This window comes from Telluria sp. RT2P19 (assembly GCF_059685725.1).
In genome coordinates, this window is record NZ_JCASIL010000010.1 from 114,224 (window position 1) to 169,150 (window position 54,927).

The 54,927-nt window shown below is 64.8% G+C and carries 57 protein-coding genes and 1 pseudogene (2 of these 58 only partly in view); 34 read left to right on the forward strand and 24 right to left on the reverse strand.

The window, feature by feature from the left end:
* Positions 1-43: the beginning of a Cd(II)/Pb(II)-responsive transcriptional regulator gene (gene cadR, locus AC56KW_RS14110; RefSeq protein WP_497171315.1), read on the reverse strand. The gene continues 359 nt to the left of window position 1, outside the view; 43 of the gene's 402 nt are visible here — the first part of the coding sequence; it begins with the start codon at positions 41-43; its stop codon lies beyond the left edge, outside the window.
* 71 nt (positions 44-114) lie between these two features.
* Between cadR and AC56KW_RS14115 the strand changes: the two genes are divergently transcribed.
* Positions 115-918, forward strand: coding sequence for a cation efflux transmembrane domain-containing protein (locus AC56KW_RS14115; RefSeq protein WP_497171316.1), 804 nt, complete (start codon positions 115-117; stop codon positions 916-918).
* Here the strand turns inward: AC56KW_RS14115 and AC56KW_RS14120 are convergent.
* The 3 genes from AC56KW_RS14120 to AC56KW_RS14130 form a co-directional block, all read right to left on the reverse strand.
* Complete coding sequence (locus AC56KW_RS14120) at positions 896-1,480, reverse strand: D-glycero-alpha-D-manno-heptose-1,7-bisphosphate 7-phosphatase (protein WP_497171317.1); 585 nt, start codon at positions 1,478-1,480, stop codon at positions 896-898. The genes AC56KW_RS14115 and AC56KW_RS14120 overlap by 23 nt on opposite strands.
* Before the next feature lie 5 nt (positions 1,481-1,485).
* On the reverse strand, positions 1,486-2,493 hold the full coding sequence (locus tag AC56KW_RS14125) for a glycosyltransferase family 2 protein (RefSeq protein ID WP_497171318.1): 1,008 nt from the start codon (positions 2,491-2,493) through the stop codon (positions 1,486-1,488).
* A gap of 203 nt (positions 2,494-2,696) precedes the next feature.
* Positions 2,697-3,632, reverse strand: coding sequence for a hypothetical protein (locus AC56KW_RS14130; RefSeq protein WP_497171319.1), 936 nt, complete (start codon positions 3,630-3,632; stop codon positions 2,697-2,699).
* Between the two features lie 341 nt (positions 3,633-3,973).
* Here AC56KW_RS14130 and AC56KW_RS14135 point away from each other — a divergent pair, with 341 nt between their 5' ends.
* From AC56KW_RS14135 to glf, 6 genes are all read left to right on the forward strand, one after another.
* Positions 3,974-4,297, forward strand: coding sequence for a KGG domain-containing protein (locus AC56KW_RS14135; protein WP_497171320.1), 324 nt, complete (start codon positions 3,974-3,976; stop codon positions 4,295-4,297).
* A gap of 143 nt (positions 4,298-4,440) precedes the next feature.
* Entirely contained in the window at positions 4,441-4,845 is a 405-nt protein-coding gene (locus tag AC56KW_RS14140; RefSeq protein ID WP_497171321.1) for a hypothetical protein, read from the forward strand.
* Positions 4,846-4,993: 148 nt separating this feature from the next.
* Positions 4,994-6,115 carry a M14 family metallopeptidase gene (locus tag AC56KW_RS14145; RefSeq protein ID WP_497171322.1) on the forward strand — a complete coding sequence of 374 codons (1,122 nt, stop codon included), beginning with the start codon at positions 4,994-4,996 and terminating at the stop codon, positions 6,113-6,115.
* A gap of 4 nt (positions 6,116-6,119) precedes the next feature.
* Positions 6,120-6,599: a CYTH domain-containing protein gene (locus AC56KW_RS14150; RefSeq protein ID WP_497171323.1), complete on the forward strand. Its 480-nt coding sequence runs from the start codon at positions 6,120-6,122 to the stop codon at positions 6,597-6,599.
* Positions 6,596-7,768 carry a serine hydrolase domain-containing protein gene (locus AC56KW_RS14155; RefSeq protein ID WP_497171324.1) on the forward strand — a complete coding sequence of 391 codons (1,173 nt, stop codon included), beginning with the start codon at positions 6,596-6,598 and terminating at the stop codon, positions 7,766-7,768. Before AC56KW_RS14150 ends, AC56KW_RS14155 begins: the two co-directional genes overlap by 4 nt.
* A 215-nt stretch (positions 7,769-7,983) precedes the next feature.
* The gene (gene glf / locus AC56KW_RS14160; protein WP_497171325.1) at positions 7,984-9,138 is read left to right on the forward strand and encodes a UDP-galactopyranose mutase; all 1,155 of its coding nucleotides are present in this window, start codon (positions 7,984-7,986) and stop codon (positions 9,136-9,138) included.
* A 13-nt stretch (positions 9,139-9,151) separates the two neighbouring features.
* Here the strand turns inward: glf and AC56KW_RS14165 are convergent, their stop codons facing one another.
* Positions 9,152-9,895: an SDR family oxidoreductase gene (locus tag AC56KW_RS14165; RefSeq protein ID WP_497171326.1), complete on the reverse strand. Its 744-nt coding sequence runs from the start codon at positions 9,893-9,895 to the stop codon at positions 9,152-9,154.
* A gap of 134 nt (positions 9,896-10,029) precedes the next feature.
* On the opposite strand from AC56KW_RS14165, the gene AC56KW_RS14170 reads away from it, so the two are divergent.
* The gene (locus AC56KW_RS14170) at positions 10,030-10,980 is read left to right on the forward strand and encodes a LysR family transcriptional regulator (RefSeq protein WP_497171327.1); all 951 of its coding nucleotides are present in this window, start codon (positions 10,030-10,032) and stop codon (positions 10,978-10,980) included.
* Between the two features lie 67 nt (positions 10,981-11,047).
* Here the strand turns inward: AC56KW_RS14170 and AC56KW_RS14175 are convergent, their stop codons facing one another.
* Positions 11,048-12,301, reverse strand: a complete 1,254-nt coding sequence (locus tag AC56KW_RS14175; protein ID WP_497171328.1) for a DUF2863 family protein — start codon at positions 12,299-12,301, stop codon at positions 11,048-11,050.
* A gap of 388 nt (positions 12,302-12,689) precedes the next feature.
* On the opposite strand from AC56KW_RS14175, the gene AC56KW_RS14180 reads away from it, so the two are divergent.
* Complete coding sequence (locus tag AC56KW_RS14180) at positions 12,690-13,373, forward strand: Fe2+-dependent dioxygenase (protein ID WP_497171329.1); 684 nt, start codon at positions 12,690-12,692, stop codon at positions 13,371-13,373.
* 110 nt (positions 13,374-13,483) lie between these two features.
* Here the strand turns inward: AC56KW_RS14180 and acnA are convergent, their stop codons facing one another.
* The 4 genes from acnA to AC56KW_RS14200 all read right to left on the reverse strand — a co-directional run bounded on the left by acnA (position 13,484) and on the right by AC56KW_RS14200 (position 18,956).
* A complete protein-coding gene (gene acnA, locus AC56KW_RS14185) occupies positions 13,484-16,192 on the reverse strand; it encodes an aconitate hydratase AcnA (RefSeq protein WP_497171330.1) in 2,709 nt (902 codons plus the stop codon).
* Between the two features lie 114 nt (positions 16,193-16,306).
* A complete protein-coding gene (locus AC56KW_RS14190; protein ID WP_497171331.1) occupies positions 16,307-16,849 on the reverse strand; it encodes a hypothetical protein in 543 nt (180 codons plus the stop codon).
* Positions 16,850-16,859: 10 nt separating this feature from the next.
* Positions 16,860-17,849, reverse strand: a complete 990-nt coding sequence (locus tag AC56KW_RS14195) for an HpcH/HpaI aldolase/citrate lyase family protein (RefSeq protein WP_497171332.1) — start codon at positions 17,847-17,849, stop codon at positions 16,860-16,862.
* 117 nt (positions 17,850-17,966) lie between these two features.
* Positions 17,967-18,956 (reverse strand): malate dehydrogenase, encoded by a 990-nt coding sequence (locus tag AC56KW_RS14200; protein WP_497171333.1) that lies wholly within the window; start codon positions 18,954-18,956, stop codon positions 17,967-17,969.
* Positions 18,957-19,281: 325 nt separating this feature from the next.
* Here AC56KW_RS14200 and AC56KW_RS14205 point away from each other — a divergent pair, with 325 nt between their 5' ends.
* The 7 genes from AC56KW_RS14205 to gltA all read left to right on the forward strand — a co-directional run bounded on the left by AC56KW_RS14205 (position 19,282) and on the right by gltA (position 25,526).
* The gene (locus tag AC56KW_RS14205; RefSeq protein WP_497171334.1) at positions 19,282-20,046 is read left to right on the forward strand and encodes a GntR family transcriptional regulator; all 765 of its coding nucleotides are present in this window, start codon (positions 19,282-19,284) and stop codon (positions 20,044-20,046) included.
* Between the two features lie 273 nt (positions 20,047-20,319).
* On the forward strand, positions 20,320-20,745 hold the full coding sequence (sdhC, locus tag AC56KW_RS14210) for a succinate dehydrogenase, cytochrome b556 subunit (protein WP_497171335.1): 426 nt from the start codon (positions 20,320-20,322) through the stop codon (positions 20,743-20,745).
* A gap of 2 nt (positions 20,746-20,747) precedes the next feature.
* The gene (sdhD, locus tag AC56KW_RS14215; RefSeq protein WP_497171336.1) at positions 20,748-21,116 is read left to right on the forward strand and encodes a succinate dehydrogenase, hydrophobic membrane anchor protein; all 369 of its coding nucleotides are present in this window, start codon (positions 20,748-20,750) and stop codon (positions 21,114-21,116) included.
* Between the two features lie 2 nt (positions 21,117-21,118).
* Positions 21,119-22,897: a succinate dehydrogenase flavoprotein subunit gene (gene sdhA / locus AC56KW_RS14220; RefSeq protein ID WP_497171337.1), complete on the forward strand. Its 1,779-nt coding sequence runs from the start codon at positions 21,119-21,121 to the stop codon at positions 22,895-22,897.
* Positions 22,898-22,945: 48 nt separating this feature from the next.
* Positions 22,946-23,656 (forward strand): succinate dehydrogenase iron-sulfur subunit, encoded by a 711-nt coding sequence (locus AC56KW_RS14225; RefSeq protein ID WP_497171338.1) that lies wholly within the window; start codon positions 22,946-22,948, stop codon positions 23,654-23,656.
* A 205-nt stretch (positions 23,657-23,861) separates the two neighbouring features.
* Positions 23,862-24,128 carry an FAD assembly factor SdhE gene (locus tag AC56KW_RS14230; RefSeq protein WP_497171339.1) on the forward strand — a complete coding sequence of 89 codons (267 nt, stop codon included), beginning with the start codon at positions 23,862-23,864 and terminating at the stop codon, positions 24,126-24,128.
* A gap of 96 nt (positions 24,129-24,224) precedes the next feature.
* Positions 24,225-25,526: a citrate synthase gene (gene gltA / locus AC56KW_RS14235; protein ID WP_497171340.1), complete on the forward strand. Its 1,302-nt coding sequence runs from the start codon at positions 24,225-24,227 to the stop codon at positions 25,524-25,526.
* A 10-nt stretch (positions 25,527-25,536) separates the two neighbouring features.
* Here the strand turns inward: gltA and AC56KW_RS14240 are convergent, their stop codons facing one another.
* Positions 25,537-25,788 carry a hypothetical protein gene (locus tag AC56KW_RS14240; RefSeq protein WP_497171341.1) on the reverse strand — a complete coding sequence of 84 codons (252 nt, stop codon included), beginning with the start codon at positions 25,786-25,788 and terminating at the stop codon, positions 25,537-25,539.
* A gap of 20 nt (positions 25,789-25,808) precedes the next feature.
* Here AC56KW_RS14240 and AC56KW_RS14245 point away from each other — a divergent pair, with 20 nt between their 5' ends.
* The 4 genes from AC56KW_RS14245 to gluQRS all read left to right on the forward strand — a co-directional run bounded on the left by AC56KW_RS14245 (position 25,809) and on the right by gluQRS (position 28,760).
* Entirely contained in the window at positions 25,809-26,471 is a 663-nt protein-coding gene (locus tag AC56KW_RS14245; RefSeq protein ID WP_497171342.1) for a thiol:disulfide interchange protein DsbA/DsbL, read from the forward strand.
* Positions 26,472-26,821: 350 nt separating this feature from the next.
* The gene (gene rnk / locus AC56KW_RS14250; protein WP_497171343.1) at positions 26,822-27,229 is read left to right on the forward strand and encodes a nucleoside diphosphate kinase regulator; all 408 of its coding nucleotides are present in this window, start codon (positions 26,822-26,824) and stop codon (positions 27,227-27,229) included.
* Between the two features lie 81 nt (positions 27,230-27,310).
* Positions 27,311-27,808: a nuclear transport factor 2 family protein gene (locus AC56KW_RS14255; RefSeq protein WP_497171344.1), complete on the forward strand. Its 498-nt coding sequence runs from the start codon at positions 27,311-27,313 to the stop codon at positions 27,806-27,808.
* 16 nt (positions 27,809-27,824) lie between these two features.
* Positions 27,825-28,760 (forward strand): tRNA glutamyl-Q(34) synthetase GluQRS, encoded by a 936-nt coding sequence (gene gluQRS, locus AC56KW_RS14260; RefSeq protein ID WP_497171345.1) that lies wholly within the window; start codon positions 27,825-27,827, stop codon positions 28,758-28,760.
* A gap of 52 nt (positions 28,761-28,812) precedes the next feature.
* Here gluQRS and AC56KW_RS14265 read toward each other — a convergent pair whose 3' ends face one another.
* The 6 genes and pseudogenes from AC56KW_RS14265 to AC56KW_RS14290 form a co-directional block, all read right to left on the reverse strand.
* Complete coding sequence (locus AC56KW_RS14265; protein WP_497171346.1) at positions 28,813-29,097, reverse strand: hypothetical protein; 285 nt, start codon at positions 29,095-29,097, stop codon at positions 28,813-28,815.
* Between the two features lie 165 nt (positions 29,098-29,262).
* The gene (locus AC56KW_RS14270; protein ID WP_497171347.1) at positions 29,263-29,727 is read right to left on the reverse strand and encodes a DUF421 domain-containing protein; all 465 of its coding nucleotides are present in this window, start codon (positions 29,725-29,727) and stop codon (positions 29,263-29,265) included.
* A 261-nt stretch (positions 29,728-29,988) separates the two neighbouring features.
* Entirely contained in the window at positions 29,989-30,162 is a 174-nt protein-coding gene (locus AC56KW_RS14275; protein WP_497171348.1) for an oxidoreductase-like domain-containing protein, read from the reverse strand.
* Between the two features lie 40 nt (positions 30,163-30,202).
* Positions 30,203-30,601 carry a hypothetical protein gene (locus AC56KW_RS14280; RefSeq protein ID WP_497171349.1) on the reverse strand — a complete coding sequence of 133 codons (399 nt, stop codon included), beginning with the start codon at positions 30,599-30,601 and terminating at the stop codon, positions 30,203-30,205.
* Between the two features lie 68 nt (positions 30,602-30,669).
* A pseudogene (locus AC56KW_RS14285) lies at positions 30,670-31,336 on the reverse strand (response regulator).
* On the reverse strand, positions 31,333-32,901 hold the full coding sequence (locus AC56KW_RS14290; protein WP_497171350.1) for an ATP-binding protein: 1,569 nt from the start codon (positions 32,899-32,901) through the stop codon (positions 31,333-31,335). Before AC56KW_RS14290 ends, AC56KW_RS14285 begins: the two are co-directional and overlap by 4 nt.
* A 263-nt stretch (positions 32,902-33,164) precedes the next feature.
* Here AC56KW_RS14290 and AC56KW_RS14295 point away from each other — a divergent pair, with 263 nt between their 5' ends.
* Positions 33,165-33,545 carry a KGG domain-containing protein gene (locus AC56KW_RS14295; protein ID WP_497171351.1) on the forward strand — a complete coding sequence of 127 codons (381 nt, stop codon included), beginning with the start codon at positions 33,165-33,167 and terminating at the stop codon, positions 33,543-33,545.
* Between the two features lie 60 nt (positions 33,546-33,605).
* Here the strand turns inward: AC56KW_RS14295 and AC56KW_RS14300 are convergent, their stop codons facing one another.
* Genes AC56KW_RS14300 through AC56KW_RS14320 form a run of 5 tightly spaced genes read right to left on the reverse strand, consistent with a single transcriptional unit; the run spans position 33,606 to position 38,113 of the window.
* Entirely contained in the window at positions 33,606-34,949 is a 1,344-nt protein-coding gene (locus tag AC56KW_RS14300) for a sulfite reductase subunit alpha (RefSeq protein WP_497171352.1), read from the reverse strand.
* A complete protein-coding gene (locus AC56KW_RS14305) occupies positions 34,946-35,956 on the reverse strand; it encodes an FAD:protein FMN transferase (RefSeq protein ID WP_497171353.1) in 1,011 nt (336 codons plus the stop codon). The genes AC56KW_RS14300 and AC56KW_RS14305 overlap by 4 nt, the downstream gene beginning before the upstream one ends.
* A gap of 5 nt (positions 35,957-35,961) precedes the next feature.
* Positions 35,962-36,777, reverse strand: a complete 816-nt coding sequence (locus AC56KW_RS14310) for a DUF4198 domain-containing protein (RefSeq protein ID WP_497171354.1) — start codon at positions 36,775-36,777, stop codon at positions 35,962-35,964.
* Between the two features lie 29 nt (positions 36,778-36,806).
* On the reverse strand, positions 36,807-37,319 hold the full coding sequence (locus AC56KW_RS14315) for a DUF2271 domain-containing protein (protein ID WP_497171355.1): 513 nt from the start codon (positions 37,317-37,319) through the stop codon (positions 36,807-36,809).
* Positions 37,320-37,357: 38 nt separating this feature from the next.
* The gene (locus AC56KW_RS14320; protein ID WP_497171400.1) at positions 37,358-38,113 is read right to left on the reverse strand and encodes a PepSY-associated TM helix domain-containing protein; all 756 of its coding nucleotides are present in this window, start codon (positions 38,111-38,113) and stop codon (positions 37,358-37,360) included.
* Between the two features lie 309 nt (positions 38,114-38,422).
* Between AC56KW_RS14320 and AC56KW_RS14325 the strand changes: the two genes are divergently transcribed.
* From AC56KW_RS14325 to AC56KW_RS14350, 6 genes are all read left to right on the forward strand, one after another.
* Positions 38,423-41,278 carry a 2-oxoglutarate dehydrogenase E1 component gene (locus tag AC56KW_RS14325; protein ID WP_497171356.1) on the forward strand — a complete coding sequence of 952 codons (2,856 nt, stop codon included), beginning with the start codon at positions 38,423-38,425 and terminating at the stop codon, positions 41,276-41,278.
* A 76-nt stretch (positions 41,279-41,354) separates the two neighbouring features.
* Positions 41,355-42,626 carry a 2-oxoglutarate dehydrogenase complex dihydrolipoyllysine-residue succinyltransferase gene (gene odhB / locus AC56KW_RS14330; protein WP_497171357.1) on the forward strand — a complete coding sequence of 424 codons (1,272 nt, stop codon included), beginning with the start codon at positions 41,355-41,357 and terminating at the stop codon, positions 42,624-42,626.
* 60 nt (positions 42,627-42,686) lie between these two features.
* Positions 42,687-43,040, forward strand: a complete 354-nt coding sequence (locus AC56KW_RS14335) for a PspC domain-containing protein (protein WP_497171358.1) — start codon at positions 42,687-42,689, stop codon at positions 43,038-43,040.
* Between the two features lie 14 nt (positions 43,041-43,054).
* Positions 43,055-44,491 carry a dihydrolipoyl dehydrogenase gene (lpdA, locus tag AC56KW_RS14340; protein ID WP_497171359.1) on the forward strand — a complete coding sequence of 479 codons (1,437 nt, stop codon included), beginning with the start codon at positions 43,055-43,057 and terminating at the stop codon, positions 44,489-44,491.
* Between the two features lie 173 nt (positions 44,492-44,664).
* Positions 44,665-45,762: a cell division protein ZapE gene (gene zapE / locus AC56KW_RS14345; RefSeq protein ID WP_497171360.1), complete on the forward strand. Its 1,098-nt coding sequence runs from the start codon at positions 44,665-44,667 to the stop codon at positions 45,760-45,762.
* 14 nt (positions 45,763-45,776) lie between these two features.
* Positions 45,777-46,463, forward strand: coding sequence for a hypothetical protein (locus AC56KW_RS14350; RefSeq protein WP_497171361.1), 687 nt, complete (start codon positions 45,777-45,779; stop codon positions 46,461-46,463).
* 43 nt (positions 46,464-46,506) lie between these two features.
* Here the strand turns inward: AC56KW_RS14350 and AC56KW_RS14355 are convergent, their stop codons facing one another.
* Positions 46,507-47,298 carry a PP2C family protein-serine/threonine phosphatase gene (locus AC56KW_RS14355; RefSeq protein ID WP_497171362.1) on the reverse strand — a complete coding sequence of 264 codons (792 nt, stop codon included), beginning with the start codon at positions 47,296-47,298 and terminating at the stop codon, positions 46,507-46,509.
* 205 nt (positions 47,299-47,503) lie between these two features.
* On the opposite strand from AC56KW_RS14355, the gene AC56KW_RS14360 reads away from it, so the two are divergent.
* Positions 47,504-47,704 (forward strand): YdcH family protein, encoded by a 201-nt coding sequence (locus AC56KW_RS14360; RefSeq protein ID WP_497171363.1) that lies wholly within the window; start codon positions 47,504-47,506, stop codon positions 47,702-47,704.
* Positions 47,705-47,735: 31 nt separating this feature from the next.
* Positions 47,736-49,784 (forward strand): DNA repair helicase YoaA, encoded by a 2,049-nt coding sequence (yoaA, locus tag AC56KW_RS14365; RefSeq protein WP_497171364.1) that lies wholly within the window; start codon positions 47,736-47,738, stop codon positions 49,782-49,784.
* Positions 49,785-49,799: 15 nt separating this feature from the next.
* Here yoaA and AC56KW_RS14370 read toward each other — a convergent pair whose 3' ends face one another.
* The gene (locus AC56KW_RS14370; protein ID WP_497171365.1) at positions 49,800-50,774 is read right to left on the reverse strand and encodes an NADPH:quinone oxidoreductase family protein; all 975 of its coding nucleotides are present in this window, start codon (positions 50,772-50,774) and stop codon (positions 49,800-49,802) included.
* A gap of 266 nt (positions 50,775-51,040) precedes the next feature.
* On the opposite strand from AC56KW_RS14370, the gene AC56KW_RS14375 reads away from it, so the two are divergent.
* The 5 genes from AC56KW_RS14375 to rpoS all read left to right on the forward strand — a co-directional run.
* A complete protein-coding gene (locus AC56KW_RS14375; RefSeq protein WP_497171366.1) occupies positions 51,041-51,472 on the forward strand; it encodes a hypothetical protein in 432 nt (143 codons plus the stop codon).
* A 520-nt stretch (positions 51,473-51,992) separates the two neighbouring features.
* Positions 51,993-52,742 carry a 5'/3'-nucleotidase SurE gene (gene surE / locus AC56KW_RS14380; protein ID WP_497171367.1) on the forward strand — a complete coding sequence of 250 codons (750 nt, stop codon included), beginning with the start codon at positions 51,993-51,995 and terminating at the stop codon, positions 52,740-52,742.
* The gene (locus AC56KW_RS14385; RefSeq protein WP_497171368.1) at positions 52,739-53,596 is read left to right on the forward strand and encodes a protein-L-isoaspartate(D-aspartate) O-methyltransferase; all 858 of its coding nucleotides are present in this window, start codon (positions 52,739-52,741) and stop codon (positions 53,594-53,596) included. The genes surE and AC56KW_RS14385 overlap by 4 nt, the downstream gene beginning before the upstream one ends.
* Positions 53,597-53,649: 53 nt before the next feature.
* Positions 53,650-54,519, forward strand: coding sequence for a peptidoglycan DD-metalloendopeptidase family protein (locus AC56KW_RS14390; RefSeq protein ID WP_497171369.1), 870 nt, complete (start codon positions 53,650-53,652; stop codon positions 54,517-54,519).
* A 7-nt stretch (positions 54,520-54,526) separates the two neighbouring features.
* Positions 54,527-54,927 carry the 5' portion of an RNA polymerase sigma factor RpoS gene (gene rpoS, locus AC56KW_RS14395; RefSeq protein WP_497171370.1) on the forward strand. 613 nt of this gene lie beyond the right edge of the window, so only the first 401 of its 1,014 coding nucleotides appear in the window; the start codon lies at positions 54,527-54,529; its stop codon lies off the right edge, out of view.

Below are 54,927 nucleotides of genomic sequence, written 5' to 3' on the forward strand. Positions count from 1 at the left end.
GGCAGCCCGTCAGTTTCGCCAATTCTCCAATGCGCATCAGCATCGAACTCCTCGCTTGACCTTGTAGTAACTACAGGGATTCTAATGCAGATCTCATTCATGGAGGGTTGAATCATGTCGGCTTGCTGTTCCGGTCCCTGCAGTGCATCCGCGCCGCCGCCCGACGGGCGTTACCGCAAGGTGCTGTGGGCGGCGCTGTTCATTAATTTCGCCATGTTTGGCGTCGAACTGGCCAGCAGCGTGGCCGCCGGTTCGGTCTCGCTACTGGCCGATTCGGTCGATTTTCTCGGAGACGCCGCCAACTACGCCGTGTCGCTGTTGGTACTGGGCATGGCCGCGGTCTGGCGTTCGCGCGCGGCCTGTGCCAAGGGCGTCGTGATGGGCGTATTCGGCGTGCTGGTGCTGGCGTGGGCCTTGTGGTTCGGGCTGGACGGCCATTTGCCGCATGCCCAGACCATGGGCGTGGTGGGACTGATGGCGCTGGCCGCCAACGGCGCGGTGGCGGCCATGCTGTATGCGTTTCGCCACGGCGACGCCAATATGCGTTCGGTGTGGCTGTGCACCCGTAACGACATGATCGGCAACCTGGCCGTGATGCTGGCCGCGCTCGGTGTGTTCGGCGCCCGTGCCGGATGGCCGGACATCGTCGTGGCAAGCATCATGGCTTGCCTCGGCTTGTCGGCGGCGCGCGAAGTCATCCGGCAGGCGCGTGCCGAGTTGCGTGGGCAGGCCGGGTCGGTGCCGGCGCAAGCACCAGCACCAGCACCAGCACCAGTGTCAGCGCCGGCACCAGCACCAGCACCAGCACCAGCACCAGCACCAGCACCAGCACCAGCACCAGCGCCGGCGCCGGCACCCGCACTGATGCCGGCGCCGATGCCAGCCAAAGGGCAGGTCATCGAGATCCGGCGGCGCTGAACGACTCGTCTTCGTGCTGCGCGATCAGCATGGCCGCGCGGTACAGGTCGGGCGCGATGCGCGTGGGCAGGCGGCGCGGACCGAGGCGCCATTCGTTCTCGTTGCCGTTGTCGATGAGCAGCGTGCGGCAGCCGGCCCGGTTGCCCGCTTCGACATCGTGCAGGGTGTCGCCGATCATCCAGGATGTGCGCAGGTCGATGTCGTGCTCGTGCGCCGCGCGCAGCAGCATGCCGGGGGAGGGCTTGCGGCAGGCACAGGTGACAGCGTAGTCGCTGACGGTGCCGAGCGGATGGTGAGGGCAATAGTAATAGCCGTCGAGGGTGAGCCGTTCACGAAACAGCAGGTCGTTCAGGCGGTCGGAGACCGGCCCCATTGCGTCTTCGCCGAAACAGCCGTGCGCGATGCCCGACTGGTTGGTCACCACGAACAAGCGGTAGTCGAGGCCGGCCAGCAGGCGCAGCGCCGGACCGGCGCCGGCGACCAGGTGGATACGGAGCGGCTCCGCAATGAATGGGGTGCCGTTGGCCAGCGTGCCGTCCTGGTCGAGGAAGATGGCTTTCATGGAGCTCATGCGAAACGCACGCGATAACGCACCGCACCGGCCAGGCGCCAGAACACGGACAGCGGCGGCAGCAGGATCGACGTGATCGCCATCTCGGCCACGTGCGAGGCGCTGTGGGCCGTGCCTTTCAGGCGGCGCATGCACAGGCGCGCCGTGAGCGCCAGCCAGGCCAGGGTGGCGGACAGGGCCATAGAGTGCACGTCCAGCGCCCAGCAGGACAGGGCGAGCAGCAGGGCGGCCACGATGGCGTAGTGATCCCAGCAGGGGCGCGCTTCGATGCGCTCGCGGTACAGCGCCGGATGCTTCTTGTACAGCAGCGCATCGAACACGGCATGGCGGATCTGCAGCAGGCTGGCGCCCCAGGGCGCCGGACGCACCGGATGCACGGCCAGCGCCTGCGGCGCGCGCGTGACCCGGAGGCCTTGCTCGAGCAGGCGGAAATGCAGGTCGGCGTCGCTGCCGCGCTGGACGCTGAAGCGCTCGTCGAAGCCGTCGAGTTGTTCGAGCACCGGCTTGTGGAAGAAGCAGTTGGCGCTGCTGAAGTCGGCGTGTTCGTGCGCATGGGCGCTGCGCTGGCGGTCGGTGGGCCGCGCCGGCACCGGCGTCTCGATGCGGCCGCACACCACGTCGGCGCCGCCTTCGAGGGCGGCCAGTCCCTGCGCCAGCCAGTCGGGGCTGGGCACGGCGTCGTCGCTGGTGAAGGCGATGACAGCGCCGCGTGCCGCCCGCCAGCCGCGGTTGCGCGCGGCGCCGGGCCCGCGCGGCCCGGTGTTGGCCACATAGGCCAGGCGCGGCCCGCGTTCGAGCGTGCGGGTGCGCCAGCCGGCCACCAGGTGCAGCGTGTTGTGGTTGGGTTCGTCGTCCACGACGATGACTTCGACGCTGCGCGGGTCGACGCTCTGGCGCATCAGGGCGTCCAGGCTGCGGTCGAGCAGGTCCATGCGGCCACAGGCCGGCAGCACCACGGAAACCGTGGGCAAGGCAGTGTTGGGGGCGTCGTCCGTTGCAGGCATAGGTGTCTCCGCTGGTCTGGGCCACGGCGTATTCGTGGCGATGTCAGGCGGTTCGATTGCCATGCGCACGCCCCGGTTCCTGCGCTCCGGTACGGCTTGGAGGTGGATCAAGGAGGCGGCTGGAAAAGCAGCGGCCCCTGGATGGGGCCGCTTGTCGTGCGTACATGCGAAAAAACGCGGCGGCGCGCGCCGCCGGATGGCGGTCAGCCGCGCGAGAAGCCGGTGTCGTCGTCCATCTTGCGGTCGCCCGCCAGCTTGTTGGCGCCGCCCGGGCTGCGCGGGTAGCCGCCGGCGGCGTCGTTCGATTCGTGCACCGGGTTCGGTTCGGCGTGCATGCTGCCACCGACCTGGTAGCCCTCGCCCTCGGTGCGCGGGCCCGAGTTGCCCGGGCTGCGCGGCAGGCCGCCGGATACATTGTTCGACTGGTGGACATCCTCGGTGCCGGTATCGCGCGCGCCGGCGCCCGTCTGCGACCCCTGGCGGTCGGTGCTTTGCTGGACCTTGCTGGCGCTGGCGTCCTGGGTGTCGGCGCGGTTGTCGCCGGCGCCTTGCCGGTTGCCATAGATATCGCCATGCTGGACGCCCGGCACGCCGGCTTCGGTGCCGATCGGCTCCGGCGGCACGGTGCCGGGCACGCGGCCGTCGCGGCCTGGCTCATTGCCGTGCAGTTCAGGCTGCGCCGGGTCTTGCGGGTTCAGGGTGTCGGTGGTGCGTGTCGCGCCCTGGCGGTTGGCGACGTCTTCGTTGAGCGAGACGCCGGTGTCGCGCTGGCGGTTGCCGACCGGTTGCTCCAGCTTGCCCCAGGCGCCGGAGCGCATCTCCATCTGGCGCTGGTGGCTGTCGGTGATGCCTTGCTGCGGACCCGAGCCGCCAGTCTGCTGGGTCTGCATCGAGCCGCCCGGCAGGTCGTCCTGGCGCGACTGGCCCGCGCCATCCGGGCTGCCGCCCAGGCCGGCCTGGTCGTGGCCACCCGCATGCGCCATGCCCGTACCCGACTGGCCCTGCTGTTCGCTGGCGCCACGCGGATAGGTATGGTCCATCGGGCCGCTCTGGGTATTTCCTTTGGAGCCTGGCGTCCATTTTTCATTCGCGCCATTATTCGTCTGATTGTTGACTTCGCTACGTTGATTCGCGTCCATGTCGGTCTCCTTTGCATTGCTAGACGGGCAGGGTGAGATCCTGCCGGATACCACTATCATGCGCGTCCCGGGTTCGGCACAGAATAGGAAGACGTAGGGGGCGAATGTAGGACTGATCCTGACGAGTTTATTGACTACTGGAAGTAAATTTTCGCAGATGCATTATTTGTCGCGCAAAGTCCTACAAAGTCATCTGAAATGCTCCTATAGCCGCATCGAAGATGCCTGCCTAAGATGGGCTTCGACTCATCGTTCGCCGGTCACCGGCCGGCGGCGATTGGGTCTTCAAGCCTGCCGCAGGACGCGGCGGTTTCCACAAGTGCATAAGGGAGAACGTCATCATGGCATCAAGCAACCAAGGTAACAAGCAGTCGGGCAGCCAAGGCAACAGCCAGAGCACTGCCAGCGGCACCCGCAACCGCGGATTCGCCTCGATGGATCCGGCGCGCCAGCGCGAAATCGCCAGCCAGGGCGGCAAGGCTGCTCATGCCAAGGGAACCGCCCACGAATTCACGTCGGAAGAAGCACGCCGCGCCGGCAGTCTGAGCCACGGTAATCGCCAGTCGGCCAACGCCAACGCCGGCAGCGCTTCGCGTACTTCGAGCAAGGGCGGCAATCGCCAGAGCGCACAGGGCGGTAACCGCAGCGGCGGCTCGAAAGAGTAATCAGCCAGCCGGCGCGGGCGCCGGCGCCAGACCAGACGGGAAGCCACGGTGCTTCCCGTTTTGCTTTTAATACACACAAAATGAGGATGGGATAAGGTAGAATCGCTGCGCCTTTTTCAACCTTTTCCCCAAGGATCAACGTCGTGAAACCAGCGGTCATTCGTCAAGTCAAGAGCCTGTCCATGTCCTGCGACCGGGTCGGCAACCTGTTGCTCACCAAGTTCTCCACGCACGGTGCGAGTGATTTGACCATCCACATTCCGGCCTCGATGGTGTTCTGGCTGCTCAAGCACTTGCCGGTCAATCAGGATCCGCAGCTGAAGCCGCCTCCGGCCGGCCCCGCCATCGGCCAGGCCGACTGGGAAAATCCCCATGCGCCGCGCGCGCTGTACGTGAACTGCAAGGAATTGCCGGGCGCAATCAGGATGGCCTTCACGCTCGATCGCAAGCCCGACTTGACGGTCGTGCTCGATCGCGGAAACGTCGAATTGATGCGCCAGATCATGGCCATGTACACCAAGGACCTGATCGACCTCGACGCGCAGTAAACCCGCGCTCCCGCCCGGCATGGCATGACCGGTCGGCGTGGCCGATCCGGTATCATGGCCGGGCTAGCAGAAGCCGACGTCGGGCAGGCCCCGGCGTCCGTTCGACACCCTTACCGTCCCAGCGACGGGCCATGAAAGGATCCTCACGATGCCCATCAAGATCAGCACGATGTTCGACTCCGGCTCGATCGACGTCGTCCGCGCCGACAACCCGAAACAGATCGACCTGAACCTGCGCAAGGATTCGCATGCCGACATCCATCAGTGGTTCCATTTCCGGCTGCAGGGCGCGCGCGGCCAGGCCGTCACGATGCGCTTCCTGAATGCCGGCCAGGCCACCTATCCGAAGGGCTTCGAAGGCTACCAGGCGGTGGCGAGCTACGACACCGAGAACTGGTTCCGCGTCCCGACCAGCTTCGACGGCCAGGTGATGACGATCGAGCACACGCCGGAACTGGACAGCGTCTACTACGCCTATTTCGAACCCTATACCTGGGAACGCCACCTGCGCCTGCTGGGCGAAGTCGCCGAGAACCCGATCGCGCGCGTGCACGACATCGGCAGCACGGTCGATGGCCGCGACATGAACCTGGTCGTGATCGGCAATGCGCAGGCCGCGAAAAAGATCTGGGTCATCGCGCGCCAGCACCCGGGCGAATCGATGGCCGAATGGTTCGTCGAAGGCATGATGGACGCGCTGCTCGACAACGCCAATCCGGTCGCCCGCAAACTGTTGCAGCGCGCCGTGTTCTATATTGTGCCGAACATGAACCCCGATGGTTCGGTGCGTGGCAACCTGCGCACCAATGCCGCCGGCGCCAACCTGAACCGCGAGTGGATGAATCCTTCGCTCGAGCGCAGCCCGGAAGTCCTGTGCGTCAAGAACAAGATCGAAGAAATTGGCATCGATATGTTCTTCGACATCCATGGCGACGAAGCGCTGCCCTACAATTTCGTGGCCGGCTGCGAAATGCTCGAGGACTTCACCGCCGAACGCGCGCTGGAGCAGAGCACCTTCATCGACCGCTATATCTCGTGCAGCCCGGACTTCCAGAAAGAATACGGCTACGCCGCCAGCAAGTACAACGACGAGCTGCTGACCCTGGCCTCGAAGTACGTCGGCCACCACTATAAATGCCTGTCGCTCACGCTCGAGATGCCGTTCAAGGACAACGCCAACCTGCCCGACCCGCACGTCGGCTGGAATGGCGCGCGCAGCGCCGGCCTCGGCGCGGCGATGCTGCAGCCGATCCTGCAGGCATTGGGCTGATCCGATGGGCGTTGAAATCGAACGCAAATTCCTGGTCGCGAACGATGCCTGGCACGCGCTGGGCACGCCAGTACTCGTGCGCCAGGGTTACCTGAGCTCGGATCCGGTGCGCACCGTGCGGGCGCGGATCTACGGCGACCAGGGCTTCCTCACCATCAAGAGCAAGAGCGAAGGCGCGGCGCGCGGGGAGTGGGAGTATCCGATCCCGCTCGACGATGCCGCCGAACTGCTCGAGCGCCTGTGCGAGCGGCCGCTGGTCGAGAAATACCGGCGCCGCATCGAGCACGCGGGCTTCACCTGGGAAGTCGATGAGTTCCTGGGCGAGAACGCGGGCCTGGTGGTGGCCGAGATCGAACTGCCGGCCGAAGACGCGGTCTTCGACAAGCCGGACTGGATCGGCCAGGAAGTCACCAGCGACAAGCGCTACTACAACTCCAACCTGATCCGCTCTCCGTACTCCACCTGGACCGACAAGAATCCATGACGATCAATTTGCCAATGACTTCGCGCCGCGGCCTGCTCGCACTTTCCCTTTCCACCGCACTGGGCCTGGCATTGCCGGCCGCGGGCGCCTTTGCCGCCGATAGTGCAGCGTATTTTCCGCCGGCAGGCGAGTGGGCCCGCAAGGACCCGGCCCAATTGGGCATGGACCCGGCGGCCCTGGCTGCGGCGGTAGCGTTCGCGCAGTCGCGCGAGACCGAACGCCCGCTCGACCTGTCCGACCAGGAAGCCGTGTTCGGCGCCCGTCTGGGATCGATGCCGACCAGGCGCGCGCATACCAACGGCGTCGTGATCTACAAGGGTTATGTGGTGGCCGAGTTTGGCGACACGCGCTTCGTCGATCCGACCTATTCGGTGGCCAAGAGCATGCTGGCGACGGTTGCCGGCGTGGCGGTGCGCGACGGTCGCATCCAGGTCGGGGACCCGGTAGCGAAGACGGTCAACGACGGCGGCTACGCCGCGCCGCACAACGCGCCGGTCACCTGGAAGCAGCACCTGCAGCAGGAGTCCGAGTGGGAGGGCGAGCTGTGGGGCAAGCACAGCAATTTCATCGGCAAGGAAGCCTTCGGCAAGGGCGAGAAGAAGCCGCGTGCGATCAAGGCGCCGGGCAGCTTCTACGAGTACAACGACACCCGCGTGAACCGCTTCGCCCTGTCGCTGCTGCGCGTGTTCGGCCAGTCGGTGCCGGAGGTGTTCCAGCAGCAGATCATGGACCCGATCGGCGCTTCCCAGACCTGGAAGTGGGTCCCTTACCATAACAGCTATGCCGAAGTGAACGGCAAGCAGGTGCCGTCGGTCAGCGGTGGCACGCGCTGGGGCGGCGGCATGTGGATCGACAGCTGGGACATGGCCCGCTTCGGCTACCTGTGGCTCAAGCAGGGTAACTGGGGCGGCAAGCAGATACTGCCGGCTTCGTATGTGAAACAAGCGCTGACCCCGAGTGCCCACGGTCCCGACTACGGTTACCTGTGGTGGCTCAATACCAAGGGCAAGAACCTGCCAGGCATGCCGGCGACCGCCTTCGCGGCGCTGGGAGCGGGCAGCAATGACATCGTCGTCTCGCCCGAGCACGACCTGGTGATCGTGTGGCGCTGGCACGCCGGTAACGCGGCCGAATTTGCGACGCGCGTGATCGCTGCCATTCGTAAATAAAGACGTTCAATATCCGCAGCGCAGGGTAAAAAAATGCGGCTCCAATTGTGCGGGGCAAAACAGCATTTGGATGATATATTTTTATCATTAATTCACCCGCGATGCGGTGTTGTGTGTCCATGATTGACCCGACAATTTGTTCTTGAAGTAATTCCAGGTCGGGTCGAGGTCAGGCATACGCTCCGGCATTGCCAACACCACCAGGACACACAAGAATGAACAAGAATATCGCCATCGTCGGCGCTGGATTCTCCGGTGCCGTGATCGCCAACCAGCTGGCGCAGGCCGGCTACACCGTCGACGTGTTCGAAACGCGTCCTCACATCGCCGGCAACTGCTATTCCGAACGCGATGCCGAAACCGGCGTCATGGTCCACGTCTACGGACCGCACATCTTCCATACCGATAACGAGCGCGCCTGGGAGTTCGTGAACCGCTATGCCGAGTTCAAGCCCTACGTGAACCGCGTCAAGGCCATCACCGGCGGCAAGGTCTTCACCCTGCCGATCAACCTGCTGACCATCAACCAGTTCTTCAACAAGACCATGGGCCCGGCCGAGGCGCAGGAGTTCCTGCAGAACCTGGGCGACAAGTCGATCGAGAACCCGACCACTTTCGAAGAGCAGGCGCTGCGCTTCGTCGGCCGCGAACTGTACGAGGCCTTCTTCAAGACCTATACGATCAAGCAGTGGGGTCTGCATCCGAGCGAGCTGCCGGCCAGCATCCTCAAGCGCCTGCCGGTGCGCTTCAACTACGACGACAATTACTTCAACCACAAATACCAGGGCATGCCGGCCGACGGCTATACGGCGCTGGTCCAGAACATCCTCGACGTGCCGGGTGTGACCGTGCACCTGAGCACGGCGTTCGACCCGGCCGACAAGGGTAACTACGCCCACGTGTTCTACAGCGGCCCGATCGACGCCTGGTTCAAGCACGAAGAGGGCCGCCTGCCTTACCGCACGCTGGACTTCGAAACCTTCCGCGCCGAAGGCGACTACCAGGGCAACGCCGTCATCAACTACTGCGACAACGAAAAGAAATACACCCGCATCACCGAGCACAAGCACTTCTCGCCGTGGGAAAAGCACGAGAAAACCATCTGCTACGCCGAGTACAGCCGCCAGTGCGAAGAACAAGACGTCCCTTACTACCCGATCCGCCAGACGCGCGAGAAGGCGCAGCTGGAGCTGTACGTGAACAAGGCGAAGAACGAAGAGAACGTTACCTTCGTCGGCCGCCTGGGCACCTATCGCTATCTGGACATGGACGTCACCATCCACGAGGCGCTGCTCACGTCGGACAAATTCCTCGAAAGCGCCAAGACCGGCACGCGCATGCCGGCCTTCACCATCGATCCGATGGCGTAACTGGTCAAGCCGATCAGGCAGCAAATCCGCCGTCGATCAACAGGTCGCCGCCGGTGACGTAGGCCGCCTCGGTTCCGGCCAGGTAGGCGACCATGGCCGCGATCTCTTCGGGACGACCATGGCGCTTGATCGCCATATAGCCGTGCAGGCCGGCGCCGAACTCGGTATTCTCCGGGTTCATATCGGTATCGACCGGACCGGGCAGCACATTATTGATCGTGATCCCGCGCGGGCCCAGTTCGCGCGCCAGTCCCTGGGTCAGGCCGCTCAGGGCCGACTTGCTCATCGCATACACCGAACCGCCGACCATCGGCATGCGCAGCGCGTTGGTGCTGCTGATATTGACGATGCGTCCACCTTGGCCCATATGCGGCAGCACTGCCTTCACACCGGCGAATACGGCGCGCACATTGACCGCCACCGTCTTGTCGAAGTCTTCCAGCGTGAAGTCGTCGATTGGGCCGAACACGGCGATGCCGGCATTGTTCACCAGGATGTCGATGTGACCGTGCTTCTGTGCGACGTGGGCGACGGCGGCGGCGATCGCCGCCGGATCGCCCGCGTCGCTGCGAATCGCTTCCGCACTGCCGCCGCTCGCCTTGATCTCGGCTACCAGTGTCTCGGCGGCGCCCGCCGATTGCTGGTAGGTGAGCGCCACGTGTGCGCCTTGGCTGGCCAGGCGGCGCGCGATGGCGGCGCCGATGCCGCGCGAACCGCCGGTGACCACGGCAACTTTACCTTCAAATGCGTTTGTCATGATGAACTCCCTGTGGGTGATTGGACGAGTTCGCAGTATCCCGCTAACCAGGAGTTGAAACTAGCGGGGCGGAAGTCGTATGACTTTCAACTACAGGTATAAAATCTCTTCATGCCAGCCAACACCAGCTCACCATGCCGGAATCGATCAGCCATCTCGTGTCCTTCATCTACAGCGCCGAGGAGCGCGGCTTCTCGCCGGCCGCGCGCCGGCTCGGCCTGAGTCCGGCCGCGGTCAGCAAGAACGTCGCCCGGCTGGAACAGCACCTGGGCGTGCGCCTGTTCCAACGCACCACGCGCCAGCTGCGCCTGACAGCCGAGGGCGAGCGCTACCTGCACGAGGTGGCCGAGCCCTGGAAGCGGATCGAAGAGGCGACCCTGGCCACGCGCCAGGGCGCCGGCCAGCCAGGCGGCACGCTCAAGATCGGCATGGCGCCGCTGGTGGGGCGCACCTATTTCGTGCCGATGCTGGAAGATTTCCTGAGGCGCTATCCGGCCATCATCCCCGACCTGCATTTCGAGAACCGCCAGATCGACCTGGTCAAGGAAGGCTTCGACGTGGCGATCGGCGGCGGCGTCGACCTGAACGAGGGGATGGTGGCGCGCGAATTGACGAAGGTGCGCAGCATCGTGCTGGCCAGTCCGGCCTACCTCGCGCGGCGCGGCCGGCCGGCCGGCCCGGACGACCTGGCGCGACACGACGGCATCGCCCGCCGCGCCGTGGGCAGCGGCCGCCTGCTGTCCTGGACCCTGCGCCGCGACGACGGCGAGCAGGCGCCGGTCGACCTGCGCACGGTGCTGGTGAGCGACGATCCCGAGGCGATGGCGCAGGCAGCGCTGGCCGGCATCGGCGTGGCGGTCCTGCCGCTGCCGCACGCGCAAGCCTTCCTGCGCAGCGGGGCGCTGGTCGATGTCTTGCCAGGCTGGTTCGTGGCGGGGCGCACGCTATGCCTGTATTACGCGAGCCGCAGGCTGTTGCCGGCCAAGACGCGGGTGTTCATCGATTTTGTCGTCGAGCGGTTCGAGGAACAGTGTCTGGCGCGGCAGTTCGTGGTGCCGGAAGCGCCGGCAGGGAAGCAGGTGTAGCGCCGGGCTCGGGTGATTTGAACGCGTCGGCGGCGCTACCGCAGGCGCGTTCAGGCAGCGCGCGAGATCAGTGGAAATGCTCGGTCCCGGCCGGCGCGTCTTCCGGCATCTCGGCATGCACCAGTTCGCCCGTCGGATCGGCAAACAGCGGCGCACCGCAGTCGTCGCAGTACTCGGCCACGTAACGCTCGTTGATGCGCTTGATGTGGGCAATGCCGGCGTCGTTCAGGTGGGCGGCGATCTCGTTGATCGGCGACAGTGGCGCGGTGGTGACCGCCAGCGGGCCTTCCATCGGCGTGCCGTCCTCGTCTTCCTGGCCATACAGCGGCCACACGATGCCATAGATGACGTCCGCGCTCTGGCGCATGGTGAACGAGACGCGGTATTCATCGATCTGGATGTCCGGCGCTTCCTCGCCGAAGCCCGCGATCACGGCGCGCAGGTCGGTCGCTTCCACGCCCAGCGTATTGGTCAGGTAGTGCACGGCGGCACGGATCGAGATCGGACGGATCAGTTTATCGGCTTCGCGGCAAGCCACGTAATACGCTTCCGGCAGCAGCAGCTCGATGCCGCAGCCCGGCAGCAGGCGCGCCACGTTGGCGGTCGCCTGCGCGCGCCACTGTTCGAGGCTGCGGTTGCGCTCTTCGGCGAAACGCAGTTGATGCTGCGGCTCTTGCCAGCGGAAGAGCGGTTCGCCGACCGGGGCGACGACCGCGATCAAGAGGTAGCGGGTATCGGCCAGGAAGGGGGCGGTCTCGTCCAGGTGCGGCGCCGGCTTGATGGTGCCGCTCTTGTGTGCGGCGGCGGCCAGTTTCTGGGTCAGCGCGGCGGTTTCGGCATGGGTGCGCGGCAGTTGGTCGAGCGAATACAGGGTCGGCGCGATCGCCATTTTGGTGCCCTCGGCCAGCAGGTGGGCCGAGAAATGGGCGCCCAGGGTCGACAGCAGGTCGTTCGGGATGGTACCGGTGGCGATCGAGAAGCGGGTCCAGGCCAGGATCGGCGCGGCGACCAGCAGGGCCTGCCAGGTGACGTCGCCGTCGGCGGCCTGCTCGACCATGGTGGCCGATTCGCTCACGGCTTCGACCGTGTCCATCAACACATCGTAAGAGGCGAGGTCATCTTTGAAGAGGGCGTTCAGGGCGCTGTCGATGCTGTCCTGGTGGTTGGTCTTGAGGAGCTTTTGCAGGCAAGTGTCGAGTTGGCGCTCCCAGGCGCGCTCTTCGGCACGGCTGGCAGCTTGCATGAGGGCTTGCGAGAGGCTGACGAGGCGCTGGCTTTCTGCGGAAAGTTTTGGAGTTGAATCTTTGGAAGGACGACGCATGGCGCTGGTGGGTCTCTTGTCAGTTAATGTTTCGAAAGTCCGAGGGGTGATGATAAACCCCTATCCCCGGTATTGTAGTTGATTCGGCTATAGGTCATGAACAATGGGCAGCGTGAAGGCCCGTCGAAAGAATCGCGCGCGAACGCTTGCACAATGTGTGAACTGGGTACATAATGAGAATAATTCTCATTCAAATATGTTTGGGAAGAGCGATTGGTGTGTTCAGCTTGTGTTTCCAACTTGTGTTGCATGCAGTAGCCGTCGGTGACCGGGAAAGCACTGACGGAAGTTTCTCACGGAGTACCACCCCCCGCCGGGCAACCGGATTCTGCCCTCCTGACAACGTCAGGAGGGATTTTTTTGTTGGCTCGACAAAAAGAAAAACGACATGATGCTGCATATTCCCGGCGTGCTGACGCCGGACCAGGTAGCCCATATTCGCGCACGCATGGCCGGCGCGCCGGAGTGGCTCGACGGCCGCGAGAGCGTCGGGCCGCAGGGCGCGCAGGTCAAGCGCAACCGGCAACTGGGCGAGGGCACGCCGCTGGCCATCGAGCTGGGCCAGGTCGTCAGCGCGGCCCTGATGGCGAACCCGGCGTTCTTCTCCAGCGTCCTGCCGCTGCGGGTGCTGGCGCCTTACTTCAACGCCTACAGCGGCGGCGAACATTACGGGCTGCATGTCGATGGCGCGATCCGCGCCCAGCGATGCGGCGGGGCGCCGGTGCGGGCCGATGTGTCGACGACCGTGTTCCTGAGCGAGCCCGAAGAATACGAGGGCGGCGAGCTGGAAGTGGTGGACTTGTACGGCACTCACGAGGTCAAGCTCGCGGCGGGTGACGCGATCGTGTATTCGTCGGGCAGCGTGCACCAGGTGCGGCCGGTGACGCGCGGCGAACGGGTCGCTTCTTTTCTCTGGACCCAGAGCATGGTGCGCGACGACGGCAAGCGGGCGATGCTGTTCGATCTCGATACGCAAATCCAGAAGCTGGGCGCGCAGCATGGCGAGTCCGACATCACGGTGGGGCTGACGGCGCATTATCACAATCTGCTGCGGATGTGGGCCGAGGTGTAATACCTTTGCAAACGGTGCGAAGCGTCGCATCGTCGAAAAAAGGGCTGGAACCCGCGAGGATTCCAGCCCTTTTGCTCGTCAGGAAGCCCGCTTGCGCGGGCTTTCCAGAATCAGGCAGCCAGCAGCTGACGCAGCACGAACGGCAGGATACCGCCATGCTTGTAGTAGTCGACTTCGATCGGGGTGTCGATACGCAGCAGCACTTTGACTTCTTGCGATTCGCCGTTTTCGCGGTGGATCACCAGGGTCGCCAGTTGTTGCGGCTTGATCTCGCCTTCCAGGCCCTTCAGGTCGTAGGTTTCCTTGCCGGTGATGCCCAGCGACTCGACGCTGTCGTTGCCGATGAACTGCAGCGGCAGCACGCCCATGCCGACCAGGTTCGAGCGGTGGATGCGCTCGTACGAACGCACGACCACGGCCTTCACGCCCAGCAGCTGGGTGCCCTTGGCTGCCCAGTCGCGCGACGAGCCGGTGCCGTATTCTTCGCCGCCGAAGATCATGGTCGGGGTGCCCGCTTCCACGTACTTCATTGCCGCGTCGTAGATCGACATCTGTTCGCCGGTCGGCTGGTGCAGGGTGATGCCGCCTTCGACTGCCGAACCGTCGGCCTTCGGTGGGATCATCTTGTTCTTGATGCGCACGTTGGCGAAGGTGCCGCGCATCATGATTTCGTGGTTGCCGCGGCGCGAACCGTAGGAGTTAAAGTCCGCCTTCAGGACGTTATGCTCCTTGAGCCATTTGCCTGCAGGGCCGTCTTCCTTGATCGAGCCGGCCGGGGAGATGTGGTCGGTGGTGATCGAGTCGCCGAACACGCCCAGTGCACGGGCGCCGGTGATGCCGGTGGCGGCCGCTTTCGGGGTCATCTCGAAGTCGGAGAAGAACGGTGGTTCGGCGATGTAGGTCGACTCAGGCCAGTTGTACACCTGACCTTCGGTCGACGACACGCGTTCCCACAGCGCGCCAGGGTTGCCCTTGACGTCGGCGTAGTTCTTCTTGAAGACTTCCGAGTTCATCGCGAAGCGCATCAGTTCGCCGATTTCCTGCGAAGTCGGCCAGATGTCGCCCAGGTAGACGTCGACGCCGTTGGTGTCCTTGCCGACCGGCTCGGTCATCAGGTCTTTCGTCATGTTGCCGGCGATCGCGTAGGCGACGACCAGCGGTGGCGAGGCCAGGAAGTTCGAACGGATGTTCGGGTGGATACGTGCTTCGAAGTTGCGGTTGCCCGACAGGACTGCGGCGGCGACGATGTCGTTCTGGGTGATCGCGGCGTTCAGTTCCGGAGTCAGGTCACCGGCATTGCCGATGCAGGTGGTGCAGCCGTAGGCGGTCACGCCGAAGCCCAGCTTGTCCAGGTAAGGCAGCAGGCCGGCAGCGGTCAGGTATTCGGTGACAACGCGCGATCCAGGGGCCAGCGACGACTTGATGTGCGGCGCCACGGTCAGGCCGCGCTCGACGGCTTTCTTGGCCAGGAGGCCGGCGGCCAGCAGCACGCTCGGGTTCGAGGTGTTGGTGCACGAGGTGATGGCGGCGATCAGGATGTCGCCGTTCTTCACGCGCACGCCGTTGGTGGTCTCGTAGACCTTGTGCAGGTCGTCCGGGTTCTTGTTGAAGCCGTTCTGGGTGGTCGGCTTGCTGAACAGTTCAGTGAAGTTGTTCTTCACGTTGCCCAGTTCGATGCGGTCTTGCGGACGCTTCGGACCTGCCAGCGATGGGGTGACGGTCGACAGGTCGAGCTCCACCACGCGGGTATAGTCGATCTCGCCTTCTTGCGGGATGCCGAACATGCCCTGGGCCTTGTAGTAGCCTTCGAAGGCGGCCAGTTCTTCTTCGGTGCGGCCGGTGCCGCGGAAGTAGTCGACGGTCGCTTCGTCCACCGGGAAGAAGCCCATGGTCGCGCCGTATTCAGGCGCCATATTGCCGATGGTGGCGCGGTCGGTGGTCGACAGCGAACGCGTGCCTTCGCCGAAGAATTCGACGAACTTGCCGACGACTTTCTCCTTGCGCAGCAGTTCGGTGATGGTCAGCACCAGGTCGGTCGCGGTGCAGCCTTCGCGCAGCTTGCCCTTGAGGTTGACGCCGATGACGTCGGGGGTCAGGAAGTACACCGGCTGGCCCAGCATGCCGGCTTCGGCTTCGATGCCGCCCACGCCCCAGCCGACGACGCCGACGCCGTTGATCATGGTGGTGTGCGAGTCGGTGCCGACCAGGGTGTCAGGGTAGTACACGTCGCCCTGTTTCATGACGCCGCGCGCCAGGTATTCCAGGTTGACCTGGTGGACGATGCCGAAGCCCGGCGGCACGACGCCGAAGGTGTCGAAGGCTTGCATGCCCCACTTCATGAACTGGTAGCGCTCGTTGTTGCGCTGGAATTCCAGTTTCATGTTCAGGTCGAGCGCGCCCGGCTCGCGGAAGTGGTCGATGGTCACCGAGTGGTCGACCACCAGGTCGACCGGCACCAGCGGCTCGATCTTCTTCGCGTCAAGGCCCATCTTGGCGGCGACGTTACGCATCGCGGCCAGGTCGGCCAGCAGCGGCACGCCAGTGAAGTCTTGCAGCACGACACGGGCCACGACGAACGGGATCTCGTCGGTACGCTCTGCGGTCGCGCTCCAGTTGGCCACTTGTTTGACGTGTTCTTCGGTGACCTTCTTGCCGTCGCAGTTACGCAGCACGGACTCGAGGACGATACGGATCGACACCGGCAGGCGCGACAGGTTCACACCGAGGTTTTCCGCCAGCGCCGGCAGCGAATGGAACTGGCCGCTCTGGCCTGCGCCGATCGGGAATTCCTTCAGTGTGTTCAGAGTGTTGCGAGACATAATCTCTCCTTCAGTGGGGATATTGTTATTTCAACAGCTTCATTTCGACCGAAATAACGACGGAAATAACTGCGGGCGACAGGACGGCCGGATCCGGGAATCCGGCCACATTCTTCAAGTGGTGCTGGCCTCCGGTTCCGCGGTCGCCACGATCGCGGACTGTTCGGCGTTCTTGCATTCATTGGCCAACTGGCGGTTGAGCTTCGAGTCGAGCAGGATGCCCTTGGCCGGGATACCGATCCAGATCAGGCCATAGTGCGGATTCTCGAAGCGCAGCGCGCCGGTGGTGGTACCGATGCGCGAGAGCCGGTGCAGGCGCTGTTTCCAGCGCAGTGCGATATGGCTGTCATCGGTATCGTTGGTGTAGATCGTGATCTTGTTGCCGAGTTCGCAAGCGTATTCGGTCACCTTGGTGTCGGTGATGTCCGGCTCGTTCACTTCGAGCGGGTTGGCGGCCACGGCCGCAGCGGCGGCGGCGGCTGCCGCGGCGGCCGCCTGCGCTTTCCTGGACGGTTTTTTCTTCGCTTGCGCCTTCAGCACCGCTTCCGCTTTCGGATGTTTTTCCTTAGCAACTGCGGCGCCAGCCGGCGCGCACACGACGGCAGCCGCGAGCGCGACGGCGCAGGCGGCGAGTAGTTTGGGGAGGAGGATGGCCATGGTCGGACGATTACTCGCTGTCGGGGAGGTTGACGATAGCGGCAGCGGCTTCCGGCAGCGCGAGGCCCGCCAGCTTGGCACGCTGCAACACCGACCAATAATATCGGTAGCTTGCACGGTCGTGCAAGCGGCCATGTTGCGCAATCGGCCCCCATCCCGCAGCCATCGCCTCGCTCAGGATATTCGTGGCTTCGTTGACCTCGGAAAGACGCGGCGTGAATGCCTTCAGGATCGGCTTGATCTGGTCCGGATGGATGCTCCACATCCGGGTGAAGCCGAACTCGGCACCGGCGCGCTGGGCGTCGTTGGCGACCGTCGCGCTGTCCTTGATATCGGTCGTGACATTGTGCGATGCCACCTTACCGTGGGCATGGCAGGCCGCGACCATCTCGAGCTTGGCGCGCACTACCAGCGGGTGGGTGAACTGGCCCGGGGTGCGCATCGCGCTCGCCGGAACCGCGCCATAATGGCTCGAGACGAAATCCATGATGCCGAACGACAGGCACTCGACCTGGGGCAGGGCGGCGATGTTATGGGCTTCGCGCAGCGCGCCGTGGGTTTCGACCAGCACGTGCACCGGCAGACCGGCGCGGCCGGCGGCCTGGGCATGCTGGTTGATCAGGTCGATCGCGCGCGTGACTTCGATGGCGCTCTCTACCTTGGGAAGGACCACGTAGGCCAGGCGCCCGGCGCCGCCGCCCACGATGAGTTCGACATCCTTCGCAAAGTGCGGGCTGGACGGCTCGTGCAGGCGGGCGCCGATGCGATCGAACCGGTTGTCGTCGCTATTGACGAGCTGCGCCACCAGGATGGCGTGTTCCAGCTCGCTGCCGGCGGTGGCGCCGTCCTCGCAGTCGAAGGTGATGTCGAACAACGGGCCAAGCTCTTGTTGCAGGGCCATCGATTTGCGCATCAGCTTCTCGGAACCGGCGTAGTGATCGCAGGCCGGGAGAAGGAGCGGCTGGCGCTTGCCCTGGAATAAAACCTCGGATGGGTGCATATCTCTCTATTTACAACACTTGGTTACCACGTAAAACCGCCGTGCCGGTTGAGTGGCACGGCGTTCCCGGGGAGCGGCGCAAGCCGCGCCCCGAGCTGGCTCTTCATCGACCCGGCATCAGCCCAGCAGGTGAGCGACGCCGGCTTTCTCTTCTTCGAGCTCTTTGAGGGTCAGGTTGATGCGTTCTTGCGAGAACGAATCGATGTCCAGGCCCTGGACGATGGTGTACTCGCCATTTTCGGTGGTGACGGGGAAACCGAACATCGTGCCTTCAGGGATACCGTAGGAACCGTCCGATGGGATACCCATGGTGGTCCACTTGCCGTTGGTGCCCAGCACCCAGTCGCGCACGTGGTCGATGGCGGCGTTGGCGGCCGACGCGGCCGAGGACAGGCCGCGCGCTTCGATGATGGCGGCGCCGCGCTTGCCGACGGTCGGCAGGAAGGTGTTGGCGTTCCATTCCTGGTCGTTGATCAGGTCCTTGATCGACTCGTTGCCGGCGGTCGCGAAGCGGTAGTCGGCGTACATGGTTGGCGAGTGGTTGCCCCACACGACCATTTTTTCGATGTCCTTGACGGCCTTGCCGGTCTTGGTGGCCACTTGCGACAGCGCGCGGTTGTGGTCCAGGCGCAGCATGGCGGTGAAGTTCTTGGCCGGCAGGTTCGGCGCCGATTTCATCGCGATGTAGGCGTTGGTGTTGGCAGGGTTGCCGACCACCAGCACCTTGACGTTGCGCGAAGCGACGGCGTCCAGCGCCTTGCCTTGCACGGTGAAGATCTGGGCGTTGGCTTCCAGCAGGTCCTTGCGCTCCATGCCTGGGCCGCGTGGACGGGCGCCGACCAGCAGGGCGACGTCGGCGTCCTTGAAGGCGGTCATCGGGTCGGCGTGGGCGGTCATGCCTTCCAGCAACGGGAACGCGCAGTCGTCGATTTCCATCATGACGCCCTTGAGCGCCTTCTGTGCCTTCTCGTTGTCGATCTCGAGCAGCTGAAGGATGACCGGCTGGTCCTTGCCCAGCATGTCGCCGTTGGCGATGCGGAACAGCAGGGAATAGCCGATCTGGCCGGCCGCGCCGGTAACGGCGACGCGCATTGGGGTTTTAGCCATGATGAATCTCCAAAGTGGGAATGAAAACGGTTTGCGCCGAGGTCGACGCCGAGCATACGCCTGTTTGGTTACGAGCTGCTTTCAAAGTCAAAGCGGTTCGATGAAGCTGCAATGATACCAAAAGCGCACGTCATGCCTCCAGCGTCAGAAGACGGGTGTCGCGCGCGTACAATGATGGAAGAGTTGCGCCGACTCCCGGTCGGCCATGAGTGTATTCCTCTGCCGTTTGGTCTGTCAATTCAATATCATATGTCTTATATAAGACACATATCTGAAGACCTCTAATACTGGACGGTCATGCGCTTTTGTGGTGAAATCGAGGTCTATGAATTCCGTCCCGTCCAATCCGGCTGTTGATCCTGTCGCCAGTGGTTCGCCCTCGTTCCGCCCGCTGTACCAGCAGATCAAGGCGCTGATCACCCAGAGCCTGCAGGCCGGTGAATGGAAGCCTGGCGAACTCATGCCGAGCGAAGTCGAGCTGGCGGCCCGTTTCAAGGTCAGCCAGGGTACGGTGCGCAAGGCGATCGACGAACTGGCCGCCGAAAACCTGGTGCTGCGGCGCCAGGGCAAGGGCACCTTCGTGGCCAGCCACGCCGAAGAGCGCGCCCATTTTCGCTTCCTGCGCCTGATGCCCGATGAAGGCGTCCCCCATCATCCAGAAAACCGCTTCCTCGAAGTCAAGCGCATCCGTGCGCCGGCCGAGGTCGCGCGCCTGCTCGACCTGAAGTCGGGCGACGCCGTGGTCTATATCAAGCGCGTGCAGTCGTTCGACGGCCAGCCGACCATCCTGGAAGAACTGTGGCTGCCGGGGCAGTTGTTCAAGGGCTTGAGCGCGGAGCGGCTGGTGGAATACAAGGGGCCCATGTACGGCCTGTTCGAGACCGAATTCGGCACCCGCATGATCCGCGCGACGGAAAAGATCCGCGCGGTGTCGGCCGATGCGGTCACGGCCGAGCACCTGAAACTGGCAGTCGGCACGCCGCTGCTGTGCGGCGAACGCGTGTCGTTCACCTATGGCGACAAGGCCGTCGAGCTGCGCCGCGAGATGTATTCGACCGCGAAACACCATTATTTGAACGAGCTGTCGTAAGGAGAAATGAAGCAGGAATCGGCAAGGTAAATATTCTCTGATTTCTGTCTTTTCAAATAATTCGGAAAATAGCCAAACGGGATAATGTCACGCCCTGCGGCAATCGCGCGAAAGCGATTAAAATATATTGGTTTTGGGTACGCGACGGACATGACCCGGTTCGCCGCTCGCTGTCCCGCCCACCTGGCCCATTTTCGATGGGACCGATCGGGAAATCGGCGACAATCCAAAGGGTTCACATAAAAACTGTTGTCATAAGGGAGGTGTACCATCATGTCCGAAGCCGTGAGAGAAGCAAAGCAGAAAGGGCGGCCGGAGTTCCGCAATATTGGCATCGGCGATATCACTGGCAAATATCGCATGCCGCCATCGGCCATCGTGTCGATCCTGCACCGCATCAGCGGCGCCGGACTGTTCCTGATGCTGCCGTTCCTGCTCTACCTGTTCCAGCAAAGCCTGCTGTCCGAGTCGTCGTTCGGCTATTTCGCCGGCATCGTCTCGCACCCGCTGGTCAAGATCATCCTGCTGGGCCTGTCCTGGGCTTACCTGCACCACTTCACCGCCGGCATCCGCCACCTGTTCATGGATAACCACATTGCCCTGGACAAGGATGCAGCCCAGTCGACCGCACGCTGGGTGTTGATCATCAGCCTGCTGCTGACCGCGCTGGTCGGCCTGAAACTGTTCGGAGTGTTCTAATCATGGCAACCAAGAATAATATCGGCCCACGCCGCCTCGTCGTCGGCGCACACTACGGCGTCAAGGACTGGCTGGCGCAGCGCGTCACCGCCATCGTCATGGCTGTCTACACCATCGTCCTGCTGGTCATGTTCCTGACCGGCCAGAACTTCACCTATGAAGGCTGGGCTGGCCTGTTCGCCCGCCAGTGGTTCAAGCTGTTCTCGCTGGTTACCTTCCTTGGCCTGTACTACCACGCCTGGGTTGGCCTTCGTGACATCTGGATGGACTACATCAAGAACGCAGGCCTGCGCCTGCTGCTCCAGCTCGCGACGATCTTCTGGCTGATCGCCTGCGCCGCCTGGACCGTACAAATTCTGTGGAGTGTGTAATCGTGGCAGCAATCAAAACCGCAATTCCTACCCGTCGCTTTGACGCGGTCATCGTTGGCGCCGGCGGTTCCGGCATGCGCGCCTCGCTGCAACTGGCCGAAGCCGGCCTGAACGTTGCAGTCCTGTCGAAAGTCTTCCCGACCCGCTCGCACACCGTGGCGGCGCAGGGCGGCATCGGCGCGTCGCTGGGCAATATGAGCGAAGACGACTGGTACTGGCATATGTTCGACACCGTCAAGGGTGGCGACTACCTGGGCGACCAGGATGCGATCGAATTCATGTGCCGCGAAGCACCGAAGGTCGTGTACGAGCTCGAACATTTCGGCATGCCGTTCGACCGTAACCCCGACGGCACCATCTACCAGCGTCCGTTCGGCGGCCACACCGCGAACTTCGGCGAAAAACCGGTCCAGCGCGCCTGCGCCGCGGCCGACCGTACCGGCCACGCACTGCTCCATACGCTGTACCAGCGCAATGTGCGCGCCCGTACCCACTTCTTCGTCGAGTGGATGGCCATCGACATCATCCGCGACGCCGACGGCGACGTGGTCGGCGTGATGGCCCTCGAAATGGAAACCGGCGACGTGATGATCCTGGAAGCGAAGACCACCATCTTCGCCACCGGCGGCGCAGGCCGTATCTTCGCCGCATCGACCAACGCCTTCATCAATACCGGCGACGGCATGGGCATGGCGGCGCGCGCCGGCCTGCCGCTGCAAGACATGGAATTCTGGCAGTTCCACCCAACGGGTGTCTCGGGCGCGGGCGTCCTGATCACCGAAGGTGTGCGCGGCGAGGGCGGTATCCTGATCAACTCGAACGGCGAACGCTTCATGGAGCGCTATGCGCCGACCCTGAAGGATCTGGCGCCGCGCGACTTCGTGTCGCGTTCGATGGACCAGGAAATCAAGGAAGGCCGCGGCTGCGGTCCCAACAAGGACCACGTGCTGCTGGACCTGCGCCACATCGGCAAGGACACCATCGAGAAGCGCCTGCCGTCGATCCTGGAAATCGGCCACAAGTTCGCCAACGTCGACGCGACCAAGGAACCGATTCCTGTCGTGCCGACCATCCACTACCAGATGGGCGGCATCCCGACCAATATTCACGGCCAGGTCGTCGCTCCCGACGGCGCCGGCGGCCAGAAGATCGTCAATGGCCTGTACGCGATCGGCGAATGCGCCTGCGTCTCGGTCCACGGCGCGAACCGCCTGGGCACGAACTCGCTGCTCGACCTGGTGGTGTTCGGCCGCGCGGCCGGCAACCACGTCGTGGCGTCGAACCTGAAGCAGAAGTCGAACAAGCCGCTGCCGGCCGATGCTGCCGACTTCGCGCTCAACCGCCTGAACAAGCTCGAGACCTCGGTCGGTGGCGAAAAAGTGCAGCACGTCGCCAACGACATCCGCGCCACCATGCAGAAATACTGCGGCGTGTTCCGTACCCAGGAACTGCTGGACGCGGGCGTGCGCGAGATCATGAAGCTCGACGAGCGCCGCAAGCACGTGTCGTTCCAGGACAAGTCGAAGGTATTCAACACCGCCCGCGTGGAAGCGCTGGAACTCGACAACCTGATCGAGACCGCCAAGGCGACCATCGTGTCGGCAGCGGCGCGTCCGGAATCGCGCGGCGCCCACGCGCACAGCGACTACCCGAACCGCGACGACGCCAACTGGATGAAGCACACGCTGTTCTTCTCGGAAGGCAACCGCCTCGACTACAAGCCAGTCGTGCAAAAACCGCTGACCGTCGACACCTTCAAGCCGAAGGCCCGTACTTTCTAATATTGTGAAGCGCCGGGGCAGGTGCCCCGGCCTAGAACAGGTAATCAAATGGCACGCACCGTCCAACTGAAAATTTACCGCTACGATCCGGACAAGGATTCGAAGCCATACATGCAAGACGTGACCGTCGAGCTGCAAGACACCGACAAGATGCTGCTGGACGTTTTGCAGCGCATCAAGTCGGACGTCGATGACTCGCTGGCGCTGCGCCGCTCGTGCCGTGAAGGCGTGTGTGGTTCGGACGCGATGAACATCAACGGCAAGAACGGCCTGGCCTGCACCACCAACCTGAACGAGCTGACCCAGCCGATCGTGCTGCGCCCTCTGCCGGGCTTGCCGGTGGTGCGCGACCTGATCGTCGACATGACCAACTTCTTCAAGCAGTACCACTCGGTCAAGCCGTACCTGATCAACGACTCGATCAAGCCCGAGAAAGAACGCCTGCAGTCGCCCGAAGAGCGCGAAGAGCTCGACGGCCTGTACGAGTGCATCCTGTGCGCGTGCTGCTCGACCTCGTGCCCGTCGTTCTGGTGGAATCCCGATAAATTCGTCGGCCCGGCCGGCCTGCTGCAAGCGTACCGTTTCATCGCCGACTCGCGCGACGAGGCGACCAACGCGCGCCTGGACAACCTGGAAGACCCGTACCGCCTGTTCCGCTGCCACTCGATCATGAACTGCACGGATGTGTGCCCGAAGGGCCTGAATCCGAACAAGGCGATCGGCAAGATCAAGGAACTGCTGGTCCGTCGCGCGATTTAATTGGCGCCATGCCTGCATGCGGCGGCCCGCATGGCGCCGCATGCGGTGTGCAGACGTGCGTTCGGCGGCGCCGCGTTTCGAGCGCCGGGCGGACGTGTGCATACCCTGCTTCAGCCATCAATATGCCGAAGCAATACAGTAAAAGTACCGTACTGCCGAATCGTGGCAGCCGGAGTATGATGTCGAACCAACAACGGACTCTAGAGTGAAAACGCATCAATCCGATCCCGCCAACCGTGCCCGCCTGCGCTGGCGATCACGCCGGGGATTGCTCGAGAACGATCTGATTCTCACGCGCTTCCTCGATGCGCACGAAGAAGAACTGACCGACGAAGAGGTCGATGCGCTGACCCGTCTGCTCGATCTGGCGGACAACCCGTTGATGGACCTGCTGCTGGGACGCTCCGAGCCTTCCGGCGACGTCGACCTGCCGCATGTGCGTGCCTTGCTGGCGCGGTTGCGGCAAGCGTAAGCGAAATTGGGCATCCGATCCGCCTCGCGGGCGGGTCGCGGCGCCCCCTGGTTTCGTTTTATTTTGTAGAACCCACTCCCACAATAAGGAAGTGCCATGAACATCTCTGATACCAAAGCCACCCTGTCGTTCTCGGACGGCAGCCCGTCGGTCGACATGCCAATCTACAAGGGCACCATCGGCCCGGACGTCATCGACATCCGCAAGCTGTACGGCCAGACCGGCAAGTTCACCTACGATCCTGGCTTCATGTCGACCGCCGCTTGCAACTCGAGCATCACCTATATCGACGGTGACAAGGGCGAGCTGCTGTACCGCGGCTACCCGATCGAGCAACTGGCCGTCAACTGCGACTTCCTGGAGACCTGCTACCTGCTGCTGAACGGCGAACTGCCGAACGCCGAGCAGAAAGCGACGTTCAGCGACACCGTGACCAAGCACACGATGATCCACGAGCAGATGAACTTCTTCTTCCGTGGCTTCCGCCGTGATGCGCACCCGATGTCGGTGCTGGTCGGCACTGTTGGCGCGCTGGCCTCGTTCTACCACGACTCGCTGGACATCAACGACGCCAAGCAGCGCGAGATCTCGGCGATCCGCCTGATCGCCAAGCTGCCGACGCTGGCGGCGATGGCCTACAAGTACTCGGTCGGCCAGCCGTTCATGTACCCGCGCAACGACCTGTCGTACAGCGCCAACTTCATGTACATGATGTTCGGTAACCCGTGCGAAGAGTACAAGGTCAACGACGTGCTGGTGCGCGCACTGGACCGTATCCTGATCCTGCATGCCGACCACGAGCAGAACGCATCGACCTCGACCGTCCGCCTGGCCGGTTCGTCGGGCGCCAACCCGTTCGCCTGTATCGCAGCCGGCATCGCCTGCCTGTGGGGCCCTGCCCACGGCGGCGCGAACGAAGCCGCGCTGACCATGCTGAAAGAAATCGGCTCGGTCGAGAACATTCCTGCCTTCATCGAGAAGGTCAAGGACAAGAACTCGGGCGTGAAGCTGATGGGCTTCGGTCACCGCGTGTACAAGAACTTCGACCCGCGCGCCAAGCTGATGCGCGAAACCTGCCACGAAGTGCTGAACGAACTGGGCCTGCAGGACGACCCGCTGTTCAAGCTGGCGATGGAACTGGAAAAGATCGCCCTGAACGACGAATACTTCGTCTCGCGCAAGCTGTACCCGAACGTCGACTTCTACTCGGGCATCGTGCAGTCGGCCCTGGGCATCCCGACCTCGATGTTCACCGGTATCTTCGCCATGGCCCGCACCATCGGCTGGATCGCACAGTGGAACGAAATGATCGCCGATCCAGAGCAGAAGATCGGCCGTCCACGCCAGCTGTTCGTCGGTTCGCCGGTGCGCGACGTGCCGGAACTCGACAAGCGTTGATTCAAGGCTGTCATTCAAGAAGCGGGCTACGGCCCGCTTTTTTATTTCCTGCCGTACCACGGATGCGATCATTCTTCCATGATTTGGCAGGGCGTTCGCCCGGCAGCGCGGACAACACCGCCATAGTCTGGCCATGGTTCAGCCTGAGCGCGCCGCCACGGAAAAGCAATGTGCTCGCACCGCATCCAACAGGCATGCCGTCAAGCACGGCATGTATCGGCCAGCAACGGTACTGTAAAAATGCTATCTTTCCTTTGTTCATATATTTATTGAAGGAAAGATATGCGTTTCATGCGTTTCGCCCTGATCGCCGCCGCGCTGGCAGCCGGTGTCACCAACGCTTCCCCGACCGATCCAAGGAATGGCGCCGAATTCACTACCCTGGCGCAGCCGCAGGCGACCCAGGCGACGGGCAAGAAGGTAGAAGTCATCGAGTTCTTCGCCTACCACTGCGGCGCCTGCAATGCGTTCGAGCCGACCTTGGTCAACTGGGTCAGGAAGCAGGGCGACAATATCGTGATGCGCCGCATCCCGCTTCCGTTCCAGGGACCGGCCGATCCGGAAGCCCGCCTTTACCTGACCCTCGAAGCGATGGGCAAGATCGACGAATACCACCACCGCGTCTTGCGCGCCGTCCACGTCGAGCGCAAGCGCCTGATGAAGGACGCCGACATCATCGCCTGGGCCGCGGCGAACGGCCTGGACAAGGCACAGTTCCTCGCAACCTGGAATTCGTTCGGCGTGCAGACCAAGCTCAAGCGCCTGTCGCAGATGGTCGAGGCGTACAAGGTGAGCGGTACGCCGACACTGGTCATCGACGGCAAATACCTGGTCTCGCCCGATGCGGTGCGGCAAGCCAACAAGATCCAGGACGTGGGCCAGCTCATGACGGCGACCGGCCAGGTCCTTGACCTACTCGTGAGCAAGGCCGCCGCCAGCAAGTAAATAAGACTTTGTCCAGATCGACCGCCGGTTGACTGGACGACAAAGCGGGCTATACTGCGCTAATCGCCTTCGCCGCCCGCCATGACCAAAGCACGCCTGCCACAACTCGCCGCCGCACCGCCCCTCTACGCAGGTGGCATGCGCACGTGCGCGGCATGGCGCCGAGCGGCGCACCTTTCCAGCCTCGACCTCGCCCGGCTTTCCCGGGCTCGGTGAGGAACACGGCAGGCCAGCGCCTGCCCGTCCTCCCGGGCCGCCTCCATCCGCAGAAATCGCCGCATCGACCCTGCGGCGCCGTCGTCGTTCATTGGGCCTTAGCTGAACAATCCTACCCATCTCGTGGAGTACAAATGAAACCATCCATCGTCGTATCCTGGCTCGACCTCGAGCGTCTCGAACGCATCCTCGACCGTCTTCCCGCCGCCCAGTCCCCTGCGCGTGACGCGCTGTTGAGCGAACTCGAGCGTGCCGAGATGGTCGAACCGTGGGACATGCCGTCCGACGTCGTCACCATGAATTCGCGCGTGCGCTTCCGCTTCGCCGGCTCCGACGAAGACGTGACCATGACCCTGAGCTATCCGAAGGACATGAAGGACAGCGGCGAGCAGCTGTCGGTGCTGACGCCGGTCGGTACGGCCTTGCTGGGCCTGCGCGTTGGCGCCAGCATTACCTGGCAACGCCCGGGTGGCGGCACGTTCGAAGCCACCGTGCTCGATGTCGACTACCAGCCGGAGCGGGCAGGCGAGCTGCACCGATAGCAGACGCGAGCGCGATCGACTGCCTGGTACATTTCCATGTGTACAATAATCGCGCTCAACAACTCTATCGAAGGGATTTCCGTGAAACGCTTGCTGACTGCCTGCTTCCTGTGCCTGGGCCTGGCTTTCCTTGGCGCCGCCAGCGCCGCGACCGACGCCGCATTGACGCAGCAGGTCAATGCCTTCGTCGACGAATGGCATGACGATGCGGCCAATACCCGCATGGCCTATTTCGACAAGATCGCCAAGGACGGCGTGTATATCGGCACCGACCGCACCGAACTGTGGACCCGCGACGAGTTCAAGGCATGGTCCAAGAAATACTTCGACGCCAGATCGGCCTGGACCTTCAGGGCAACCCGCCGTAACGTCTACGCCTCGAGCGACAAGTCGCTGATCTGGTTCGACGAACTGCTCGATACCAAGAACATGGGCCATGCGATGGCCAGCGGCGTGATCCGCAACACGAAGAACGGCTTCGAGATCGTCCATTACCAGCTGTCGGTGGCCGTGCCGAACGAGGTGGCCGACCAGGTCACCGGCATCATCGCCGGCCACGAAAAGAAGGCCGGCAAATAAGCAAAGAAGCACGCACGTGAAACAACCCTATACCGGCCGCTTCGCCCCATCCCCTTCCGGCCCGCTGCATGCGGGCTCGCTGGTGGCGGCGCTGGCCAGCTACCTCGACGCGCGCTGGCACGAAGGCACCTGGCTGGTGCGTATCGAAGACATCGACGAGGGCCGCAGCGTGGCCGGTGCGGCCGAGGGCATCCTCGCGCTGCTGCACGCGCTGGGCATGCACGCCGATGGCGAGATCGTCTGGCAGAGCCGGCGCAAGGACCTGTACCAGGCAGCGGCCGAGCGCATCGGACGAGACACCTACCCATGCGGCTGCAACCGGCGCGAGATCGCCGATTCACGCCTGGGTGTCGCACCCGATGGCGCGGCGATCTATGCCGGCACCTGCCGCCACGGCCTTGGACCGGGGCGCACCATGCGCAGCCTGCGCGTACGCGTGCCCGAGGCCGGCGCGGACGAGATCACCTTCGTCGACCGCTTCGCGGGCAAGGTCACGCAGCACCTGGCGCGCGACTCGGGCGACTTTTTGCTCAAGCGCGCGGATGGCTTCTGGGCCTACCAGCTGGCGGTGGTGGTGGACGACGCCGTCCAGGGCGTGACCGACGTCGTGCGCGGCGCCGACCTGCTCGATTCGACGCCGCGCCAGATCTACCTGCAACGCCTGCTGGGTGTGCCGACGCCGCGCTACCTGCACGTGCCGGTCGTACGCAATGAGCACGGCGAGAAATTGTCGAAGCAGACTGGCGCGCTGGCGGTGACGGCGGGGGACGAGCCAGCCGCCGTCGCCGCGCTGGTCGATGCGGCGCGTTTCCTCGATCTCGACCTCGATCCTGCAGCGGCGCCACTGCGCACGCGCGCCGGCTTCTGGCAGGCGGCGATCCCCGCCTGGGGCCGCCTGCTGGCGCGCCCCGCGGCAACAAATCCTATATCGCCAGGCTCGGCGGCAGGCTGACACGGCGCCGCGCCAGCAGCGCGAGCACGCCCAGGCCCATCCCCATCATCGCCTAGTCGCCGGACCCGGGAATCGGCGCCGCGCCACGGAAGGCGTCGACCGTGCAGCAATGGAGGTGGGCGCTGACGGCCGGGCTGGACAGGGCGCGGAATGGCAAGGCTGCGCGCAGGATGAGGTCGTCGATCTCGACGCTCGGCACGCTCGAGCCCGGCAAACCGTTGGGAATCTCTTCGGCTGGGCCGCTGGCGACCACGCGGTAATAGACGGGCGCGGCCTGGCTGCTGGCGGCGACCAGCGTCGGCGCGGCCAGCGCCAATACGGTAAGGACGCGTCTCATGGCAGACCTCCTGGACAGGAAAGAAACCACATGCGCCGCCGGAGTGGCAGCGATGCCCAAAAAATCAGCACATGAAGAATGGCTTGCCCACACCGTACGGGTGGTCAAAAGCTGCCGAGAAATCTCGGCGTTTCAGGCAAGATCTGACCGGCAAGTCTGTCACGCTTACTGAGGATTTCGCAGGATGCTGATCCGCCCATCCGCTTCAAGGAAGGCGCATTTCATGTCGGGACGGGGACAGTCGGCTTCGCGCAGCGCTTCCTCGACATCGCTGTCCGACAGGCGGCAACGCTTCATGATCTTGTCGAAGAAGACGCCGTCGCGGCCGATGAGGACTGGGCTGCCTTCGATGAGCTCTTCGAGCTTCTTGCTGCGCGAGGTGAGGAAAGCGAACAGTACGGTCAAGGCGACCAGGGTCGCGGCGATGATCAGGCCGCCGAACAGCGACTCGTCGCCGCCGGTCATCGAATTCGAGACCGCTTCCGACAACAACATCACGACCAGCAGGTCGAAAGGCGTGAACTGGCCGACGGTGCGGCGGCCGGACAGGCGCATCATGACGAGCAGCGCGCAATACACGATGGCGCCGCGCGCAGCGAGTTCCCACCAGGGCAGATCGAGGTCGAACATGGAGCCTCCGCAGGCATGACACGGTTCAGTTCATTGTAATCAATTCACCAACACCACGATGTTCCTTTGGCGTTGTCATCGTTAACCGTCGAGGCGGCCAGCAGCTGCTGGCGCTGCGGCGGGTTCAGCAACACCAGCTGGCAGAACGGCGTGGCGAACATGGGGCAGTCACCGTGCGCTCCTATCGACGTCGGCAGGAGTCGGACCGCCTATCAGCTCAGCAGTTCAATGCTCATCCACAGCTAACGAGTACAGCGCCTTTCATCGGCGTGTCGCCCGCGCCGCTTCCCAGGCGGCGAGCGCGGCTTCGTAGCGCGCCAGCGCGTCCTCGTACAAATCGAAGACGCAGGGAACGCAGCCGCTGCGGCAGCAGTCTTCGAGTTCGGGTGCGACGGGCGGTTCGGGACGGGGGCTGGCTGGATCGATGGACGTCATTTGCCCAGCATAGACGATGCCGGGCCTGGCGTCGACCGGGTCAGTCCGCGCGGTGGTAGCTGCGCAGGTGGAACACCATCTTGCCGCCTTCCTGCTCGCACACGCCGCCCATGCCTTCGCCCGGGCGCATCGAGAGGTTCAAGCGGGTGCCATCGGTCTTTCCGGCGCAGGCCGCGTGGAAGGCCGCGGGGATCTCCGGCAGGTCGACTTCCGGCGGCGCCGGTGGCGCTGGCAGAGCGGCGATGGCGGGAGGAACGGGCGCAGCGTGGCCGGCGACCGGCGGGGCGGGCGGCGCAGGCGGAGCGGGCGGCAGGGGCGGCGCGGGCGGCTTGGGACATTTGCCGCGCGCGGCCTCGCAGACATAGTGGACGGCGGCGTCGGCGGTGGCGGCGCCGAGCGCGAGCATGGCGGCCAGGATCAGCGGGATGGTGCGTTGCATGGTTGTTCTCCTCAGTGGCGATGGACACCATCCTGCATCCGGAATGTGGAGAAAAAATGGAGATTCGGCTATAGATCGTAGCGGTAACCAAGCCCATAGATCGCGCGGATCGGTTCCAGGCCAGGCGCAATGGCCTCGATCTTGCGCCGCAGGTTCTTGACGTGGCTGTCGACGGCGCGATCGTTGGCGTCGAGGTTGTCGGCCCTCGCGGCGTCGAGCAACTGCGCCCGCGACAGCACCTGGCCGGGGCGGCGCACCAGCGCCGCCAGGATCGCGTACTCGCTCGGCGTCAGGTCGAGCGCTTGTCCGTGCAGGGCGATGCGGCGCGCGGCCTCGTCCACGGCGAGCGCGTGCGCCGGCGCAGTCGCGGCGCCACCGGTGCGACGCAGGATCGCCTTGATGCGCGCCATCAGCTCGCGCGGGCTGAACGGTTTGCACAGGTAATCGTCGGCGCCCGTTTCCAGGCCCAGCAGCCGGTCGACTTCCTCGACCCGCGCGGTGACCATCACGATCGGCACGTCGGAAAAGGCGCGCACCGCGCGGCATAGCGACAGGCCGTCCAGGCCGGGCAGCATCAGGTCGAGCACGACCAGCGCGGGCGGCGCGCGCCGGATCGCGTCCAGCGCCTGGGCGCCGTCGCCGAATACGCTCGCTGCGTAACCCGCGGCAAGCATAGTCGGCGACGACACAGGCCAGTTGCGGCTCATCTTCGACGATCATGATGACGGTGCTCATGCGCCGGCCTTTCCAGCCAGGGGCATCGCTACGGTCACGCGCAGGCCGCCAAGCGGCGAGTGGGCAAAGGCGAGCGTGGCGCCTTGCGCCTCGAGCAGGCGCCGGCACAGGGCCAGCCCGAGTCCGGCGCCGCCATGCTCGCGGCTGCGCGAGGCGTCGACCCGGTAGAAGCGTTCGGCCAGCCGCGCCAGCGCTGCGTCGGGTACGCCGGGGGCGCTGTCGTCCAGCACAAGATGGACTCGGCCTTCGATGGCCTGTACGCTTAGCCGCGCCGTGCCGCCGGCTTCGGTATAGCGCAGGCTGTTCTCCAGCAGGTTGGCGACTACCTGGCGCAGGCGGTCCGGATCGGCAAGCACCAGCGACTGCACAGGGTCGGCTGCAATATCGAGCGTTAGCCCCGCCGCCTGGAAGCGCGCCGCGAAGGCGTACGCCTCGCTGGCCGCCACTTCCCACAGGTCGAGCATTTCGCTCCTGCAGGCGAGCTCGCCCACATCGGCGCGCGCGAGCGCATACAGCTCATCGATCAGCTTGGTCAGGGCCGCCACCTGCCGCGCCATGGCGTCGATGGTGCCGGGTGTCGCCTGGCGCACGCCGTCCTGGATCGCTTCGAGCTGTGCGCGCAGCACGGCCAGTGGGGTGCGCAGTTCGTGCGACGTGTCGGCCACCCATTGACGGCGCGCCGTCTCGGCCTGGTCGAGACGTTCGGCCAATACGTTGAAGTCGCGCGCCAGCGCGCCCAGCTCGTCGCTGCGTGCATCGAGCAGGCGCACGCCAAAGTCGCCCGCGGCGAGCGTGGCGGCGGCGCGCGCGAGATCGTCGATCGGACGTCGGAAGTGGCGCGCCAGCAAGGTCGCTGCCAGTGCGCTCAGCAGGATGGCGGCGCCGCCGATCAGCCACAGGCTGCTCTGGAGCTGGGACAAGAAGGCGTACGCCATCGCATCGCTTGGCCGGTGGCTGCGTGTCACGCCCAGGAAGCCGACCGTGCGGCCGTCGACCTCGATCGGGCGCCGCGCCAGCGGCAGCGTCCCCGGCGCGCGGCCGGCCAGGTACCGGTCGCCGGCGTCGAGGAGGGTGATGCGTGCGTGAAGGTCCTGGGTGACGCCATCCGGGGCGGCGCGCTGGCCGGGTGCAGGCACCACCGGCGGAGGGAGCGGCGGCGCGGGTGGAAGCGGCGGGGCTGGCGGGGCGGGTGGCAGCGGCGCGGGCGGCATGCGCGCCGCTGCGTGGGCGGTAGGGGCCGGCAGTGCGGGCGCGACCGGCGCGACCGGTGTAACCGGGGCGGCCAATGGCGGCCCCTCGCCGCGCGCCGCTTGCAGACGCGCGAGCTCGGCGCCGATGAAGGCGCGCCGGTCGTCGGCCGGAATGAAGGTCCAGGCGCCGCGCTGCCGGTATTGGCGCGCAAGGACTGTCGACAACTCATCGAGGCGGTCGAGTTCAATGGCCTGCGCATAGTCGCCAAAACCCTGCAGGACGTTTTGCCGAAGCAGTAAAACACTCGCGCCCGCCACCGTCAGAATGGCCAGCAGCACGGCAGCGAACAAGCGGTGACCGATGCCGATCTTCACATTGCCATATGGGAATGATGGACGCTCATCCTAGCCCGTCCGTTCTGTTTGGATTTAATTTTTTCAATTATCATCCTATAAATTGAATGATACATAATAAATTTTTCCTTCTGAATGCCAGCCGTCGCCGGTAGCCAGGCAAGGTCTTGTCCTACAGGTGGACTGCCGTTTTTTGGTGTCTGGATCGACATTCACGGCCTACCATGAAGTCCCTCGAGTCAGCTTTTCGCTGACAATTTGTTCACCAATGCAAGGAGGCAATCATGGCAAACAATTCGCAAAACAACAACCCAAAGGGTAACAATCAGTTCACCAAGCAAGGCAGCCAGCAAAGCGGGAACCAGGGTAATCAAGGAAACCAGGGCGGCAGCGGGAACCAGGGTTTCGCATCGATGGACCCGCAGCGCCAGCGTGAAATTGCCAGCGAAGGCGGCCGTGCGGCCCACGCATCCGGCAACGCGCATGAGTTCAGCTCGCAGGAAGCACGCGAGGCTGGTTCGATGAGTCACAAGAACGACGGCAACAAACAGAGCGGCAGCCAGCAGAGCGGCAATCAGGGCAGCCAGGGTGGCGGCACGCGTGGCGGTTCGCCCGAGCAGCATGCCGAGGCTGGCCGTCAAAGCCACAAGAACGACAAGCGCTGATTTTGCTTGACGCAGGGCGTCTGATCCATGCCGCCGGCCATGCCGGCGGTTTTGGAATGTTCAGTAGACGTCGCGGCGATAGCGCCCGTCGCCCATCATGGCCTCGACGGTGTCCGCGCCGAGCGCCGACACCAGTGCGTCGTGCACGCCGCCGGCCATGCCCTGCAGGCTGCCACACACATAGATCGCCGCGCCATCCGCGACCCAGCGACGCAGTTCTGCACCCTGCGCATCCAGCAGGTGCTGGACATACCGTGCCTGACCGCCATCGCGTGAAAACGCCAGGTCGAGTCGCGCGAGCATGCCGCCTTCGCGCCATGCTGCGAGTTCGTCGCGGCACAGGAAATCGTGGGCTGCGTTGCGCTCGCCGAACAGCAGCCAGTTGCGGTAGGTGCCCGCATCGATGCGCGTCTTGAGCAGCGAGCGCAGGCCGGCCAGGCCGCTACCGTTGCCGATCGCAATCAAGGGGCGTCCTGCATTCGATCCCAGCCGGAAACGCGCATGTGCGCGTATCCGCAAGCGGATCGTATCGTCCCCGTCCGCACACACGCACAGCCAGCCCGATGCCGCCCCCGGCGTGCCGTCTTCACGCGCTTGAAGGCGCACCAGCAACTCGAGCCTGCCTTCAGCCGGCGTGGAGGCGATCGAGTATTCGCGCGGATGGTCGGGGTCGAGCGGTGCACTCACTTGCGCCAGGTCGCCGGCTTCCCATGCGGGCAATACGCCATCGCAGGGGATGAGCGCGATGCGATACAGCGGCGCGCCGGCGCTGCCGGGATTGAGCTCGATGCGGCTGGCGATGCGCCATGCGCCGTAGGCCGGCGCTTCCCAGTCCGGCGCATCGCTGGTGCCGGCCAGGTGGCTCAGGTGGTGCTGCCATGCGGCCAGCGCCTCCGGCGCCCCGCGGTCGACGTCGATCCGTTCGAACAGCGGCGTCGCGCCACGCGCGCGCAGCCAGTCGTCGAGCGCGCGACCGAAACCGCAATAGCTGGCATAGGTGGCGTCGCCCAGCGCCAGCACGCCATAATGCAGCCGCGACAGGTCCGGCGCTTCGCCCATCGTGTGGCCGGCGAAGCGCGCGGCGGTATCCGGCGCGTCGCCTTCGCCATAGGTGCTGCAGACGAACAGCACGCGCGAGGCCGCGGCCAGTTGCGCGCCATCGAGTGTAGACATGCAGACCGCGCGCGCATCCAGGCCGCCCAGGGCCAGCGTCGCGGCGGTGCGCTCGGCCAGCAATTCGGCGCTGCCGGTCTGGCTGGCATGCACCACGAGCCAGTCGGGCGTGCCGCCGGCGCTGCCGGTGCGCGCCAGGCGGCTGCGCCAGACGCCGAGGCACAGCGCGAGATAGGCGGCGGACAGCGCAAGCGCGCCGCCCCAGCGCAGGGGGTCGATGGTCAATATCATTGCAGTAGAGAGCGCCAGTCGCGGGACATCGTTTCGACCAGGCCGCCTGACGCGCGCACCAGGAAGCGCGCCGCGATGCCGCGTGCTTCGGCAAAGGCCAGGCCTTGGTCGGGGCCGAGCACGGTCAGCGCGGTGGACAACGCATCGGCCGCCATGCAGGTCGGCGCCAGCACCGTCACCGAGGCGACGCCGTTGACCACCGGATAGCCGCTACGCGGATCGAGGGTGTGCGCGGCGCGCCGGGCGCCGTATTGAAAGTAACGCCGATAGTCGCCCGAAGTGGCGATCGCCAGGCCGTGCAGGGCGACGATGGCCTGGGCACCGGCGCTGTCCGCGTCCGGTACCCCTTCGACCTCGACCCACCACGGCTCGCCATTGGCCTTGGTCCCGGCGCCGCGCAGCTCGCCGCCGGCCTCGACCACATAGTGGCGCACGCTGCGCTGCTCCAGGCGGCGCGCCATGCAATCGACCGCATAGCCCTTGGCAACGGAGGAAAAATCGAGCAGCACGCCGCCCGGCTGCAGCAAGCGGCGCGCGGCGCGGTCGAGTACCGGCTGGCCGGCCGCGCGTTGCGCGAGGGCGCTGCCGATCGCCGCCGCGTCCGGTGCATGGAAGCCGGCCTGGTCGTAGCGCCGGGCAGGGCCGAAGCCCCACAGGTTCACCAGCTGGCCGCCGGCCGGATCGTAGGCGCCACCACTGTCCTCGAACATCCGCAGCGCGTAATCGGCCACCTCGAAGAACTGCGGCGGCAGTGCGTGCCAGCTGCCGGCCGGCGCTGCGTTATAGCGTGACAGCAGGGAATCGCGCTCCCAATGACTCATCTGCGCGACGATCTCGTCCAGCTCGGCCTGCAAGGCAGCTTCCAGCGAAGCGCCGTCGGCGCCGGGCGGCAGCATCAGCCGCGCCGACCAGCTGGTCCCCATCGCCGTGCCGGCAGCCGTGTACAGGGTGCTGCCGCCCGGCGGCAGCGCCATGTCGACTTCGAGTGGAACGAGGACGTCGCGCATCGGGCTTATTGCGGCAAGACTTCGAGCGTGGCCGCGTAGCTGTAGCGCTTGGCGCCCGGCTGCGGCTTGCCTTCGCCGAACGGGAAGCCGGCGCTGAGCCAGTACATATTCGCGGCCGGCACCGTGAACGAGGCTTCGCCCTTGGCGTCGGTGGTCAGGCGCTGCTCGCCGGAGGAACCGCGGTACTTGACGGTGCCCTGCACGATGCTGAATGGCAGGTTGGCGAGCGGCTTGCCGTCGAGATGAAAGCGCACGCGGATCGGCTCGCCGACGCGCAGGTCGGACGGGTTCGTCAGCGGGATCATTTCCAGGCCTTGGCCGCCTGGCTTGAGCGCGGTGTCGTTCAGCTTGTTGGCCGAGACGAAGGTCTCGTTGCGCGAGTGGACGGCGGTGCTCTGCACGTCGGTTGCGCCGGCCGGGATGGCGACGGCCGGGCTGCCCGCGGCGCCGCGGAAGCGCTTGGTCTCGCCATTGAGCTTGTAGCTGCCCATGACGTTGTTGCTGACGATCGCCAGGCGATAGGTGCCGTCCTTCGGCAGGCGCAGGTCGAGCGTGCTGCGGTATTTGCCGACCACGGCGCCTTCGGCCTTGCTCGTCGCGCCGTCCGGATCGGTGATCATCAGGTTGTCCAGGCGCAGCGGGTGGTGGTTGAACTCGAACACTTCGTTCGAGATCGCGGCATCGATCGTGACCCAGGCTTCCTTCGAATCGACCATGGCCGTGTTCGGCAAGATCCAGGCGCGGTGGGCGCTGGCGCTCATCGAGGCGCCGGCGAGCATCAGGCCGAGAATGGCGGTTTTGTAGAATGGATTGCGTTGCATGGGGTTCTCCTGGTTGTGCTTGTTTATCGTTATTGGATCTGGAGCGACACGGCGCCCAGTTCGTCCTTGCCGGCCGCGTTCGCCGCCAGCTTGCCCTTGCCCGTCCAGCTGAACGGCACCTTGACCACTTCGCGGCCGCCCGCCTCGCGCGCCGCTTCCACCACCAGCTTGTAGTCGCCGGCCGGCAGCTTGTCGATGCCGAACCTGGCGCCGTTGAACTTCATGGTGTGGGTGCCCGGCGCGCGCGTGGCGCCGCTGACGCCGTCGATCGGCAGGGCGGCATCGCGGCCTGCCTTGCGCCACCAGGTGCGCAAGTCCTTGACCCATTTCTCGCCGCCCTTGTCCTTCATTTTCACGTCGTACAGCACGGCCAGGTTGGACGCGATGTCCTGGTCCGCATTCTCGATCCAGATCGCGACATAGGGCTTGTGGTATTCGGCCACGTTCAGCTGCGGCACGTCGAACTTGACGGACAAGTCGGCGCCCATGGCCCAGCCGGATGCGAGCGGGAGGGTGAGGACGAGCGAGTGGGACAGTTTCATTCTTGGTCTTCTCTCAGGTTGGGGATCTAGGGACGAACTCAGTGCACGAACAGCAAAGCCAGCACGATCGGCAGCACGACGCCGAAACCGACCACCGGCCAGGTCGACGGCCGCTTGGCCGCGTGGTATTTCATGATCAGGAAGCCGGTGATGCAGAACACCACGCAGGCGACGGCGAAGATATCGATGAACCAGCTCCACACCGGACCGGTATTGCGGCCCTTGTGCATGTCGTTGAGCCACGAGATCCAGCCGCGGTCGGTGCCTTCGTATTCGGCGCTGCCGTCGACGGCGATGCGCAGCCAGGCGTCGCCGCCGGGGCGGGGCAGGGCGACGTAGGCGTCTTCCTCGCTCCACTCGGCGCGCTTGCCGCGCACGTCGACCGGGAAGGCGCCATTGGTCCAGTCCGCGATCTCGCTCGGCAGCGGCACCTCGGCGTCGGCATGCTCCTCGGCATACGCCTGCAGCTGGACCCGCAGCGGCTCGGGCAGCGTGGCTTTCAGGCGCGTGACGACGGGTTTGGCCTCGATCAGGGTGGCGTTGTTCAGGGTCAGGCCGGTAAAGCTGAACAGCAACATGGCCATCAGGCAGATGGCCGAGCTGATCCAATGCCATTGGTGCAGTTGCTTGAGCCAGAGGGCGCGACCGGCGCCCGGCAAGCCGCTGCCCGCGGCGGGCTTGGCGCTGGCCCCGCCGGACAAGTGGGCGCGAGGCGTCGTGGCGCTGGAGGGCACGGACTCGGCCTTGATGGCAGGTTCGGCTTTATGTTGGAGGGGAGTTGCGGAAGGGGACATCATCAAATGATAACGATTATCATTTACATGGTCAACTCGGCAGTGGCGAAATCGCCAAAAGTACGACGCAAAAAAACACATTTAGAAATAAATTATTTCTCGGACGTTGGTCTGCCCTTGCCGAGATCATGCGTTACAATAATGTGCGCAAATTGGCAGGATTTTGCACACGTATTTTCGTACCGAACAGTCCTTCCCCCACAACTTGATGTCTTGAAGTGCGATCCGCTAACCGGTCAGGCCGTGTCGCGGAAGGTTTTAAACAACCCGCCCAACCCTCGCGAAGCGCGAAAAGAAAGGTGAGCAAGAATGATGCAACAATATAACGCCAACTCCTACCTGTTCGGCGGCAATGCCCCGTACGTGGAAGAGTTGTACGAGGCCTATCTGGACAACCCGTCGTCGGTGCCCGAAAACTGGCGCGCCTACTTCGACCAGATGCAGCACGTGCCGGCAGTCGACGGCTCGAACCGTCCCGACGTCGCCCATTCGTCGGTGGTCGCCTCGTTCGCGGAACGCGCCAAGCAAGGCCCGATCCGTACCGTCGTCGCTTCGGCCGATTCCGAACTGGGCCGCAAGCGCGTCGCCGTGACCCAGATCACCGCCGCCTACCGCTACCTGGGTTCGCGCTGGGCCAATCTGGACCCGCTGCAGCGCCAGGAACGTCCGCCGCTGCGCGAACTCGATCCCGCCTTCTACGGCTTCACCGAAGCCGACCTCGACACAGTCTTCAATATCAGCAACACCTACTTTGGCCAGGAAACCGCGCCGCTGCGCGACATCCTGAACATGCTGCGCGATACCTACACCCGTTCGATCGGCGCCGAGTTCATGTACATCAGCGACCCGACCGAGAAGCGCTGGCTGCAGGAGCGCCTGGAGTCGATCCGCTCGACCCCGACCTTCAGCGCCGATAAGAAAAAGCACATCCTCGAACGCCTGACCGCGGCCGAAGGCCTGGAACGCTACCTGCACACCAAGTACGTCGGCGCCAAGCGCTTCTCGCTCGAAGGCGGCGAATCGTTCATCGCCTCGATCGACGAAGTCATCCAGCGCGCCGGTGAAAAAGGCGTGCAGGAGATCGTGATCGGCATGGCCCACCGCGGCCGCCTGAACGTGCTGGTCAACACCCTGGGCAAGAGCCCGGCCGACCTGTTCGAAGAATTCGAAGGCAAGCACGCCGACGACCTGCCGGCGGGCGACGTCAAGTACCACCAGGGCTTCTCGAGCGATATCTCGACCCCGGGCGGTCCGGTCCACCTGTCGCTGGCGTTCAACCCGTCCCACCTCGAGATCGTCAACCCGGTCGTCGAAGGCTCGGTCAAGGCGCGCATGATGCGTCGCGGCGACAAGAAGGGCAAGGAAGTGCTGCCGATCCTGGTCCACGGCGACGCCGCGTTCGCTGGCCAGGGCGTGGTCATGGAAACCCTGAACCTGGCGCAAACCCGCGGCTACGGCACCGGCGGCACCGTCCACATCGTCATCAACAACCAGATCGGCTTCACCACGTCGGATCCGCGCGATGCGCGCTCGACCCTGTACTGCTCGGACGTCGTCAAGATGATCGAAGCACCGGTGCTGCACGTGAACGCCGACGATCCTGAAGCCGTCGTGCTGGCCAGCCAGATCGCGCTCGACTACCGCGCCGAGTTCGGCAAGGACGTCGTGGTCGACATCATCTGCTACCGCAAACTGGGCCACAACGAACAAGATACGCCGGCGCTGACCCAGCCGCTGATGTACAAGAAGATCGCCAAGCACCCGGGCACCCGCAAGCTGTACGCCGAGAAGCTGTCGGCGCAGGGCACCATCGAAGCCGACGGTGGCGACAAGCTGGTCGCCGCCTACCGCGACGCCATGGACGCCGGCAAGCATACGGTCGATCCGGTGCTGACCAACTTCAAGGGCAAGTACGCCGTCGACTGGGCGCCGTTCCTGAACAAGAAGTGGACCGACGCCGCCGACACCGCCGTGCCGGTCACCGAACTGAAACGCCTGGCCGAACGCATCACCAAGGTTCCAGAGGGCTTCAAGCCGCACTCGCTGGTCGACAAGGTGCTGGCCGACCGCGCCGCCATGGGGCGCGGCGAAGTCAACCTCGACTGGGGCATGGGCGAACACCTGGCCTTCGCGTCGCTGCTGTCGTCGGGCTACGCCATCCGCCTGTCGGGCCAGGACGCCGGCCGCGGCACCTTCGTGCACCGCCACGCCGTTCTGCACGACCAGAACCGCGAGCGCTGGGACCAGGGCATCTACCTGCCACTGGCCAATGTCTCGGATAACCAGGCCGACTTCACCGTGATCGACTCGGTGCTGTCCGAAGAAGCGGTGCTGGGCTTCGAGTACGGTTTCTCGACTGCCGAGCCGAACACGCTGACCATCTGGGAAGCCCAGTTCGGCGACTTCGTCAACGGCGCGCAAGTGGTCATCGACCAGTTCATCGCCTCGGGCGAAGTGAAGTGGGGCCGCGCCTCGGGCCTGGTCATGATGCTGCCGCACGGCTATGAAGGCCAGGGTCCGGAGCACTCGTCGGCACGTATCGAGCGCTTCCTGCAACTGTGCGCCGACAACAATATGCAGGTGGTCCAGCCGACCACGGCGGCCCAGATCTTCCACCTGCTGCGCCGCCAGATGGTGCGCCAGTTCAGGAAGCCATTGGTGATCTTCACGCCGAAGTCGCTGCTGCGTAACAAGGATGCCGGCTCGCCGCTGACCGACCTGACCAAGGGCGGTTTCCAGACCGTGATCGGCGAATGCGACGACAAGATCGACGCAGGCAAGGTCAAGCGTGTGATCGTTTGCTCGGGCAAGGTCTATTACGACCTGGTCAATGCGCGCAAGGCACGCAACAGCGCCGATACCGCGATCATCCGTATCGAGCAGATGTACCCGTTCCCGCACAAGTCGTTCGCCGCCGAACTCAAGAAGTTCCCGAACGCGACCGAAGTGGTGTGGGCGCAGGACGAGCCGCAGAACCAGGGTCCGTGGTTCCAGATCCAGCACAACATCTTCGAAGGCATGGAAGATGGCCAGCGCCTGGCTTACGCCGGCCGCGCCGCGTCGGCATCGCCGGCCGTCGGTTATGCGGACAAGCACATCGCACAGCAAAAAGAACTGCTGGAAACCGCGTTCTCGAAGCTCAAGGGTTTCATCCTGACTAAATAATAGTCAAAGCAAACCACGGCCCCCGCGTCCCGTGCGCGGGGGTACTTGCAAAGAATAATTACTGGAGTTTTAAAAAATGGCACAAATCGAAGTCAAGGTCCCCGTCCTGTCGGAATCCGTTGCTGAAGCAACCCTGCTGTCGTGGCACAAGAAAGTCGGCGAGTCCGTCTCGCGCGACGAGAACATGATCGACATCGAGACCGACAAGGTGGTCCTGGAACTGCCGGCGCCAAGCGCCGGCGTGATCGTGCAACTGCTGAAGGCCGACGGCGCGACCGTCGTTGCCGGTGAAGTCATCGCGATCATCGATACCGAAGCATCGGCCCAGACCAGCCCGATCTCGGTCAAGGCCGTCCCGTCGGCAGCCCCGAACGCACCGATCGCCGCCGCGCCAGCCGCAGCTGCGCCAGCCGCTTCGAGCGCGGCATCGGACCAGTCGAAAGCAGGCGTCGCGATGCCGGCCGCCGCCAAGATCCTGGCCGAAAACAATCTGTCGGCGTCGAACGTCGAAGGCTCGGGCCGCGATGGCCGCGTGACCAAGGGCGACGCCCTGGCCGCCGCCGCCAGCAAGCCGGCCGCCGCTCCGGCCGCCGCACCGAAAGCCGCCCTGCAGCAAGTCGCCGCGCCGGCGCCTGCCAACCTGGGCGACCGTCCGGAAGAGCGCGTGCCGATGAGCCGCCTGCGCGCCCGTATCGCCGAGCGCCTGCTGCAATCGCAATCGACCAACGCCATCCTGACCACCTTCAACGAAGTGAACATGGCGCCGGTCATGGAACTGCGTAACAAGTACAAGGACAAGTTCGAGAAAGAACACGGCGTCAAGCTGGGCTTCATGTCGTTCTTCGTCAAGGCCGCCGTGGCGGCACTGAAGAAGTACCCGATCCTGAACGCCTCGGTCGACGGCAACGACATCATCTATCACGGCTACTTCGACATCGGCATCGCCGTCGGTTCGCCACGTGGCCTGGTGGTGCCGATCCTGCGCAACGCCGACCAGATGTCGATCGCCGAAATCGAGAAGAAGATCGGTGAATTCGGCCAGAAAGCCAAGGACGGCAAGCTGACCCTGGACGACCTGTCGGGCGGTACCTTCTCGATCTCGAACGGCGGCGTGTTCGGCTCGATGCTGTCGACCCCGATCATCAACCCACCGCAGTCGGCGATCCTGGGCGTGCACGCGACCAAGGACCGCGCCGTCGTCGAGAACGGCCAGATCGTCATCCGTCCGATGAACTACCTGGCCATGTCGTACGACCACCGCATCATCGACGGCCGCGAAGCCGTGCTGGGCCTGGTCGCGATGAAGGATGCGCTGGAAGATCCGGCCCGCCTGCTGCTGGACCTGTAATTCTCACCATGTGCCGGCGCCGCGCAAGCGGGGCCGGCGTGCTGTTTGCCGGAGAACGCCATGCTGTCAGACGAAATCAAGCGGCTGCACGAGCTGCACCAGGCCGGCGCCCTGTCGGACGCCGAATACGAGCAGGCCAAGGCCCGCATCCTGTCCGGCGCCTCGACCGTCAGCCTCAGCAAGGAACCCCCGACCACCGGGCGGATTTCCTTCGACCAGCACCGCGACGACTTGCTGAGCGGCCTGCGCCGTTCGCGGATCGACCGCTGGCTGGGCGGCGTGTGCGGCGGCCTGGCGCGGACCTATGGTCTCGAATCGTGGGTCTGGCGCCTGATCTTCGTACTGTTCGTGCTGACGTTCGGCTTCGGCGTACTGATCTACCTGCTGCTGTGGGTATTCGTTCCGGAAGAATAAAAAGGAATCAAGTAATGAGCGATAAACAATTTGACGTCGTCGTGATCGGCGGCGGTCCTGGCGGCTACATCGCCGCCATCCGTGCAGCGCAACTGGGCTTCAAGACTGCCTGTATCGACGAGTGGAGCAACGCCGCCGGCAAGCCTGCCCCGGGCGGTACCTGCACCAACGTCGGCTGCATCCCGTCGAAGGCGCTGCTGCAGTCGTCGGAACACTTCGAACACGCCGGCCACGCCTTCGCCGACCACGGCATCAAGGTGTCGGGCCTCGAACTCGACCTACCGACCATGCTCAAGCGCAAGGACACCATCGTCAAGCAGAACAACGACGGCATCCTGTTCCTGTTCAAGAAGAACAAGGTCACCTTCTTCCACGGCCGCGGCGCGTTCGCCGGCAAGCTTGACGCCGACGCGGGCTACACCATCAATGTCAGCGGCCCGACCACCGACACCATCACCGCCAAGAACGTGATCGTCGCGACCGGTTCGAACGCACGCCAGCTGCCAGGCGCTGAATTCGACGAGAAACTGATCCTGTCGAACACCGGCGCACTGGCCATCGACGCCGTCCCTGGCAAGCTGGGCGTGATCGGCGCCGGCGTCATCGGTCTGGAAATGGGCAGCGTATGGCGCCGCGTCGGCGCCGACGTCACTGTGCTGGAAGGCCTGCCGACCTTCCTGGGCGCGGTCGACGAGCAGATCGCCAAGGAAGCGCACAAGCTGTTCACCAAGCAGGGCCTGAAGATCAACCTCGGCTGCAAGATCGGCGCGATCACGAAGGGCGCCAACGACGTCACCGTCGAGTACGCCGACAGCACCGGCGCGGAGCAGAAAGCCACCTTCGACCGCCTGATCATCTCGATCGGCCGCGTGCCGAACACCGACGGCCTCGGCATCGAGACCGTCGGCCTGCAGCTCGACGAGCGCGGCTTCGTGGTGGTCGACGACGAATGCCGCACCAGCCTGCCTGGCGTGTGGGCGGTGGGCGACGTCGTGCGCGGCCCGATGCTGGCGCACAAGGCCGAGGAAGAAGGCGTGGCGGTCGCCGAGCGCATCGCCGGCCAGCACGGCCACGTGAACTTCAACACCATCCCCTGGGTCATCTATACCTCGCCAGAGATCGCGTGGGTCGGCAAGACCGAGCAGCAGCTCAAGGCCGAAGGCGTGCAGTACAAGGCCGGCACCTTCCCGTTCATGGCCAATGGCCGTGCGCGCGCGCTGGGCGATACCTCGGGCATGGTCAAGTTCCTGGCCGACGCCACCACCGACGAAATCCTGGGCGTGCACATCGTCGGCCCGATGGCTTCCGAACTGATCTCGGAAGCCGTGGTCGCGATGGAGTTCAAGGCCTCGTCGGAAGACATCGCCCGCATCTGCCACGCGCACCCATCGCTGTCGGAAGCGACCAAGGAAGCCGCGCTGGCGGTGGACAAGCGTTCGCTGAACTTCTGAGGCTGGACGGCGCTGCCGTCCGGTATTCAACCGACTTAAAAATACCGTGGCGTGGACGGGGAACCCGTCCACGCGTCCAACACTGGCCTGTATTACCGCGAACGTGGTGCGCAGAAGATCGTTGGACGCGTGGATGGCAGAGCCGTCCACCTCACGTAGATGGTATTTCCCTGATGAACGTCCAAGAGTATTATCAGCACGCACTCACCGAGCGCGGCTTCAAGTCCGACCCGGCGCAACAGATGGCGGTCGACCGCCTGCAACAGGCGTACGACGACTGGGTCCAATACAAGGCCCAGCGGTCGTCCGCTTTCAAGCGCCTGATCAACCGTCCCGATGTGCCGAAAGGCGTGTACATGTGGGGCGGGGTAGGGCGCGGCAAATCCTTCCTGATGGATTCGTTCTACCTGGTGGTGCCGGTGGTGCGCAAGACGCGCCTGCACTTCCACGAGTTCATGCGCGCCGTGCACGGCCAGCTCGACGAACTCAAAGGCGTGGCCGATCCGCTCGACGAGGTCGCCAAGCGCATTGCCAAGAAGTACCGCCTGATCTGCTTCGACGAATTCCATGTTTCGGACATCGCCGACGCGATGATCCTGTACAACCTGCTCAAGGCCCTGTTCGACAATGGCGTGAGCTTCGTCATGACCTCGAACTACGAGCCGTCGACCCTGTACCCGGACGGCCTGCACCGCGACCGCATGCTGCCCACCATCGCATTGCTGCAAGAGAAGCTGGACGTATTGAACGTCGACGCCGGCAACGACTACCGCAAGCGCGCGCTGGAGCAGGTCGAGGCCTATTACACGCCGCTCGACGCGGCGTCCGACAAGGCCTTGCGCGACGCCTATGCGAAGGTCGCCGATACCGCCGACGAGGCGCCGGTGGTGCACATCGAGAAGCGCGAGATCCGCGCGCTGCGCAAGGCCGGCGGCGTGATCTGGTTCGACTTCGCCACCTTGTGCGGCGGCCCGCGCTCGCAGAATGACTATCTCGAACTGGCCAGCCAGTTCCACACCGTGGTCCTGTCCGGCATCCCGGCGATGTCGGCCGGCCAGGCATCCGAGGCGCGCCGTTTCACCTGGCTGATCGACGTGTTCTACGACCACAAGGTCAAGCTGATCATGTCGGCCGCGGTCGAGCCCGAGGAGCTTTACACCAGCGGTCAGCTGGCGAACGAATTCCACCGGACCGTATCGCGTATCATCGAGATGCAATCGCGCGAGTACCTGCTCGCCGAACGGCGCGGCGCTGCCGACGCCATTGCATGATCGAAAGGAACACCATGACAAGACATCCGATGCTGCGCACGCTTGCCGCCGCCGGCTTTGCCCTGTTGCTGGCGGCTTGCTCCAGCAACGAACTGGTGCAGGACGACACGCCGCCCGCACCGACCACCTCCGCCGAACAGGCCGAACAGCGCCTGGCGGCGGTCGCCGCCGAACGCGCCGCGATCGAGGCACGCTATGCCGACCGCGAGGCGGTTTGCTACGACAAGTTCTTCGTCAACAGTTGCCTGGACGAAGCGCGCGAAGTGCGGCGCGCCGCCCTCGCGACCCAACGCGCGATCGAGATCGAGGCGTCGCACTACCTGCGCCGCCTCAAGGTCGACGAACGCGACAAGGCGATCGCCGAGGCCGACGCCGCCTATGCCGAAGAAGAAGCCAAGCTGGCGGCCAATCCGCCGCCGGTGAAGGATCCGGCCAGCGCCGTATTGCCGCCGCCGCGCACCAAGCCGGGCGAATCGCGCGCGGTGCGCAACCAGCAGCGGGCCCAGGAAGCGGCGGCGCATGCCGAGAAAGAGGCGGCCGAGCGCGCGGCCAGTGTCGCGGCCTATGAAGAGCGCCGGCGCAAGTCGGAAGAGCGCCAGAGGGACGTGGCGCGCCGCGTGGCCGAACGCGAAGCCAAGGCCGCCCAGCGCGCCGCCGAGGAAGCCAAACGCGCCAACGGTAACAAGCCGACGACGAACTAGCATCACCGTCGTCGGTCCCGCGCAGGCGGAAGTCCAGGTTTGTTCAGCCCCTGCCCCGGTCGGGGGACGCGCCGCCCTGGACTGGGGGCACGAGCTTCACGATCGCCATCGTGCAATTGCCCCCCTTGCCTTGGGAGCGCTCGATGGCCTTGTTGATGAGCATCTCGGACGCCTGGCGCGGCGTCGCCTTGGCGGTCACGGCCGCCAGTTCGGCATCGGTAAAGAAATGCCACAAACCGTCTGAGCACAGCAGGAAGCTATCGCCCGGCGCCAGGCCGGTATGGCTGCCGGTCGTGACGAAGGGTTCCTTGCGGCTATTGCCCAGCAAATTGAGCAAGAGCTTGGAGCGGCGGTGGTTGCGCGCCGCGTCCGGCGGCAGGCGGTCGCTGCCGATCAGGTGTTCGATATACGCGACATCGCCCGTCCGCACCGCGCACTTGCCGTGCTCGAAGCGGTAGAGGCGCGAATCGCCGACGTGGGCCCAGACCGCCTCGCCGTGGGGGCTGATCACCAGGCCGACGAAGCTGGCATGGATGTCGGCCTGCCTGGCCACGGCATTCATCTTGATCACCGTATGGGTTTCGCTGATGATCTCGTGCAGCAGTTGGGCCAGGCGCTCGATGCCGGGCCGCTCGCCGGGCTTGAATTCGTCGAAGACCTGGCGCGCCGTGTGCAAGACCTGGTCGGCTCCCGCCTGGCTGGCGACCCCGTCCGACAGTACCGCCAGCACATAGCCCGGCGCGCGGGCGCCGGTGAACAGTGCGGCGCGGTCGTTCTGCTGGGGACGGTTTCCGATGTGTTGCGCGGTACCCGCCTCGATCTTGTAAGAAGTCATAAATCCGTGTTTTCCAGGACGCTAACGCCATTCTTTGTTGGCGGCAACCTCCGCCTCGATTAAACTATGCACTGATAAGCCACCAGCGCGCAAGTTAATCTTGTAGCAACAATGTAGCGAAAACCGGAGCGCCCCGCCTTGGTCGGCGCTTTCCGCCATTCTTTCCCGCAACTGCATCTCTATCGAACTGCTTGGAACAGTAAACATGACCGACGTCCAGGACATCCAGCGCCGTATTATCGAACTCGATGTGGAACACCGCGATCTCGACGCCGTGATCTCCCTGTTGACGGCGGACGGTCATGCCGACCAGTTACAACTGCGGCGCCTCAAGAAGCGTAAGCTGCAGCTCAAAGATCATATTACGCTGCTGAAGATGCAGCTGATACCCGATATACCGGCCTGATTCATTCCCAGGCTCAACGAAACCACGTATTTTGACCGACCAACTTTCTGCTTCTCCGGATGCGGCAGGGACCATTGCTCCCGCAGCCCCGGAACCCCAGGCTCCCGCCGGCAAGTACGACGCCGACGTCGACCGCCTGTTCGGCGCGGGCGGCCCGCTCGCGCCCGCCGTCGGCACCTTCAAACCGCGCCAGTCGCAGACCGAGATGGCCAAGGCCGTGGCCCAGGCCATCGCCGACCAGCAAGTCCTCATGGCCGAAGCCGGCACGGGCACGGGCAAGACCTTTGCCTACCTGGTGCCGGCGCTGCTGTGGGGCGGCAAGACCATCGTCTCGACCGGCACCAAGAACCTGCAAGACCAGTTGTTCCTGCGCGATATCCCCACCGTGCGCGCCGCCTTGCGCGCCCCGGTGTCGGTGGCCCTGCTCAAGGGCCGCTCGAACTACGTCTGCCATTTCCACCTCGAGCGCACCTTGCAGAACGGCCGCCTGACGTCGCGCGACGATGTCGGCCACCTGCGCGAGATCTCGCGCTTCATCAAGATGACGAGCTCGGGCGACAAGGCCGAGCTGGCCAAGGTGCCGGAGACCGCCACCGTCTGGAACCTGGTCACGTCCACCCGCGACACCTGCATGGGCGCCGAATGCCAGTACTACCAGGACTGCTTCGTCATGAAGGCGCGCAGGGAGGCACAACAAGCAGATGTGGTGGTGGTCAACCATCATCTCTTCTTCGCCGACGTGGCGCTGAAGGATACCGGCGTGGCCGAGCTGCTGCCGTCGGCCAACACCATCATTTTCGACGAGGCGCACCAGCTGCCCGACGTCGCGACGCTGTTCTTCGGGCAATCGGTCTCGACGTCCCAGGTGCTGGAACTGTGCCGCGACGTGCTGGCCGAGGGCCTGGCCCATGCGCGCGGCGGCCCGGACTGGGCCAAGGTCGTGACCGTGGTCGAGAAGGCCGCGCGCGACCTGCGCCTGTCGTTCGGCGACGGCAACCTGCGCCTGTCGCTGCCGCAGATCATGCCGACTTCGCAATTCTTCCCGGCGCTCGAGAAGCTCAAGGAAGAAATCGCCGGCATGATCACGGTGCTCGAAGAAAACGCCGCGCGCGCCGAGACGATCGAGGCCTGCCGCTTGCGTGCGCACGAACTGGCCGCCAGCTTCGACGCCTGGAAGCCCGACCACAAGGCGCCGGCCAGCGAACAGGCCGTGCTGTGGGCCGAGGCGTTCTCGTCTTCGCTGCAACTGCACAAGACGCCGCTGTCGATCGCGCCGATCTTCACCAACCAGCGCGAAGGTACGCCGCGCAGCTGGATCTTCACCTCGGCCACCCTGGCGGTGAAGAACGACTTCAAGCACTTTTCCGACCAGCTCGGCCTGACCGGCGAGCCGGCCAAGACCTGGCCCAGCCCATTCGACTACCAGAACCAGGGCATCCTGTACGTGCCGACCGGTTTGCCGGAACCGCAGGCGGCGGTCTATACCGACGCGGTGGTCGATGCCGCCTTGCCGGTGATCGAGGCGGCGGGCGGCCGCACCTTCTTCCTGTGCACGACGATTCGCGCGGTGAACAAGGTGGCCGAGCGCCTGCGCACCGAATTCGCCGAGCGCGGCTGGGATTTCCCGCTGTTCGTGCAGGGCGAGCGCGGCCGGACCGAATTGCTCGACTCGTTTCGCAACGCCGGCAATGCCGTGCTGGTCGGCAGCCAGAGTTTCTGGGAAGGCGTCGACGTGCGCGGCGAGGCGTTGTCGCTGGTGATCATCGACAAGCTGCCGTTCGCGCCGCCCGACGATCCGGTGCTGGCCGCGCGCATCGAGGTGATGGAAAAGCAGGGCATGAACGGCTTCATGCACCACCAGCTGCCCGAGGCGATCATCACGCTCAAGCAGGGCGCCGGACGCCTGATCCGCGACGTCGACGACCGCGGCGTGCTGATGATCTGCGATCCGCGCATCATTACCAAGCCCTATGGCCGCCGTATCTGGCAAAGCCTGCCGTCGTTCAAGCGCACCCGGGTGCAAGAAGAGGTGATCGACTTCTTCCGGCCGGCCGAGGCGGCAAACGAGGGCGCCGCCTGAGCGCGCGCCGCCCGTTCACGGCGTGATCACGACCTTGCCGATGACCTTGCGCGCCGCCATGTCTTCCAGTGCGCGCGCCGTGTCGGCAAGGCGGTAGCGCCGCGAGACCAGCGGATTTAATGTACCTTCCGCAATCCAGCCGGTGATGCGCGCCATCGCCGCCAGGTGCGCATCCTGTTCCTTGCGCGTGAAATCGCCCCAGAATACGCCGACCACCGACGCTCCCTTCAACAGCAACAGATTCCACGGCAGGCGCGGGATCTCGCCGGCCGCGAAGCCCACCACCAGGTGGCGGCCGCGCCAGGCGATCGAGCGCAGCGCCGGTTCGCTGTACTTGCCGCCGACCGGATCGTAGACGACGTCCGGGCCGCGGCCGTCGGTGGCGGCGCGCAGCGCTTCGCGCAAGTCGTCGGTGTCATAATTGATCAACACGTCGGCGCCGTGCGCCTTGCATACCGCCAGTTTCTCGTCGCTGGAGGCGGCCGCGATCACGCGCGCGCCGAGGGCCTTGCCGATCTCGATCGCCGCCAGGCCGACGCCGCCGGCCGCGCCCAGCACCAGCATCGTTTCGCCGGCCTGCAAGGCGCCGCGGTCGGCCACCGCGTGGTACGAGGTGCCGTAGGTGAGGGTGATCGCGGCGGCGACGTCGAACGCCATATCGTCCGGCATCGGCAGGAATGCATTGGCTGGCGCCACCGCCTGTTCGGCGAAGGCGCCGGTGCGGGTAAAGCCGATCACGCGCTGGCCGGGCACGAAGCCGCTGACGTCGGCGCCGACCGCCCGCACCACGCCGGCGAACTCGTTGCCCGGCGTGAAGGGCAGGGGAGGGCGCACCTGGTATTTGCCCTGGACCGTGAGCACGTCGGGGAAATTGACGCCCGCGGCTTTCACGTCGACCACGACCTCGCCGGGACCGGCGACCAGGTCGGGCAAGTTGTCGAGCACGAGGCTACTTGGCGGCCCCCAGGCGGTGCAGCGTACGGCTTTCATTGCTTCTCCCCATATTAATTGGCGGGGCGAATTATGCCCCAAGAAAGAAAGCTGTTCTGCGAGACCTGGGGGACACGGCCGCCATCATGTCCAATCCCGACTTCTTGCCGGACATTGACAGGATGGTCAAGCGGATCGCGGCCACTATGCATGTCAAAAAAGCATACGCCTCTCGACCACGACTACAAGCAATTCGCGCGTCCTGCTGCCGTACCCGAGTGGCGCGATGTTCCAGGCCCGACGTTTCCAAAAGAATGAGAAGCCATATGGACCAACAAGGTATTCCGCTCCCGCCGCTGGCGCTGCCCCGGCGCGGTCACGTGTTTCCATGCCTGCGAGGGCGGCGCGGCGCGCAATGCCGTGCCGGCGGCGCTGGCGCTGCAGCTGGCGGAGCGCGAATTCGAGACGCCGGTGCTGGTGATCGACTGGGATCCCGAGGCGCCGGCTCCGAACTGCAGAACCTGATCGACGGCAGCAGCCCGGGCGAGGCGAGGGCGCTGGCCGACAGCCTGCGGACCTCGGTGCTCGAGCCGAGCGCCGCGCATTCCTTGCGCCGGCGCGGGGCCGCGATGATCAAGCAGACCTGCATGCAAGAGGGCGACAAGGATGCATTGCTGTCGTTCACGCAGGACGAGGTCTTCCTGCCCGAAGGCGCGCTGATCGACGCGGCGCGCGACAATCCGACGGCCTTGCGTTGAGCGGCGGCGTCCTGAAAAGCGGCCCCTTGGCTGGATGAGCGTGGGCTGGGCGGATCGTCTACACGGTCGGATGACGGCGATGCGAGTGGTCGGGTGGTCGACTTGAGCCATCACCGCGCGGGCGGGTCACCCGCCTCCTGCTGCGCAGCGGCGGGAACCTCCGCTTGTCCAGTGCGCGCGCAGAATCCGTCCGCCTGGCGCATGGGCCGAAGTCCGGCACGAAGCAATGGTCGCGGTCGGATGTCGACCAGTCGCCACGAATGCGCCTCGCACCATGTGTAGGGAGCGATCTTGGCCGGCACGTACCGGCTGCAGGCGCTGATGCACGACCGGCGACCGACGTGATTGCGCAACAAGATTTCCTTGCTGCCAAGCATCTTGTCGTCTTGTGCAGATAACTGTCGCCGGATCGCCGCACGGTTGGCAGACGCGCCACCCATCGTACCGGATTGTGAAATCTGGTCACGAATTTCGCGGGATGGGCGTCGATACAGCCGTTGCTTCAGGTAAAATCTGCGCCATGCGAATCTTGATCAGTAACGACGATGGCTATCTGGCGCCCGGACTGCAGGCGCTCGCGGACGCGCTCGCGCCGATCGCCGAGCTCGTCGTCGTGGCGCCCGACAGCAACCGTTCGGGCGCGTCGAATTCGCTGACCCTCGACCGGCCGTTATCGGTCTATAAATCGTCGAACGGTTTCTATTTCACCAATGGCACGCCGACCGACTGCGTGCACATCGCCCTGACCGGCATGTCCGATGCGCCACCCGACCTGGTGGTTTCCGGCATCAACAACGGTCAGAACATGGGTGATGACACACTGTACTCCGGCACCGTCGCCGCCGCGACCGAAGCCTACCTGTTCGGCTTGCCGGCGATCGCCTTTTCGCAGGTCAATGGTGGTTGGGCGCACGTCGATTCCGCCGCCCGTGTCGCGCGCGACATCGTCGAGCGCTTCGCCGCCGGCGGCTTCGACATGCTGCCCAAGCCCTTCTTGCTGAACGTGAACATCCCGAACCTGCCCTATGAGGACATCGGCCCGCTGACGCCGACCCGCCTCGGACGCCGCCACCAGGCCGAGCCGGTGATCCGGGCCCAGGATCCGCGCGGTCGCGAGATCTTCTGGATCGGCGCCCCCGGCGCGTGCCGCGACGCGGGAGAAGGCACCGACTTCCACGCGACGTCGGCAGGGCGGGTCTCGGTCACGCCCCTGCAGATCGACCTGACCCACAAGACCCAGCTGGCCCTGCTGGCGGGAGGCCTGGCATGAAGGACGTGCGTCCGAATTTCCCGCTGCCGCTGTCGTCGGTGACGAGCAGCGCGCGCAAACCCGGCGCCCCGGCGCCATTCCAGACGCCGCAGACCGCCACCCGCAACGCGGCCAGCAGCCAGGGCGGCGCCAAGGCGCCACCAATGCCGGCCCCGGCGCCGCGCGCACCCGGCTATGTCCAGGCCGCGAGCAGCGCCCCGGCGGCCCAGCGCTCCGACCTCGCGGCGACCGAGGCGGTGCGCCGGGCGATGGTGGCGCGCGTCGCGCGCCAGGGCGTGAGCGATCCGAAGGTGTTGTCGGCGATGGAAGTCGTGCCGCGCCACCTGTTCATCGAACCGGCGCTGTCCGGCCAGGCGTATGTCGACGCCTCGCTGCCGATCGGCCATCACCAGACGATTTCCCAGCCTTATATCGTCGCGCGCATGATCGAAGCGATGCGTGCCGGCGGAACCTTGGGAAAAGTGCTCGAGATCGGCACCGGCTGCGGCTACCAGGCCGCGGTCCTGTCCTTCGTCGCGAAGGACGTGTACTCGATCGAGCGCATCAAGCCCCTGCACGAGCTCGCGAAGACGAACCTGCGCCCGCTGCGGCTATCGAACCTGCGTTTGCAGTATGGCGATGGTATGCTAGGCTTGCCGCAGGCTGCGCCTTTCGATGGCATCATCCTCGCCGCCGCCGGGCTCGAGGTGCCGCGGGCCCTGCTCGAGCAGCTCGCCATCGGCGCGCACCTCGTGGCGCCGGTCGGCGCCCAGGTGCAGCACCTGCACCGTATCACCCGCACCGGCAAATCCGAATGGACCAGCGAAACGCTGGAAGCGTGCCATTTCGTGCCGCTGCGCCCCGGTACCATCTGAAACCCTAGAGGGCCGCCAGGCCCGCCGTACGCCGACAAGACAATAGAATGCCAATGACACAAGCACCGCGTTTAGCCCTCCTGACGATCTTCATCGGCCTCGTGGCCGGTTGTTCCACCACCACCCGCCAGGCGCCGGTCGTCGAGCGTCCCGTCACCGCCGCCCCGACCCGTCCGGCGCCGGCGCGCGTGGAAGAAGCGCCGAAACACGATGAGCGCGGCATGTACACCGTGCGCAAGGGCGACACCCTGCTGCGCATCGCGCTGGACTTCGGCCAGAACTACCGCGACCTGGTAACCTGGAACAACCTGGCCAACCCGGACGACATCAAGGTCGGCCAGGTACTGCGGGTGAGCCAGCCGGAAGGCGAGCGCAGCGCCAATGTACAGACCCAGCCGGTGCCGATGCCGCCGGCCGCCAGCGTGCCGCGCAAGACCGAGCCGCGCGCCGACAAGACCCCGTACAACGAAGGCAAGGTGGCCACCACCACGCCGCCTCCGGCCACCACCACTCCCGCCGTCACGCCGCCGGCGACTGCCGCCGCCAGCGACGAAGCCCGCCTGAGCTGGATGTGGCCCTCCGAGGGCCGCGTCATCGCCACCTTCGACGATGGCCGCAACAAGGGGCTGGACATCGCCGGCAAGCTGGGCCAGCCGGTGGTCGCCGCCGGCTCGGGCAAGGTAATGTATGCTGGCAGCGGCATCCGCGGTTATGGTAATCTCGTCATCGTCAAGCACAGCAACAGCTTGTTGTCGGCCTATGCCCACAATCGCCGGATCGTCGTCAAGGAAGGCGACAACGTGAGCCGTGGCCAGGTGATCGCCGAAATGGGCGATTCCGACGCCGACACGGTCAAGTTGCACTTCGAGATTCGTCAGCAGGGCAAGCCGGTCGACCCGACGAGGTTCTTGCCCGTTCGTTAGGAACGGTATGACGCAGCCGCCGCACTCGCTGGACCAGGAGGATACGGACGAGTTTCCGGACGAACCGGAAAGCGAGCGCGTGCATGCCGATGGCCGCGGCGACGGCGCCGACGGCCACGATGTCCCGCCCGGCAACGCCGGCGCCGGCACGGTCGACGAGCTGCGCAAGGTCTTGCAGGCCGAGCTCGCGACCGACACCACCCAGCACTACCTGAACCAGATCGGCGCCAGGGCGCTGCTCTCGCCGCCCGAGGAAGTCCACTTCGCCACCCTGGCCAAGGCCGGCGACTTCGGCGCGCGCCAGAAGATGATCGAGCATAACCTGCGCCTGGTCGTCTCGATCGCCAAGCACTACATCAACCGCGGCGTGGTCCTGCTCGACCTGATCGAGGAGGGCAATATCGGCCT

What these genes read in the sequence shown, in the direction of transcription:
- AC56KW_RS14115 (WP_497171316.1), top strand. Translation starts at nt 115, where the DNA reads ATGTCGGCTTGCTGTTCCGGTCCCTGCAGTGCATCCGCGCCGCCGCCC.
- AC56KW_RS14120 (WP_497171317.1), bottom strand. Translation starts at nt 1,480, where the DNA reads ATGAAAGCCATCTTCCTCGACCAGGACGGCACGCTGGCCAACGGCACC.
- AC56KW_RS14125 (WP_497171318.1), bottom strand. Translation starts at nt 2,493, where the DNA reads ATGCCTGCAACGGACGACGCCCCCAACACTGCCTTGCCCACGGTTTCC.
- AC56KW_RS14130 (WP_497171319.1), bottom strand. Translation starts at nt 3,632, where the DNA reads ATGGACGCGAATCAACGTAGCGAAGTCAACAATCAGACGAATAATGGC.
- AC56KW_RS14135 (WP_497171320.1), top strand. Translation starts at nt 3,974, where the DNA reads ATGGCATCAAGCAACCAAGGTAACAAGCAGTCGGGCAGCCAAGGCAAC.
- AC56KW_RS14145 (WP_497171322.1), top strand. Translation starts at nt 4,994, where the DNA reads ATGCCCATCAAGATCAGCACGATGTTCGACTCCGGCTCGATCGACGTC.
- AC56KW_RS14150 (WP_497171323.1), top strand. Translation starts at nt 6,120, where the DNA reads ATGGGCGTTGAAATCGAACGCAAATTCCTGGTCGCGAACGATGCCTGG.
- AC56KW_RS14155 (WP_497171324.1), top strand. Translation starts at nt 6,596, where the DNA reads ATGACGATCAATTTGCCAATGACTTCGCGCCGCGGCCTGCTCGCACTT.
- glf (WP_497171325.1), top strand. Translation starts at nt 7,984, where the DNA reads ATGAACAAGAATATCGCCATCGTCGGCGCTGGATTCTCCGGTGCCGTG.
- AC56KW_RS14165 (WP_497171326.1), bottom strand. Translation starts at nt 9,895, where the DNA reads ATGACAAACGCATTTGAAGGTAAAGTTGCCGTGGTCACCGGCGGTTCG.
- AC56KW_RS14170 (WP_497171327.1), top strand. Translation starts at nt 10,030, where the DNA reads ATGCCGGAATCGATCAGCCATCTCGTGTCCTTCATCTACAGCGCCGAG.
- AC56KW_RS14175 (WP_497171328.1), bottom strand. Translation starts at nt 12,301, where the DNA reads ATGCGTCGTCCTTCCAAAGATTCAACTCCAAAACTTTCCGCAGAAAGC.
- AC56KW_RS14180 (WP_497171329.1), top strand. Translation starts at nt 12,690, where the DNA reads ATGATGCTGCATATTCCCGGCGTGCTGACGCCGGACCAGGTAGCCCAT.
- acnA (WP_497171330.1), bottom strand. Translation starts at nt 16,192, where the DNA reads ATGTCTCGCAACACTCTGAACACACTGAAGGAATTCCCGATCGGCGCA.
- AC56KW_RS14190 (WP_497171331.1), bottom strand. Translation starts at nt 16,849, where the DNA reads ATGGCCATCCTCCTCCCCAAACTACTCGCCGCCTGCGCCGTCGCGCTC.
- AC56KW_RS14195 (WP_497171332.1), bottom strand. Translation starts at nt 17,849, where the DNA reads ATGCACCCATCCGAGGTTTTATTCCAGGGCAAGCGCCAGCCGCTCCTT.
- AC56KW_RS14200 (WP_497171333.1), bottom strand. Translation starts at nt 18,956, where the DNA reads ATGGCTAAAACCCCAATGCGCGTCGCCGTTACCGGCGCGGCCGGCCAG.
- AC56KW_RS14205 (WP_497171334.1), top strand. Translation starts at nt 19,282, where the DNA reads ATGAATTCCGTCCCGTCCAATCCGGCTGTTGATCCTGTCGCCAGTGGT.
- sdhC (WP_497171335.1), top strand. Translation starts at nt 20,320, where the DNA reads ATGTCCGAAGCCGTGAGAGAAGCAAAGCAGAAAGGGCGGCCGGAGTTC.
- sdhD (WP_497171336.1), top strand. Translation starts at nt 20,748, where the DNA reads ATGGCAACCAAGAATAATATCGGCCCACGCCGCCTCGTCGTCGGCGCA.
- AC56KW_RS14225 (WP_497171338.1), top strand. Translation starts at nt 22,946, where the DNA reads ATGGCACGCACCGTCCAACTGAAAATTTACCGCTACGATCCGGACAAG.
- gltA (WP_497171340.1), top strand. Translation starts at nt 24,225, where the DNA reads ATGAACATCTCTGATACCAAAGCCACCCTGTCGTTCTCGGACGGCAGC.
- AC56KW_RS14240 (WP_497171341.1), bottom strand. Translation starts at nt 25,788, where the DNA reads ATGAACAAAGGAAAGATAGCATTTTTACAGTACCGTTGCTGGCCGATA.
- AC56KW_RS14245 (WP_497171342.1), top strand. Translation starts at nt 25,809, where the DNA reads ATGCGTTTCATGCGTTTCGCCCTGATCGCCGCCGCGCTGGCAGCCGGT.
- rnk (WP_497171343.1), top strand. Translation starts at nt 26,822, where the DNA reads ATGAAACCATCCATCGTCGTATCCTGGCTCGACCTCGAGCGTCTCGAA.
- AC56KW_RS14265 (WP_497171346.1), bottom strand. Translation starts at nt 29,097, where the DNA reads ATGAGACGCGTCCTTACCGTATTGGCGCTGGCCGCGCCGACGCTGGTC.
- AC56KW_RS14270 (WP_497171347.1), bottom strand. Translation starts at nt 29,727, where the DNA reads ATGTTCGACCTCGATCTGCCCTGGTGGGAACTCGCTGCGCGCGGCGCC.
- AC56KW_RS14275 (WP_497171348.1), bottom strand. Translation starts at nt 30,162, where the DNA reads ATGACGTCCATCGATCCAGCCAGCCCCCGTCCCGAACCGCCCGTCGCA.
- AC56KW_RS14280 (WP_497171349.1), bottom strand. Translation starts at nt 30,601, where the DNA reads ATGCAACGCACCATCCCGCTGATCCTGGCCGCCATGCTCGCGCTCGGC.
- AC56KW_RS14295 (WP_497171351.1), top strand. Translation starts at nt 33,165, where the DNA reads ATGGCAAACAATTCGCAAAACAACAACCCAAAGGGTAACAATCAGTTC.
- AC56KW_RS14300 (WP_497171352.1), bottom strand. Translation starts at nt 34,949, where the DNA reads ATGATATTGACCATCGACCCCCTGCGCTGGGGCGGCGCGCTTGCGCTG.
- AC56KW_RS14305 (WP_497171353.1), bottom strand. Translation starts at nt 35,956, where the DNA reads ATGCGCGACGTCCTCGTTCCACTCGAAGTCGACATGGCGCTGCCGCCG.
- AC56KW_RS14310 (WP_497171354.1), bottom strand. Translation starts at nt 36,777, where the DNA reads ATGCAACGCAATCCATTCTACAAAACCGCCATTCTCGGCCTGATGCTC.
- AC56KW_RS14315 (WP_497171355.1), bottom strand. Translation starts at nt 37,319, where the DNA reads ATGAAACTGTCCCACTCGCTCGTCCTCACCCTCCCGCTCGCATCCGGC.
- AC56KW_RS14320 (WP_497171400.1), bottom strand. Translation starts at nt 38,113, where the DNA reads ATGTCCCCTTCCGCAACTCCCCTCCAACATAAAGCCGAACCTGCCATC.
- AC56KW_RS14325 (WP_497171356.1), top strand. Translation starts at nt 38,423, where the DNA reads ATGATGCAACAATATAACGCCAACTCCTACCTGTTCGGCGGCAATGCC.
- odhB (WP_497171357.1), top strand. Translation starts at nt 41,355, where the DNA reads ATGGCACAAATCGAAGTCAAGGTCCCCGTCCTGTCGGAATCCGTTGCT.
- AC56KW_RS14335 (WP_497171358.1), top strand. Translation starts at nt 42,687, where the DNA reads ATGCTGTCAGACGAAATCAAGCGGCTGCACGAGCTGCACCAGGCCGGC.
- lpdA (WP_497171359.1), top strand. Translation starts at nt 43,055, where the DNA reads ATGAGCGATAAACAATTTGACGTCGTCGTGATCGGCGGCGGTCCTGGC.
- zapE (WP_497171360.1), top strand. Translation starts at nt 44,665, where the DNA reads ATGAACGTCCAAGAGTATTATCAGCACGCACTCACCGAGCGCGGCTTC.
- AC56KW_RS14350 (WP_497171361.1), top strand. Translation starts at nt 45,777, where the DNA reads ATGACAAGACATCCGATGCTGCGCACGCTTGCCGCCGCCGGCTTTGCC.
- AC56KW_RS14355 (WP_497171362.1), bottom strand. Translation starts at nt 47,298, where the DNA reads ATGACTTCTTACAAGATCGAGGCGGGTACCGCGCAACACATCGGAAAC.
- AC56KW_RS14360 (WP_497171363.1), top strand. Translation starts at nt 47,504, where the DNA reads ATGACCGACGTCCAGGACATCCAGCGCCGTATTATCGAACTCGATGTG.
- AC56KW_RS14370 (WP_497171365.1), bottom strand. Translation starts at nt 50,774, where the DNA reads ATGAAAGCCGTACGCTGCACCGCCTGGGGGCCGCCAAGTAGCCTCGTG.
- AC56KW_RS14375 (WP_497171366.1), top strand. Translation starts at nt 51,041, where the DNA reads ATGGACCAACAAGGTATTCCGCTCCCGCCGCTGGCGCTGCCCCGGCGC.
- surE (WP_497171367.1), top strand. Translation starts at nt 51,993, where the DNA reads ATGCGAATCTTGATCAGTAACGACGATGGCTATCTGGCGCCCGGACTG.
- AC56KW_RS14385 (WP_497171368.1), top strand. Translation starts at nt 52,739, where the DNA reads ATGAAGGACGTGCGTCCGAATTTCCCGCTGCCGCTGTCGTCGGTGACG.
- AC56KW_RS14390 (WP_497171369.1), top strand. Translation starts at nt 53,650, where the DNA reads ATGACACAAGCACCGCGTTTAGCCCTCCTGACGATCTTCATCGGCCTC.